This is a genomic window from Rhodococcus sp. ACT016 (assembly GCF_050477185.1).
Lineage (GTDB): Bacteria > Actinomycetota > Actinomycetes > Mycobacteriales > Mycobacteriaceae > Prescottella.
Window position 1 is genome coordinate 2,390,394 of sequence record NZ_JBEAET010000001.1, and the last position, 57,671, is coordinate 2,448,064.

Here is a 57,671-nt window from a genome sequence, read left to right on the forward strand (position 1 = left end):
TGGCCCCGTGATCGTCCGAGTGGACGACGAGGTCACCGCTGACGAACTCGACACGCCACCCGGGGTGATTCGCGACCGCCGAGGATGCAGCCGGCCGGTTGAGCGCGTCGAGCGACTCGGCGACGTAGGTCGGACGATGCATCTCGTCGGCACGCAGCAGGTCAGCCGTCGTGCTGACGCCGGTCAGCACCAGCAGCGACTCCACGCCGACCGCGTTCGCACCGGCGATGTCGGTATCGAGCCGATCGCCGACGACCAGAGGCCGCGACGCGCCGGCCCGACGGAGAGCATCTTCCATCAAGGGCGCGGCAGGCTTGCCCGCGACGATCGGATCGCGTCCCGTCGCAGTGCGCAGCGCGGCCACCATCGATCCGTTGCCAAGTACCAACCCGCGCTCGGTCGGGAGGGTCGAATCGATATTCGCGGCAATCCACAACGCACCGGCACGGATCGCGAGCGTCGCCTCGGCGAGGATCGCCCAGTCGGTCGCCGGCGAGTGCCCCTGGACGACCGCGACCGGCGCGTCCTCGAACCGTCGGACAGGTCGCAGACCGACGCGCTCGACCTCGTCGGCGAGAGCCTCGGTGCCGACCACCAGGACCACGGCCCCCGGATCGAGCTTCTCCGACAGCAGACGCGCCGCCGACTGCGAGCTGGTGACGACGTCCTGAACTGCCGCGTCGAATCCGAGCTCACGAAGATGCTCCGCGACCTCGGCCGGACTCCGGCTCGCATTGTTGGTGACGTACAGCTGACGCTGATCGCCCGCGGCCAGCGCCTCCCGGGCGCCCGGAATCACCTCCGGGCCCTGGTAGACGGTGCCGTCCAGATCGAGCAGCAGAACGTCGAACTTCTCCCGCAGTGCGGCGACGGGCTGCGTCACTGCCCTTCCCCGGTCAGTTCGGCCACACGCTCCTCTGCGTCCGTGTCACCGTCGACATCGGCGGCCGCGGAGTTGAGGAACCACTTGAGGCCGTCCTCGACCCGTCCCGCCGCGACCAACGCGTCGGCATATGCGTAGAACAGGCGCGCCGCCGCCGAACCCGTGCGCTTGGCGTCGAGATCGGGCGTCTGCAGCGTGACGACAGCCTGGTCGAACTGCCCGAGGTCCATGCGGGCACCCGCGACGACCATCCGCAGCTCGCTCGCCTCGTCGCCGGTCATGGCCCGGGCTTCGTCGCTGCGGCCGAGTTCGATGGCACGCTCGGGCCGACCGAGGCCACGCTCGCAGTCCGCCATGACCGCGAGGAACCCCGGACCACCGGACATGCGTCGCGCGGCACGCAGTTCCGACAGGGCCTCGGCCCATTCGCCGGCGTGATAGGCAGTGATGCCTGCAGTCTCGCGCACCACTGCGATGCGGCCGGCCCGCTGCCGCGCCGCACGAGCGTGCGCGAGCGCCAACCTGGGATCATCGTCGATCAGGCGACTCGCCATCACCAGGTGACGCGCGACCGCGTTCGCGTTGTTCTTGTCCAGGCTCAGCAGGTCACGGCGGACCGCCGGATCGAGTTCGCTCGCCTCGACCTCATCGGGGATGTCCGGTTCGTCGGGGCGAGCGTCGCGGCGCTGCGAGCCGACGGCCTCGCGGCCGCGGGCCGGGCCGAAACCGCCCTCGACGCCGCGGCGGCGAGGTCCGCCACCGGTGCCGCGACGATCGTCACCTCGGCCTGCGAACTGCCGGCGGTCGTCTCCGCGACGTTCTCCGCGGTTGTCGTCTCGGCGCGGGCCACCACGGCGGTCGTCGCCTCCGCGGGCATCGCTTCGGCGATCGTCACCGCGACGGTCGTCGCGATCACGCCACTGTCCGGTGCCGCGCCCCTGGCCGCTGGCACGATCCTGGCCGTCTCTCGGTTCCCGACGTCGCTCATCGCGCGGACCACGACGGTCCGACGGTCGGTCGCCGCGGTGTCCTTCGGAACGGTGGGTCCCGTCTCCGCGGAAGTTGCGACGTTCACCACTGCTTTCCGACACAGCCATTCCTTTCGTACAAAACACGAAAGGGGACCCAGTGTGTCGGGTCCCCTTTCGGTAACGGATGTTCGGCGGTGTCCTACTCTCCCACACCCTGTCGAGTGCAGTACCATCGGCGCTGGAGGGCTTAGCTTCCGGGTTCGGAATGGGACCGGGCGTTTCCCCTCCGCTATGGCCGCCGTAACTCTATGAAACTGTCACACATTCAATTCCCCCGCCCGAACCACCCGCCGGCCACGAAGGCTTCGGGGTGTTGGGGGTGAATGGTATCTGTGTGTTGTTTCAGATACCGCACAGTGGACGCGTAGCTTCTTTGTGGTAAGTCCTCGGCCTATTAGTACCAGTCACCTCCATCCGTTACCGGACTTCCAGTTCTGGCCTATCAACCCGGTGGTCTGCCGGGGGCCTTACCCCCTCGAGGGGGTGAGAAACCTCATCTTGGAACAGGCTTCCCGCTTAGATGCTTTCAGCGGTTATCCCTTCCGAACGTAGCTAACCAGCAGTGCTCCTGGCGGAACAACTGGCACACCAGAGGTTCGTCCGTCCCGGTCCTCTCGTACTAGGGACAGCCTTCCTCAAGTTTCTAACGCGCGCGGCGGATAGAGACCGAACTGTCTCACGACGTTCTAAACCCAGCTCGCGTGCCGCTTTAATGGGCGAACAGCCCAACCCTTGGGACCTACTCCAGCCCCAGGATGCGACGAGCCGACATCGAGGTGCCAAACCATCCCGTCGATATGGACTCTTGGGGAAGATCAGCCTGTTATCCCCGGGGTACCTTTTATCCGTTGAGCGACACCGCTTCCACTTGCCGGTGCCGGATCACTAGTCCCGACTTTCGTCCCTGCTCGACCTGTCAGTCTCACAGTCAAGCTCCCTTGTGCACTTGCACTCGACACCTGATTGCCAACCAGGCTGAGGGAACCTTTGGGCGCCTCCGTTACATTTTGGGAGGCAACCGCCCCAGTTAAACTACCCACCAGGCACTGTCCCTGAACCAGATCATGGTCCGAGGTTAGATGTCCAATACGATCAGAGTGGTATTTCAACAACGACTCCACACACACTGGCGTGCATGCTTCACAGTCTCCCACCTATCCTACACAAACCGAACCGAACACCAATACCAAGCTATAGTGAAGGTCCCGGGGTCTTTTCGTCCTGCCGCGCGTAACGAGCATCTTTACTCGTAATGCAATTTCGCCGAGTCTGTGGTTGAGACAGCAGAGAAGTCGTTACGCCATTCGTGCAGGTCGGAACTTACCCGACAAGGAATTTCGCTACCTTAGGATGGTTATAGTTACCACCGCCGTTTACTGGGGCTTAAATTCTCAGCTTCGCCATTACTGGCTAACCGGTCCTCTTAACCTTCCAGCACCGGGCAGGCGTCAGTCCGTATACATCGTCTTACGACTTCGCACGGACCTGTGTTTTTAGTAAACAGTCGCTTCTCTCTGGTCTCTGCGGCCCCCACCAGCTCACGGAGCAAGTCCGATCACCAGCAGAGGCCCCCCTTCTCCCGAAGTTACGGGGGCATTTTGCCGAGTTCCTTAACCACAGTTATCTCGATCGCCTTAGTATTCTCTACCTGACCACCTGTGTCGGTTTGGGGTACGGGCCGTGTGAAAGCTCGCTAGAGGCTTTTCTCGGCAGCATAGGATCACTGAATTCGCCTCAATCGGCTACGCATCACGTCTCAGGCTACATGTGACCCGGATTTGCCTAGGTCACGCCCTACACGCTTACACCAGTATTACCACTGACTGGCTCAGCTACCTTCCTGCGTCACCCCATCGCTTGGCTACTACCAGATCGGTTCACGCGCATCCACCACCGGAGAACCCGAAGGTTCGAAGATGGCTTCAGGGCGCTTAGCATCACTGATTCACCAGGGGCGCGTTCACACGGGTACGGGAATATCAACCCGTTGTCCATCGACTACGCCTGTCGGCCTCGCCTTAGGTCCCGACTCACCCTGGGCGGATTAACCTGGCCCAGGAACCCTTGGTCATTCGGCGGACGAGTTTCTCACTCGTCTTTCGCTACTCATGCCTGCATTCTCACTCGTGCAGCCTCCACACCTGGATCACTCCGGCGCTTCCATGGCTGCACGACGCTCCCCTACCCATCCACACCACTGCCGGACGATCCGTAAACCATCCGGGGTGTTATGTGAATGCCGCGGCTTCGGCGGTGTACTTGAGCCCCGCTACATTGTCGGCGCAGGATCACTTGACCAGTGAGCTATTACGCACTCTTTCAAGGGTGGCTGCTTCTAAGCCAACCTCCTGGTTGTCTTCGCGACCCCACATCCTTTTCCACTTAGTACACGCTTAGGGGCCTTAGCCGGCGATCTGGGCTGTTTCCCTCTCGACTACGAAGCTTATCCCCCGCAGTCTCACTGCCGCGCTCTCACACTCTGGCATTCGGAGTTTGGCTGACGTCAGTAACCTTGTGGGGCCCATCGGCCATCCAGTAGCTCTACCTCCAGAGTGAAACACGCGACGCTGCACCTAAATGCATTTCGGGGAGAACCAGCTATCACGGAGTTTGATTGGCCTTTCACCCCTACCCACAGCTCATCCCCTCAGTTTTCAACCTAAGTGGGTTCGGGCCTCCACGACGTCTTACCGTCGCTTCACCCTGGCCATGGGTAGATCACTCCGCTTCGGGTCTAGAACATGCCACTGAAAACGCCCTATTCGGACTCGCTTTCGCTACGGCTACCCCACACGGGTTAACCTCGCGACATGCCGCTAACTCGCAGGCTCATTCTTCAAAAGGCACGCCATCACCCCCCACCCGAAGGTGCGAAGGCTCTGACGGATTGTAAGCGCACGGTTTCAGGTACTATTTCACTCCCCTCCCGGGGTACTTTTCATCTTTCCCTCACGGTACTAGTCCGCTATCGGTCACCAGGGAGTATTCAGGCTTATCGGGTGGTCCCGACAGATTCACAGCAGATTTCACGGGCCCGCTGCTACTCGGGTGTCCGTCACGACAGTCACCATGTTTTCGTCTACGGGACTCTCACCCTCTACGACAGGCCGTTCCAGACCACTTCGACTAACACGATGATTTCTTACTGTCGGCCAATCCGGCAGAATTGACAAGACGGATCCCACAACCCCACGAATGCAACGCCCGCCGGCTATCACACACCCATGGTTTAGCCTCTTCCGCTTTCGCTCGCCACTACTCACGGAATCACATGTTGTTTTCTCTTCCTGTGGGTACTGAGATGTTTCACTTCCCCACGTTCCCTCCACACGCCCTATATATTCAGGCGCGGGTAACCACACATCACTGTGGCTGGGTTTCCCCATTCGGAAATCCTCGGATCTCAGCTCGGTTGACAGCTCCCCGAGGCTTATCGCAGCCTCCTACGTCCTTCATCGGCTCCTGGTGCCAAGACATCCACCGTACGCTCTTAAACACTTACAACAAAGATGCTCGCGTCCACTGTGCAGTTCTCAAACAACACACAACACCCAGACTTCATGTGGCACCAGCCGGCAGAATAACCACCGCGGTATGACCACGCCCAGATGTTGTCGTTTCTTCCTTCGAGGAAACACTCGCGTGTTCTCTCAGGACCCAACAGTATGCCGATATATCACCCACCAGCCGGCACTCGGGCCCGCTGATCCGTGGATGAGCTTGTCAGTGTTCCACCCATGAGCACCACCGGATTACGTGTGAATCCGAAGTGGCTCTGCCCTCACACGCTCCCCGACTGTTCGGGGTGTGTGGGGAGATGCTCCTTAGAAAGGAGGTGATCCAGCCGCACCTTCCGGTACGGCTACCTTGTTACGACTTCGTCCCAATCGCCGATCCCACCTTCGACGGCTCCCTCCACAAGGGTTAGGCCACCGGCTTCGGGTGTTACCGACTTTCATGACGTGACGGGCGGTGTGTACAAGGCCCGGGAACGTATTCACCGCAGCGTTGCTGATCTGCGATTACTAGCGACTCCGACTTCACGGGGTCGAGTTGCAGACCCCGATCCGAACTGAGACCGGCTTTAAGGGATTCGCTCCACCTCACGGTATCGCAGCCCTCTGTACCGGCCATTGTAGCATGTGTGAAGCCCTGGACATAAGGGGCATGATGACTTGACGTCGTCCCCACCTTCCTCCGAGTTGACCCCGGCAGTCTCCTGCGAGTCCCCGCCATTACGCGCTGGCAACACAGGACAAGGGTTGCGCTCGTTGCGGGACTTAACCCAACATCTCACGACACGAGCTGACGACAGCCATGCACCACCTGTATACCGACCACAAGGGGGGCCGTATCTCTACGGCTTTCCGGTATATGTCAAACCCAGGTAAGGTTCTTCGCGTTGCATCGAATTAATCCACATGCTCCGCCGCTTGTGCGGGCCCCCGTCAATTCCTTTGAGTTTTAGCCTTGCGGCCGTACTCCCCAGGCGGGGCGCTTAATGCGTTAGCTACGGCACGGATCCCGTGGAAGGAAACCCACACCTAGCGCCCACCGTTTACGGCGTGGACTACCAGGGTATCTAATCCTGTTCGCTACCCACGCTTTCGCTCCTCAGCGTCAGTTACTGCCCAGAGACCCGCCTTCGCCACCGGTGTTCCTCCTGATATCTGCGCATTTCACCGCTACACCAGGAATTCCAGTCTCCCCTGCAGTACTCAAGTCTGCCCGTATCGCCTGCAAGCCCGCAGTTGAGCTGCGGGTTTTCACAGACGACGCGACAAACCGCCTACGAGCTCTTTACGCCCAGTAATTCCGGACAACGCTCGCACCCTACGTATTACCGCGGCTGCTGGCACGTAGTTGGCCGGTGCTTCTTCTGCAGGTACCGTCACTTTCGCTTCGTCCCTGCTGAAAGAGGTTTACAACCCGAAGGCCGTCATCCCTCACGCGGCGTCGCTGCATCAGGCTTTCGCCCATTGTGCAATATTCCCCACTGCTGCCTCCCGTAGGAGTCTGGGCCGTGTCTCAGTCCCAGTGTGGCCGGTCGCCCTCTCAGGCCGGCTACCCGTCGTCGCCTTGGTAGGCCATTACCCCACCAACAAGCTGATAGGCCGCGGGCCCATCCTGCACCAGTAAACCTTTCCACCCCCAACCATGCGATCGGAGGTCATATCCGGTATTAGACCCAGTTTCCCAGGCTTATCCCAGAGTGCAGGGCAGATCACCCACGTGTTACTCACCCGTTCGCCGCTCGTGTACCCCCGAAAGGGCCTTACCGCTCGACTTGCATGTGTTAAGCACGCCGCCAGCGTTCGTCCTGAGCCAGGATCAAACTCTCCGTTGAAGACTCTAGATTGGCCGGCGAACCGGCAATCAGCCATAGACATCGAGTCAAATCACTAGCGTAAAAACTCAAACTAGCTTGCACTGACCGCCCCAGACGGAAGAATGAGACGATCAGCAAATACCCACCCCATCGAAAATGATGGCGTGGAGTACCAAATAATTTGGCACTGACATTCATCGACACACTGTTGAGTTCTCAAAGAACACGCGCACACCATCACTCGAAACTTTGCAGTTCCTCGTTCCGGGGCAACCGTTCCAGCTTATCCCACCCGAGAAGCAAGTGCAAACTCGCTCCCCATCCGGGCCACCCGGACGCACTACAACCACCCTACACGAGGCAGGGAAGCCAAACTTCCGGGTGAATCAGGCGCTCCCCGTACAACCTCGTTTTCCCTCGCTGACCTGTGAAGATCGCGTCCGGGTCGGTGTCCGTGTCGCTCTGACCTGGAATAAGTTACGGGGCTTCGCCGCCATTCGCCAAATCGCCTGGTCAGGCACCCCACCACTCGATGCCCGTCCAAGAAACCCCAGGTAACACGAAGGGGGCGGGACGAATCCCGCCCCCTCAGGGCCCAACTAGTGCGACGTGACGCCCGCCACGTCAGCCCGCGAGCACCTTGACGCCGGCGAAGTTCTTGCGGCCGCGACGGATGACCAGCCACTGTCCGTGCAGCATGTCCGCGGTTCCGGGCTCCCAGTCCTCGGCCTCGACACGCTGGTTGTTCACGTAGGCACCGCCCTCCTTGACCGCGCGCCGCGCCGCTCCCTTGCTCTCGCACAGCCCACTCGCGACGAGGAGATCGACGATGGTGCGCGGCTGACCGGCCCCGATCTCGGCGATGGACGCCTCCTTCAGCGCGGCGGCCAGCGTCGACTCGTCGAGCTCACTCAGCTCGGCGCGACCGAACAGCGCCTTGCTCGCGTGCTCGACTGCATCGGTGTTGGCCTGCCCGTGCACCAGCGTGGTCATCTCCGCGGCGAGGCGGCGCTGCGCCTCACGCGCCTGCGGGCGCTCGGCGGTCGCGGTCTCGAGCTCGGCGAGTTCTTCCTGCGTGAGGAAGGTGAACCAACGCAGGTAGCGCATGACGTCGGCATCGCCGGTGTTCACGAAGTACTGGTACCAGGCGTACGGGCTGGTCATCTCGGGATCGAGCCACAGGCTGCCGCCACCGGTGGACTTGCCGAACTTCTTGCCGTCGGCAGACGTCACGAGCGGCACCGTCATCGCATGGACGGATGCCCCGTCGAGCTTCCGGTTCAGGTCGACGCCGGCGATGATGTTGCCCCACTGATCGGAGCCACCGACCTGGACCGTGCAGCCGTAGTTGCGGCGCAGGTGTACGAAGTCGTTCGCCTGCAGCAGCATGTAGCTGAATTCGGTGTAGGAGATGCCGTCGGACTCGAGGCGCCGCTTGACGGTGTCGCGGGCGAGCATGACGTTCACCGAGAAGTGCTTGCCGATATCGCGCAGGAAGTCGATCGCGGTGAGCTTCGAGGTCCAGTTCGCGTTGTTCTCGATGACGGCGCCGGTCGGCGACTCGTCGAAGTCGACGAACCGCTCGAGCTGCGAGCGGATGCGCTCCGCCCAGTCGGCGACCGTGTCCGCGGAGTTCATGGTGCGCTCGCCGACGTCGCGCGGGTCACCGATCATTCCGGTGGCCCCGCCGGCGAGGACGATGGGCCGGTGGCCGGCGCGCTGGAAGCGCTTGAGGGCGAGCAGTGGCACGAGGTGGCCGGCGTGCAGGCTCGGTCCGGTGGGATCGAATCCGGCATACAACGTGACTGGACCGGCCTCGGTTTCACGACGCAGTGCGTCCAGATCGGTCGACTGGGCGATGAGCCCCCGCCAGGTCAATTCGTCAAGGATGTTCTCAGTCACGCACCCGATCATCCCACCGTGTGGTGGGGGCGGGTGCGCGCGGGCTGCGGCGATAGGCCGACACCGCCGCCGAACCGGGGAGCCAGAGCCGCCACGGGACGTCGGCGGCAACCGCAACGCCCACCCGCGGACCACTGCGGTAGTCGCCGGCCTCCCCCAACAGCAAGCGCATGCCCGGGTCGACACCGAAGAGATCGAATCCGTTGTGGTCGAGAGTGAGCCCCATCGCGGAACCGAGGTTTCCGGGCCCGCGGGCGGCGTCGGCCGGCCTGCGGATCGCCGGACGTCGCGTGGCCACCAGTTCGGCACCGTCGACGATTTCGGCGGCACGCAACAGGACGCCGCCGGCGATGCCATCAGGCCCGTACGACACGTTCGCGCAGAAATGCATGCCGTAGCTGCGGTACACGTACAGGTGCCCGGCTTCGCCGAACATGACCGCGTTCCGCGGCGACCGGCCCCGGTAGGAGTGCGACGCGGGATCGGGCCACGGCCCCGACCGCTCTCCGCCGTACGCCTCGACCTCGACGATCCGCGCGCGGACGGTGCCGACTGTCAGCGTTGCCCCGAGGACGACCCGCGCAGCGTCGAGCGGATGTTCGACGTTCCGGAGTGCGTCTCGGCCGGTGGAGGTCACGATCACGATTGTGCACGTATGCGCGTTCGATACCGGAGAACCGTTGACCCGGGCCGCGCAGCGGACAAATAATTCATCGAGCGATGAGTTCATCACCCGATGAATCGAGGTCGACATGACCGGAACATCCGAACCGTTCGCTGCGGATTCGCTCGCACCCGCCGTCGAGATACGTGGCCTGAACGTGCGCCGCGGCGGTGCACCCGCGCTGCGCGACATGAGCCTGTCGATTCCCTACGGGTCGATAACCGGGTTGCTGGGGCCGTCGGGCTGCGGCAAGACCACCCTGATGCGATGCATCGTCGGCACCCAGATCATCGAGTCGGGAGAGGTGACGGTGCTCGAGCGACCGGCAGGATCGCCGTCGCTGCGTCGTCGAATCGGCTACGTCACCCAGGACCCCAGCGTGTACCTCGACATCAGCATCCGCGACAACGTGCGGTACTTCGCCTCGCTCTACGGGCGAGGGAGCGACGCGGTGGCGGAGACGATCGACGCGGTCGGACTGAGTTCGCACGCGCACCACGCCGCCGGTGACCTGTCCGGCGGTCAGCTCAGCCGGGTGTCCCTGGCGTGCGCGCTGGTCGGCCGCCCCGAGTTGCTCGTCCTCGACGAACCGACCGTCGGCCTGGACCCGGTGTTGCGCGCCGAGCTGTGGGGGCACTTCGCATCGCTGGCGGCGTCGGGCACCACGCTGCTGGTGTCGAGCCACGTGATGGACGAGGCCGACCACTGCGAGAGCCTGCTGCTCCTGCGCGAAGGCCGGCTGCTGGCACACGTGCCGCCGGACGAACTGCGTCGGCGCACCGGCAAGTCGAACCTGGAGGAGGCGTTCCTCGTCCTGATCCGGGACCAGCAGGTGGGAGTCCAGCAATGATCGTCAATCCGCGCATCTACGCGTCGAGCACCACCCGCATCCTCCGTCAGCTCCGCACGGACCGACGGACGGTCGCGATGATCCTGTTCGTCCCGTCGTTGATCATGGTGTTGTTCTACTTCCTGTACCAGAACGTGCCGACCCCACCCGGGCAGGTTCCGCTGTTCGACCGGATCGCAATCACGATGCTCGGCATCATCCCGTTCATCGTGATGTTCCTGGTGACATCGATCGCGATGCAACGCGAACGCAGTTCCGGGACCCTGGAACGGCTGCTGACCACTCCCCTGTCGAAACTCGATCTCCTCGCCGGCTACGGGACTGCCTTCTCGACGGCCGCGGCCGCGCAGGCGGCGCTGGCGTGTCTCGTCGCCTTCGGATTCCTGAGCCTGACCACGCAGGGCAGCGTCTTCTGGGTGATCCTGATCGCCGTGGTCAACGCGGTGCTCGGCGTCGCCCTCGGATTGTTGTGCAGCGCCTTCGCGCGCACCGAGTTCCAAGCCGTGCAGTTCATGCCCGTGATCGTGATTCCGCAGCTCCTGTTGTGCGGTCTGCTGGTGCCGCGCGGGCAGCTTCCGCAGTGGCTCGAGTGGATCAGCAACGTGCTCCCGCTCAGCTACGCGGTCGAGGCGCTGCAGCAGGTGGCGACACATCCCGGAACGACGGCGCTGATGTGGCGCGACCTCGGGATCGTCGTACTGTTCGTCGTCGTCGCACTGGGCCTCGGAGCCGCGACGCTCCGCCGCCGCACTCCGTGATGGTGGACTCGACGGCGCCACCGACCCGGCCCGGACGCCGTCCGGGCCCGCCGGTGACGCGCGACCGGATCCTGCGCGCTGCCCGAGATCAGTTCGCCGACAAGGGGTTCGACCACACCACGATCCGATCGATCGCGTCCGAGGCGGGCGTCGACTCGGCGCTGGTGCACCACTACTTCGGGACGAAGCAGCAACTGCTCGTCGAGGCGATCGCACTGCCGATGGATCCGACGGCGATCCTCAGGGCGTTCGGGTCCGTGCCGGTGGACGAACTCGGCGAGGCACTCGCACGCACCGTGATCGGCATCTGGGACTCACCACACCAGCCCGCGGTCGTCGCGGCGGTGCGATCGGCGCTCACGGGTGGTCGCGAACGACTGCTGCGCAGCTTCCTGCTGGAAGTGGCCCTCCGGGGCGTCGCCCCGCGGGTCGATTCGCCGCCCGGAACCGGTGAGCTGCGCGTCGCGCTCGTCGCCTCACAGATGGCCGGGCTGTTCCTCACCCGCCATCTCCTGGGCATCGAGGCACTCGGCGCGCTCTCGACGGAAGAGGTCGCCCGACTGGTCGCGCCGACGCTACAGCGCTACCTCACCGGGCCGCTCGAATGAGGGTTCAGGATTCCGACGCCGCGGCGCCGCGGGCGACGAAGTCCTCATGCTCGGCATCGGTGACGTCGCGTGCCTCGTCGATCAGCAGCACCGGGATGCCGTTCTCGATCGGGTACGCGCGGCGCAGCCGCGGGTTGTACAGCACCTCGTCGCCGACCAACAGCAACGGCCCCTTGTCCTGCGGGCACGCCAGAATGCTGAGCAGGGTGGGATCAATAGCCACTTCAGTCCTCTCGGGCCGTCCGGAATCTCGGCTGGTCCAGGCTACAAGTCGGATTCGGACGGGCTACGCGGGCACCCCACCTGGCTTCTCCGGCGCATCACCGAACCGGGCCGCGGCCGCCTTCGTGAAGCGCTTGTACCTGCCGGTGGGGGCGTCGAGGTACCACGCGCGCGTGCTCGGCTTCGGCAGCCCGGCCTCGCGAAGCTCGGCCGTCCCAGGCCGGTACGACGCGCCGAGCGGGATCCGGTCCACCACGTGCACGACGTCCGGGCACTGCGCCGTCGGCAACTGTCCCAACGCGGCGGTGAGCTCGGCGGCGGTGGGCACCCGCCCGTCGTGGACGGTGATCGCCGCGACGGCCACCTGGTGCTCACCGGCGGGCACGCCGTATGCGACCGCGAGGTCGACCTGTGGCATCTCGCCGAGGACGTCGACGATCGGTTGCGTGAACACCGGTCCGCAGGCAGCGCCGACGACGGTGCGCTTGTGGTCGACGAGCCAGTAGTCGCCGTCGGCGTCACGGCGGAAGAGGTTCTCCGTCGGGACCCACGCGTCGCCGGCCGCGAAGACGCCGCGCATCATGCCGGGCGCGACCTCCGATCGGGTGCCCGCGCGTCCGAGCAGCAGCCCCACCTCGTCGTCGGCGCATTCGCGGACGAACCCGTCCTCGTCCTCGAGCAGCCGTCCCTCGATCGGGTCGTAGGCGCCGAGCCGCACCTCTGCGCTGCCCGGCAGCGGCCGCCCCTTGGAGCCGATCTTGGCACCCGAGACGTTGACCAGAACCACATCGCCCTCGGTGGACGCGTAGAACTCGAGCACCTGCGCCGGGGCGAAGCGCTCGATGGTGCGGCGCCACAGCCCCGGTGGCATGCCGGACCCGATGAACAGGCGCACCGGGTGGCCGTGTTCGAGCGGGAGCGATTTGGCGTCGAGGATCTCCCGCATCATGGTCCACGTGTAGCTGACGACGGTGACGCCGTAGCGATGGACCTCCTCCGCGAAACGCTCCGGATCCAGGCCGCGGGACAGCGCAATGCGCGCCCCACCCGCCACCGCACCACCGAGGGTCGCCATCAGACCGGACGAATGATGAAGCGGTGCAAGGCAGTACACGGTGTCGCCGCGGCTGAGCGACGCCGCCGACGCGGTGCCGAACGCCGACAGCGCCCACCGGTGGTTGGTGATGAACTTAGCCTCGAGGCTGCTGGACGACCCACTGAAGATCACGAACGCGAGTTCGCGGGCCAGACCGGGGTCCGGGACGTACCAGCCGGGTAGGGCCACCGCGGCCGGATCGATCTGCTCGAGGTCAACGACGTCCGGCCCGAGTTCGACGGCGAGACCGCGGAACTCGCCACCACCGAGCACCAGCACCTGCTTGCCGCTCTCGACGGCGTCCTCGAGGTTGTCGGGGTCGGTGACGATCCGCTCCACCCTACCCAGGCGAATCGCCTCATGGAGGTCCCCGCCGGGCGGCAGCAGCACGGCGACGGCGCCGAGCCTGCTCAGCGCCGCGATCGTGACCAGCGCGCTGGGGCGGGTCTCCATCAGGACACCGACATGGGTGGCGGGCCGGACACCGGCGTGGATGAGGCCCCGCACGACGTTGTCGATCCTTGTGTTGACGGCGGCGTTGGTGTGGACGCGGTCGTCGAACAGGAAGCATTCGCCGCCGGGCGCCTGCCGGCCCTGCTCGGCGAGTAACAGGCCCAGCGAGATCCGCGAACGCGGCTGCAGCTGGCCGAGCCGGACCAGCCGGGGAAGCGCCCGCGCCGCCTCGATGGACAACTCGCGGGTGCCGCGGACGGTGTCGGTGGCGAAATCCGCGATCCCCTTGCTCACGCTGGCGCCGACCTCGGCGATCGACGCGACGGTGTGGGTGACCCGGTTGGCGAAGCTCACACCGCTGTCGTGACCGGACGGCTCGTCGTGGATCATGACGTCGACCGACTCCGGTCGCGACCCGATCCCTTCGCGCCAGCGCACCCATTCGCCGGTGGTCGGCCACGTGCGCGCCGCCGCGGCCGAACCGACCACGAGCCCGAAGTGTCCTGCGCGCAAGGTCGATTCGAACACCTCGGCGCGCGGCGCCGCGCGTTTGATGCCGCGCACCGCGAGGGGCTGACCGATGTCGTCGACCTCGCCGACGAACGCCAGGATCGGGCACGAGATCTCGGCGAGGCTCACGGCGGTGTTCCTGATGACGAAGCCGCCCGTCATCATCCGGTTGTGCACGATGAACTGCTTGAGCAGTTCGGCCACCGCGGGGCCCGACCACGCGACCCAGCCGTCCTGGGCGAGGAACCGGCGCTGCTGCTCGCGCGCCAGCAGCGCCTCGCGGTCGTGCAATTGCCGCAGGAAGTCGATGCGAGACTTGGCCGTCTTCACCGGATCGAGCAGTTGGAAGCCCGTGCGCGCCATCCAGCCGGCGATCGAGAGACGGTTGAAGACGTGATCGGCGAGGATGTCCGCGCCCTTGGTGGCGACGCCCGCCGGAATGTTGAACGGCAGCGCGGCGAGGGTGTCGACCGGCGCCCCGAACGTGACGAGGCCGGCGATGTTGCGGCACCGCCGATACGCGGCGGCCTGGTAGCAGAACATGCCGCCCTGCGAATAGCCGGACAGGTGGACGTCGCGTCCGGTGTGGTCGTGAACCAGGTCGACGATCTCGCTGATTGCCACGATGTGGTCGGCGAGGGTCCGGTCCCAGCCGCCCTCCTCGGTGTCGGGGGAACCGAAGTCGACCACCCACGGGTCGAGCCCCATCTCGTGCAGGATGCCGACCGCACCCTGGTCACGCGTGACGTCGTAGACGTCCGCCGACATCATCATCGGCGGGACGAGGACGATCGGGGGCCCCGCCTCGGCCGGATCGGTGTCCGGGAAGTAGCGACGCAGCCGATACATCGGGGCGCGCTCGACGATCTGGAACGGGGACGGTGTCGCACCCGTCTCCAGACCGCCGAGGCGCACCACCTCGAGACCGTTCTGCGCCGTGGCGATTGCCCGCCGCAGAGGGCCCATCACGTAATCGGAGCTCAAACTCACCAGTGCACTCCCCCAGCAACCCATCGTGACTTGCATCACATACTGTTCGATGAGCCTTTCACACTACTGCGTGTGTGGGACGGCGGTTACACCGACTGGCGGTCCGGTTCGTCTTACGCGCGGGTCCACTCCCGCAGCGTGTCGGCCGAGCGGCGCACACCACCGAGCTGCTCCGCGACACGGATCCCGGCGGTGCCGCCGCGCGCGCTGCGCGATGCGATCGAACCGTGCACGGTGAGGACCTCGCGCACCGCGGGGGTCAGCGCCGAATCCACACCGGCGAGCTCCTCGTCGGTGAGATCGTCGAGTCCCACCCCACGAGCCTCCGCGACGCGAACGCACGCGCCGGCCGCCTCGTGCGCCACCCGGAACGGAACGCCCTGACGGACCATCCATTCCGCGATGTCGGTGGCGAGCGTGAAGCCCGCCGGAGCGAGCTCCTCCATGCGGTCGGTGTGGAACTCGAGGGTGGAGACCAGACCGGTGATGGCCGGCAGCAACAGCTCGAGCTGCGCCACCGAATCGAACACCGGCTCCTTGTCCTCCTGCAGGTCGCGGTTGTACGCGAGCGGCTGCGCCTTGAGCGTCGCCAGCAGGCCGGTGACGTTGCCGATCAGACGCCCGGCCTTGCCACGGGTCAGCTCCGAGACGTCCGGGTTCTTCTTCTGCGGCATGATCGACGATCCCGTCGACCACGCGTCGGCCAGCGTGATGTACCCGAACTCCGGTGTGCTCCAGATGATGACCTCTTCGGCCATCCGGGACAGGTCCACCGCGATCATCGCGAACACGAACGCGGCCTCGGCCGCGAAGTCGCGCGACGACGTCGCATCGATCGAGTTCTCGGCGGCCGAATCGAAGTTCAGCTCCGCGGCGATCGCGTCGGGATCCAGCCCCAGCGACGAGCCCGCCAACGCGCCGGATCCGTACGGGGACACCGCGGCCCGCTTGTCGAAGTCACGCAGACGCTCGACGTCGCGCAGCAAGGGATGCGTGTGCGCCAGCAGATGGTGCGCCAACAGGACCGGCTGCGCCGCCTGCAGGTGCGTCTTGCCGGGCATCACGGCCTCGGGATGCGCCGCGGCCTGCACCGCCAGCGCGTCGACCACGTCGAGCACGCCGTCGGCGATCCGGCGGACCGCGTCGCGCAGCCACATCCGGAACAGCGTGGCCACCTGGTCGTTGCGGGAGCGTCCCGCGCGCAGCCGGCCACCGACCTCGGGGCCGACCCGCTCGATCAGCCCACGCTCGAGCGCTCCGTGGACGTCCTCGTCGGACTCCGCCGGCACGAACGCGCCGGAGGCGACGTCCGCACCGAGCCGGGTGAGGCCGTCGAGCATCGTCGCGAGGTCGGCGTCACTGAGCAGCCCAGCCTTGTGCAGGACCTTGGCGTGCGCCTGGGAGGCCCGCACGTCGTACGGCGCGAGCGTCCAGTCGAAGTGCGTCGACTTGCTCAGGGCGGCCATGGCGGCGGCCGGTCCGGACTCGAACCGGCCGCCCCAGAGGGCACCTTCGTTGGTGCCGTGTTCGGCCATCGTTACAGGCCCAGATCGCGCTTCGCGGCGACCTTGGAGGACAGGCCGTGGATGTTGACGAAGCCCTTGGCGTACGACTGGTCGAAGGTGTCGCCCTCGTCGTAGGTCGCCAAGTTGAAGTCGTACAGCGACTCCGGGCTGCGGCGACCGTTCACGGTGATGGCACCGCCGTGCAGGAACAGGCGGATGTCGCCGGTGACGCGCTCCTGGGTCTTGGCGACGAAGGAATCGAGCGCATCCTTGAGCGGCGAGAACCACAGGCCGTCGTAGACCAGCTCGCTCCAGCGCTGCTCCATCTGGCGCTTGTAGCGGCCCAGCTCACGCTCCAGGGTCAGGTGCTCGAGTTCCTGGTGCGCGGTAATGAGGACCATCGCGCCCGGGGCCTCGTAGATCTCGCGGCTCTTGATACCCACGAGACGGTCCTCGACGACGTCGAGACGGCCGACGCCCTGCGCGCCCGCACGCTTGTTGAGCTCCTGGATGGCCTCGAGCACCGTGACCGGCTTGCCGTCGATCGCGACCGGCTTGCCCGCCTCGAAGCTGATGATCAGCTCGTCGGGGCTGTTCCAGTTCAGGGTCGGGTCCTGCGTGTAGTCGTACACGTCCTTGGTGGGCGCGTTCCACAGGTCCTCGAGGAAGCCCGTCTCCACCGCGCGGCCCCACACGTTCTGGTCGATCGAGAACGGCGAGCGCTTGGTGACGTTGATCGGGATGTTGTTCTCCTCGGCGAAGGCGATGGCCTTCTCCCGGGTCCACGCGTAGTCGCGGACCGGCGCGATCACCTCGAGGTCGGGCGCGAGCGCACCGAAGCCGACCTCGAAGCGGACCTGGTCGTTGCCCTTGCCGGTGCAGCCGTGCGAGACGACGGTGCCGCCGTGGGCGCGAGCGGCCTCGACGATGTGCTTGACGATCAGCGGGCGGCTGATGGCCGACACCAGCGGGTACCGGTCCATGTACAGGGCGTTCGCCTGGATCGTCGGCAGGCAGTACTCGTTCGCGAACTCGTCGCGGGCATCCACCACGACCGACTCGACGGCACCGCAGTCGAGCGCACGCTGACGCACGACGTCCATGTCCTCGCCACCCTGGCCGAGATCGATGGCGACGGCGACGACCTCCTTGCCGGTCTCCTTGCCGATCCAGCTGATGGCCACGGAGGTGTCCAGCCCGCCCGAGTAGGCGAGTACGACGCGATCAGCCATGGTGTGTGTGCTCCTTAGAAATCGAAGTGTTCGGAAAAGATTCTAGTGGTCAGGCCAGGCGCTCGATCGCCGCGGCAAGCTCCGCTCCGGTGAGCGGCTCACGGGCCACCACGAGGATGGTGTCGTCGCCCGCGATGGTGCCGACGACGTCGGGCAGCGAGGCCCGGTCGAGCGCGCTGGCCAGGTAGTGCGCGGCCCCCGGCGGGGTGCGCAGGACGGCCAGGTTGCCGCTGGCGTCGGTGGACACCAGCAGCTCCCCCAACAGCCGGGACAGGCGGTCGGTGCCGCCGGAGACGCCCCGCACGGGCGAGCCGTCCTCCGGCACCACGTACACGCCGGCGCCGCCGTCGGCCGCCCGCAGCTTCACCGCGCCGAGTTCCTCGAGGTCCCGCGACAGCGTCGCGTTCGACACCTCGATGCCTTCGGCGGCCAGCAGCGCGGCGAGTTCGGCCTGGCTGCGGATGTGCCGTTCGGCCACGAGCGCGGTGATGCGGGCCTGCCGGCCGGCGCGGGTGTGCGCGACGGCGGCCGCCGGCTGCGCGCCCGGGGCCGACGTCACGGCCGCGTCCCGGCCCGCTCGAGGAGCCACACCAGCAGCGCCTTCTGCGCGTGCAGCCGGTTCTCGGCCTCGTCCCACGCCCCGGACTGCGGGCCGTCGAGGACCTCGTCGGTGATCTCCTCGCCGCGATGCGCGGGCAGGCAGTGCAGCACGACGGCGTCCGGCGCGGCCTTGGCGAGCAGGTCCGAGTTGATCTGGAACGGGCGGAACGGTCCGACGCGGTCCAGGCCGTCATCCTCCTGGCCCATCGACGTCCACGTGTCGGTGACGAGCGCGTCGGCGCCGACGACGGCGGCCTGCGGGTCGTCGGTGACGGTGATCATCGCGCCGGTCTGCTCGGCCCGCACGCGGGCGGCATCGACGATCGTCGGGTCGGGGGCGAACCCGACCGGTGCCGCGATCGTGACGTGGACGCCCGCGGTGACGCCGCCGAGCAGCAGCGAGTGCGCCATGTTGTTGGCGCCGTCGCCGAGGTACGTCAGCTTCAGGCCCTTCAGCTCGCCCTTGCGCTCGGCGAGCGTCTGCAGGTCCGCCAGCACCTGGCACGGGTGGAACTGGTCCGACAGCGCGTTGACGATCGGAATCGTCGCACCCTCGGCCATCTGCTCGAGCCGCTCCTGTCCGAACGTGCGCCAGACGACGGCGTCGACGAAGCGGGACAGCACGCGCCCGGTGTCCTGCAGGGTCTCGTCGCGTCCCAGCTGCGTCTTGCTGCCGTCGACGACGACGGCGTGCCCACCGAGTTGCGCGATGCCCATCTCGAACGAGAAGCGGGTGCGGGTCGAGTTCTTGTCGAAGATGACTCCGACGCCGCGCGGGCCCTCGAGCGGCCGCTGCGAGAACGGGTTCGCCTTGATCTCCCGGGCGAGGGCCAGAACCTCGGCCTGCTCGGCCGGGGTGAGGTCGTCGTCCCTCAAGAAGTGCCGGATCGTCATGTACTACTTGCCTCCTGCCGGTTCCGCTGCAGCTGCATCGAGAATTCCCGGCAGCGCCGCGACAAATCCTTCCGCCTGCTCGTCGGTGAGGATCAACGGGGGTGCCAACCGGATCACGCCGGGCTGCGCGGCGTTCACCAGGTAGCCGACCTCGCGGGCGGCGGTCTCGACGGCTGGGGCGACGTCCGCGGTGAGCACGACACCCAGCAGCAGACCGGCGCCACGGACGTGGTCGACGAGCGGGTGCCCGAGACCCTCGATGCCGGTGGAGAGCACCTTGCCGATCATGTCGGCGCGGGTCAGCAGGTCGTCGGCGGCGATCGTCTTCAGGACCGCGAGCGCGGCCGACGCGCACACCGGGTTGCCGCCGAAGGTGGTGCCGTGCTTGCCCGGACCGAACAGCTCCGCGGCCGCGCCGGTCGCGATGCAGGCACCGATGGGCATGCCGCCACCGAGGCCCTTCGCGAGGGTCATGACGTCGGGCACGATGCCCGCGGCCTGGTGCGCGTAGAACCAGCCGGTGCGGCCGATGCCGGTCTGCACCTCGTCGAGGATCAACAACGCGCCGCGTTCTGCGGTGATCCGCCGGGCGCCGGCGAGGTAGCCCTCGGGCGGCACCACGACGCCGCCCTCGCCCATGATCGGCTCGAGGAACACCGCGGCGGTGTCCTCGTCGACGGCCCGGTCGAGCGCCTCGAGGTCGCCGTAGGGCACGTGCTCGACGCCGGGCGGCATCGGCTCGAACGGGGCCCGCTTGTCGGGTTGGCCGGTGAGCGCGAGCGCACCCATGGTCCGGCCGTGGAACGCCTTCTCGGCGGCGATGATCTTGCGCCGGCCCGTGGCCCGGGCCAGCTTGAACGCGGCCTCGTTGGCCTCGGTGCCGGAGTTGCACAGGAACACTCGACCGGTCACGGAGCCGGCGCTGTCTCCGACACCCAGCTGCGCGAGGAGGTGCTCGGCCAGCGCGACCGCCGGCTCGCTCGCGTACAGGTTCGACACGTGTCCGAGGGTGGACAGCTGGGTGGTGACCGCCTCGACGATCGCCGGATGCGCATGGCCCAGGATGTTCACCGCGATGCCGGCGAGCAGATCCAGGTACTGCTTGCCGTCCGCGTCGGTGACGACCGCACCCTCGCCACGGACCAACGCCACCCGCGGCACGCCGTAGGTGTTCATCAGTGCGCCGGACCAGCGCTGCTGGAGATCCGTCGTGGCAGTCATGCCAGTCCTTCCGTGGTTGCGATGTGGGGTGCGGGGGCGGGAACGACCATCGTGCCGATGCCCTCGCCGGTGAAGAGTTCGAGCAGGACCGAGTGCGCGACGCGGCCGTCGATGACGTGCGCGGTGGGCACCCCGCCCTCGACGGCGCGCAGGCAGGCCTCCATCTTGGGGACCATGCCGGCGTCCAGACTCGGCAGCAGCTGACGCAGCGCGGCCGCGTCGATCTCGGACGCGAGCGACGAGCGATCCGGCCAGTCGGTGTACAGACCCTCGACGTCGGTGAGGACGACGAGCTTCTCGGCGCCGATGGCCTCGGCCAGTGCCGCGGCCGCGGTGTCGGCGTTGATGTTGTGCACGACGCCGTCCTCGTCGGGCGCGATCGTCGACACGACCGGAATGCGTCCGGCCGCAATGAGATCGAGCACCGCCGCAGGGTTGACCGTGGTGACGTCGCCGACGAGACCGATGTCGGTGGCCTCGCCGTCGACCTGCACGGTGCGGCGGGTCGCGGTGAAGAGGCGCGCGTCCTCGCCGGAGATGCCGACCGCGAACGGGCCGTGCGCGTTGATCAGGCCGACCAGCTCGCGGCCGACCTGACCGAACAGCACCATGCGGACGACGTCCATGACCTCGGGGGTCGTGACGCGGAAGCCGCCGCGAAACTCGCCCTCCATGCCGAGGCGCTTCAGCATCGCGTTGATCTGCGGGCCACCGCCGTGAACGACGACGGGATGGATGCCGATCGTGCGCAGGAACGCCATGTCCGCGGCGAACGCGCTCTTGAGATCGTCGTCGATCATCGCGTTGCCGCCGTACTTGATGACGACGACCTTGTCGTGGAAGCGCTGCAGCCACGGCAGCGCCTCGGCCAGGACGTACGCCTTCTGGCTCGACGTGAGGTTCTCGATGGACTCGGTCATGACGAGTACGCCGAGTTCTCTTCGACGTACGCGTGCGAAAGGTCGGTGGTTCGGATGCTGGCGCTGGACGCTCCGACCCCGAGTTCGACGACCAGCTCGATGTCCATGCCCGACAGATCGACCTCGCGCGCGCCGGGCGCACCGACACCGTCGATGCAGACCGGGTTGCCGTTGAACGACACCGCGATCCGGTCCGGGTCGAGGGTGATGGGCGCGATGCCGACCGCGGCGAGCACGCGACCCCAGTTGGGGTCGGAGCCGAACAGCGCGGTCTTGACCAGGCTGTCGCGGGCGATGGTGCGGGCGGCGACGAGGGCGTCCTGCTCGGAGGCCGCGCCGTTGACGGTGACGCGGACGCGCTTGGTGACGCCCTCCGCGTCGGCCATCATCTGCTCGGCCAGGTCGTCGCACACCGCGAGGACGGCCGCGTTGAGCTCCTCCTGCGAGGGCGCGACGGAACTCGCCCCGGACGCGAGCAGCAGCACGGTGTCGTTGGTGGAGGTCGCGCCGTCGACGTCGAGCCGGTCGAACGTCATCCGGGTCGCGTGCCGCAGCGCCTCGTCGAGCTGCTCGGCGGTGGCGACGGCGTCGGTGGTGACGACGCAGAGCATCGTGGCGAGCGACGGCGCCAGCATGCCCGCACCCTTGGCCATGCCGCCGACGTTCCACTTGTCGGCGTGGTGCAGCGCGGCCTGCTTCGGGACGGTGTCGGTGGTCATGATCGCGTGCGCGGCGTCGGTGCCGCCGGAGATGCCGCCGGCCAGTTCGTGCACGATCTCGGTGACGCCGGCGAGGATCTTGTCCATCGGCAGCCGGTCACCGATCAGGCCGGTGGAGCACACCGCAACCTCGACCGCACCGGTCTCGGTGCCCCAGTCGCTGAGCGACGCGGCCACCTGTTCGGCGGTCTTGTGCGAATCCTGGAAGCCCGGGGCACCGGTGCAGGCGTTGGCGCCGCCCGAGTTGAGGACGACGGCCCGCAGGCGTCCGGTGGTGAGTACCTGCTGCGACCACAACACGGGCGCGGCCTTCACCTTGTTGGCGGTGAACACACCGGCGGCCGCCAGCTCCGGGCCCTCGTTGAACACGAGCGCCAAGTCGGACTTGCCGCTGACCTTGATGCCTGCCTTGATGCCGGCGGCGCGGAACCCGGCGGGAGCGGTGACACCCTGGGTGCGGATCAGCCGACCGCCGGCGATCTCGACCGCATCGGGCGCAGCGAACTCGGAATCGGTTGTCACGGAGCAACTCCCACAGTCGAGAGACCATCGGTCTCGGGCAGGCCCAGGGCCAGGTTCATGGATTGGACGGCAGCGCCGGCGGTGCCCTTGGTGAGGTTGTCGATCGCGGCGACCGCGACCAGCAGTCCGGCCTCGGCGTCGACGGTCACGGCGATCTGCACCGCGTTGGAGCCGACCACGGCGCCGGTCTGCGGCAGCTGCCCCTCCGGCAGCACGTGGACGAAGGGCTCGTCCTTGTACGCCTTCTCGTAGACGGCGCGGATCTCGTCCGCGGTCGCGGTGGTGGGCGCGGTGCACGTCGCGAGGATGCCGCGGGGCATCGGGGCCAGGACCGGCGTGAACGACACCGTCACGTCGGTGCCGGCGGCCGCGGAGAGGTTCTGCTTGATCTCGGGGGTGTGCCGGTGGGCGCCGCCGATGCCGTAGGCCCGGACGGAGCCCATGACCTCGGATCCGAGGAGGTCGGCCTTGGGTGCCTTGCCGGCGCCGGAGGTGCCGCTGACCGCGACCACGTTCACGCGCGGCTCGACCACACCCGCGGCGACGGCCGGGGCCAGCGCCAGCGACGACACCGTCGGGTAGCAGCCGGGCACCGCGATCCGGGTGGCGCCGACCAGCTTGTCCCGGCCGCCCGGCAGTTCGGGCAGGCCGTACGGCCAGCTACCCGCGTGCGGGCTGCCGTAGTACTTCTCCCACGCCGCGGCGTCGGTGAGCCGGAAGTCGGCACCGCAGTCGATGATGACGGTGGACTCGGGCAGTTGCTTCGCGATCTCCGCGGAGTTGCCGTGCGGCAGGCCGAGGAACACGACGTCGTGCCCGGAAAGTGTCTCGATGTCGGTCGGGCCGAGGACGCGGTCGGCGAGCGGCAGCAGGTGCGGATGGTGCGAGCCCAGCGTGGTGCCGGCGTTCCCGCCCGCGGTCAGCGCACCGATCACCAGCGAACCGTCGCGGTAGGCCGGGTGGCCGAGCAGCAGGCGCAGGATCTCACCGCCCGCGTACCCGCTGGCCCCCGCAATTGCGACCTTGATCGGCGACCGGCCGGCGGCCGCCGAAGCTCCAGAGTCTCCAGAAGTACCCATACGGATGATTATGCACCATCATGCAAACTCATTCATAGCGAGTATCCGGTCGAGCTCACTCCGTGAAGACGACACCCCGCAGCACGTGCTTCGTGAGCTTGCCCGACGGGTTCCGCGGCAGCGCGTCCACCAGCACCAACTCCCGCGGCACCTTGTACCGCGCCAGCTTGTCGGCCAGGTAGGTGCGCAGATCCTCGAGGTCGATTGTCCTCCCCTCGACAGGAACGACGACGGCGACCACCGTCTCGCCCCACTCGGGGTGCGGCCGGCCGATCACCGCGACGTCCACGACGTCGTCGTGCGGGCGGATCGCCTCCTCCACCTCCTGCGAGTAGACGTTCTCGCCGCCGGTGATGATGACATCCTTGAGGCGGTCGACGATGAACAGGTAGCCGTCGGCGTCGACGCGGGCGATGTCTCCGGTGCGGTACCAGCGCCCGTCGAAGACGTCGGCGGTGGCGGCGTCGTTGTCGAGGTAGCCGCGCATCCGAGTGTCGGCGCTGAGCCAGATCTCGCCGGTCTCCCCCGGCGCCGCGTCGACGCCGTCTGCGCGCACCACTCGCAGATCGACACCGGGCATGCCGCCCCGGCCGATCGAACCGGCCTTGGCGATCTGCTCGTGCGGGTACAGCGCCGTGCCGACCGGGCCCATCTCGCTCATCCCGTACACCTGATAGAAGTCGTCGGACCGGTAGACCCGGGCGAGCAGTTCCGCGGTCTCCGCGCCGATCGGCGCGCCGCCGTAGATCCAGCGGCGCATCGAGCTCAGGTCGTAGGCGGCGAGGTCGATGCCCTGCGCCTTCGCGATCTGCACCGGCGCGAGGTAGGCGATGGGCGCACCGAAGAACGCCGTGACCTTCTCCCGCTGGACCGTCTCGAGGAACTCGAGGGGGTGGTACTCGCGCTGCAGGATCACCGTGCCGCCCAGGAACAGCGTCGTGAGTGTCCAGTTGTTGAGCGGCGACGCGTGCCAGATCGGCATCGCGATGAGGAATCGGTCGTCGCGGGTCAGCCCCATCGTCGCGACGATGAGCGGCGGCACCGACGCGATCGTGCGATGCGTGTGCACGCAGCCCTTGGGCGCGCTGGTGGTTCCGGAGGTGTAGAGGATCTGCGCAAGGTCGTCCTCGGTTCCGTCGACGCCGTCCCACTCGGGGGCGGCCGCGACCACGGCGTCGAAGTCGTCCGCGTCCTCGACGTCGTCGCCGTGCGTGGCGGCCTCGGTGAGCAGCCACCGCGCCTCCGGCGCGCCCCCACGGGCGGCCGACACCAGATCGGCGGATACGACGCCGACCCGGGCACCGCTGTGGGCGATCGTGTACGCGACCTCGGGCGCGGTGAGCTTGTGGTTCACCGGGACGAGGACCCCACCCGCGCGCCAGATGCCGAAGGCGGCGATCAGAAATCCGGGCGAGTTGTAGGTCATCACCGCGACGCGGTCACCCGGCCCGACACCCTCGCGCCGGAACACCTCCGCGGCCCGCCGCGACGCGGCCTCGAGGTCGCGGTAGGTCAGGCGCTGATCGCTGTAGACCACTGCGTCCTTGTCGGGGAACTTTCTGCGGGCGCTCTCCAGCAACACGTTCAGATGCACCGGGGTCTCCTTCACTGAGCGGCGGTGGGGCGTTGCCCGTCGCACGATTCCGTTCTACAGTCGGCTACAAGAAGTGAATCATGATTCATTGCTTTGCGGAAGGGCTCGACAATGACGACAACCGACGACCGGACCGGCGCGGCGCCCCGCGGCCACCACACCCACGAGGTCTTCAACCAGGCGCCGCCACGGGTGGACGTCAACGAATTCACCGGCAACCTCCCGCTGGTCGAAGGCGTCGCCCGATACGACGCCGAGTGGGCGACCACGCACCTGTCCGAGGTGGGCGCGCTGGTCGGGACCGCCGAGTTCCAGCACGCCGCCGAACTCGCCAACACCGAGATCCCGCGCCTGAACACCCACGACCGGTACGGCCACCGCATCGACGAGGTCGAGTACCACCCCGCCTACCACCGGGTGATCTCCGCCGCGGTCGAGCACGGTGCACACACGTCGGCGTGGGCGCAGCCGCGGGCCGGCGCCAACGTCGCCCGCGCCGCGACGTTCATGCTGTTCGCGCAGGTCGAGCCGGGTCACGCGTGCCCGATCTCGATGACCCACTCGGCGGTGCCGTCGCTGATGCTCGCGCCGGACCTCGCCGAGCGCTGGCTGCCGCGGCTCTACTCGCGGGGCTACGACGGCGCCCTCGCCGCACCCGGCGACAAGCCCGGCGTGCTGTTCGGCATGGCGATGACCGAGAAGCAGGGCGGCTCCGACGTCCGCGCGAACACCACCACCGCCGCGCCGCTGTCCGACGGTATGTACGCGCTCACCGGGCACAAGTGGTTCTGCTCGGCCCCGATGTCGGACGGCTTCCTGGTCCTGGCCAACGCGCCCGAGGGACTGTCGTGCTTCCTGGTGCCGCGAGTGCTCGAGGACGGCACCCGCAACGTGTTCCGCATCCAACGGCTCAAGGACAAGCTCGGCAACAAGTCGAACGCCTCGTCCGAGATCGAGCTCGACGGGACGATCGGCCATCTCGTCGGCGAACCGGGCCGCGGCGTGCGCACGATCATCGAGATGGTGTCACGCACCCGCCTCGACTGCGTGTACGGCTCGACGGCCGGCATGCGGCAGTCCGTCGCCGAGGCGCTGTGGCACGTCCGGCACCGGTCCGCGTTCGGGGCGACGCTCGTCGACCAGCCCGCGATGACCGCCGTCGTCGCCGATCTCGCGCTCGAGTCGGAGGCCGCGACCGCCACCGCCCTGCGTCTGGCCCGCGCCCACGACGTCGACGCGTCGGAGTCGGAGAAGGCGTTCCGGCGGCTGGCGACGGCGGTGAGCAAGTACTGGATCTGTAAGCGCGGACCGCATCACGCCTACGAGTCGCTCGAGTGCCTCGGCGGCAACGGCTACACCGAGGCCTTCCCCCTCGCCCGCCGGTTCCGCGAGCAGCCGGTGATGGCCGTGTGGGAGGGGTCGGGCAACGTGATCGCGCTCGACGTCCTGCGCGCGATGACCCGCGAGCCCGAGTCGGTGCAGGCGTTCGACGCCGAACTGAACCTCGCCCGCGGAGCCTCGACGCTGTTCGACGCGCACCTCGACCGCCTCCGGGTGATGCTCGCCGAACTCGCCACCCTGGACCCGGGCGCCGCACAGTTCCGGGCGCGCCCGGTGGCCGCGGCGATGGCACTGGGACTGCAGGGCTCGCTGCTGCTGCGCACCGCCCCCACCGCGGTCGCGGAGGCGTTCATCGGTGCCCGCCTGGGCGCCGACCGCGACCTCGAGTACGGATCGCTGCCCGCCGGAACGGATTTCGGGGCGATCCTCGAACGTCACTGACCCCGCACGCCGTGGTCGGTTCACTACCGCCGTCCCAGCCCGGGGTCACCGCGTGCTGGGGCGTCGGCGTCCCGATCATCCGTCCGCAGTAGCTGGTCGGCTACTCGTTCTTCATCGACCGGCGGATCTCGTCGAGCTTGTCGTGGGCGGCCTTCTCCCGCGCCTGCCACTGCTCGTCGAGGTCGCGTCCGGCCTGGCTGTCCCGCTCGAGTTCCTCCGAGCCGAGCGCCGTCCCGAACCGCTCCTCGATCTTGTCGCGGACACGGTCGAACGTCGGCACACCCGCGTCGGTGTAGTCGGGTGCGGGTGTCGAGGCGGTCCCGAGCGTCAGCGGCGGCGGAACCTCCGGCGGCACACTGGGCCGCGACGGGTCCGGCGGGATGTCCGAGGTCTGGCCGCCGCCCGCGGAAAGCATGGACGCGGCCGCGTGCACCGGAGCGAGCGCCGGGCGCCCGGCCGTGACGGCGAGTACCGCCGCCAGCAACTCGGCGTCGCCGAGACTACGCAGTCTTTCGAGCGCGGCGTCCGATCCGCCACTGTCCATATCGACCATGAGGGGCTCCTCTCGCTGACATCCAGGCTAGCGAGAGGAGCCCCTCATCGGTCGAACTCGTTTGTCAGCCGCGCAGAACGGCTCCGACGGCGTCTGCGGCGGCCGCGACGGCGGCGTCACGCGCGGCGCTGGCCTCGTCCTCGGTCAGCGTGCGATCGGCGCCGCGGAAGCGCAGCGCGAACGCCAGCGACTTGCGGCCCTCGCCAACCTGCTCGCCCTCGAAGACGTCGAACAGGCGGATGTCCTCGAGCAGCTCACCGCCGCCGCTGCGCAGCGCAGCCTCGACCGCGGCGGCCGGGACCGACGCGTCGACGACCACCGCGACGTCCTGCAGGACGGCCGGGAACGGCGAAATCCGCGGAGCCGGGAGAACTTCGGCGACAGGCAGCGCGTCGAGGTCGATCTCGAGCGCACACGTCCGCGCCGGCAGTCCGGCCCGCTCGAGCACCGCCGGGTGCAGCTCGCCCGCATGCCCGACGACCGTGCCGTCGAACACGACCTCGGCGCAGCGGCCCGGGTGCCACGGCAGGTACTGCGCGGCCCGCAGCTCGACCGTGACGCCGGCGGCGTCGGCGATCGTCTGCACCGCGGCGAACGCGTCCGCGGCCTCGGCGGGACGGCCGGCACCCCACGGTCCGGACGGCTCCCGCAGACCCGACAGCACCGCCGCGACGTGCAGCGGCTGCGCGGGCAGCGACTTCAGCAGCTCGGCGATCTGCTCGTCGGTGGGACGACGGTCCACCGGTAGCGCGTCGACGGGCTTGGTGTCCGGTCCCGGCTCCACCACCTGCGCGATGCCGAACAGCGACAGGTCTCGCTGGCCACGAGAAGCGTTGCGCGCCAAGACCTCGAGCATGCCAGGCAGCAGCGTGGTGCCGAGTTCCGGACGATCCGACTCGAGCGGGTTGAGCACCTTGGTGGTGTTGCGGCGCGGGTCGTCGGCATCCAGTCCCCACGTGTCGAACACCGCGTGCGGCAGGAACACCGGCGGCAGGATCTCGACGAAGCCCGACGCGGCCAGCATCCGGCCCACGGCGCGACGACGACGCTGCTCCGGGGTCAGCCCACGGCCGGCCGGGGCGTGCGGCAGCACCGACGGGATCTGCTCGAGCCCTTCGAGACGCAGCACCTCCTCGACCAGGTCGGCGGGCTGCACCAGATCCGGACGCCACGACGGCGGGGTCACAACCAGCTGACCGTGTCCGGTCTCGCTGACGCCGACCTCGACGGTGCACCCGATCTGCGTCAGGCGTCGTGCGGCCGTGCCGTTCGGGTAGCTCACTCCGGCGACGCGATCCGGCAGGTCGATGTCCATGCGGATCTGGCCCGACGGCGCGACACCGCCGACGTCGGTCAGCACGGGTTCGACGGTGCCGCCCGCGATCTCGACGAGCAGCGCGGCGGCACGATCCAGTGCCGGGAGGGCCACCTCGGGATCGACGACGCGCTCGTATCGCTTGCTGGCCTCGCTGATCAGCTTGTGCCGACGCGACGTCTTGAACACCGCGAGCGGATCCCACGTGGCCGACTCGAGCAGGATGTCGGTGGTGCCGTCGTGGACCTCGGTGGTGGCGCCGCCCATCACGCCGGCGAGCGAAACCACGCCGGAATCGTCGGCGATCACGACGTCCTCGGGATCGAGGGTCCGCTCCACGCCGTCGAGGGTGGTGAGCTTCTCCCCCGCCTCGGCGCGACGCACCACGAGGCCGCCCTGGACCTTCGCCGCGTCGAACGCGTGCAGCGGCTGACCCAGCTCGAGCAGCACGTAGTTGGTGACGTCGACCGCCGGCGAGATCGGGCGCACGCCCGACATCAGCAGTCGGCGCTGCAGCCACCACGGGCTGACCGCCTTGGGGTCGATGCCGGTGATCCGGCGCGCCGTGAAGCGGGTGGCCTTCGATTCCGGCTCGAGCTGGATCGACCACGCCTCGCCACCGTCCGACGGCAGAGCCGGGACCGCGGCCGGGTCGACGAAGTCCAGATCGAAACCGCAGGCCAGCTCGCGGGTGAGGCCGCGCACCGAGAAGCAGTAGCCGCGGTCCGGCGTGATGTTCAGCTCGATGATCGTGTCGTCGAGGCCGAGCAGCTCGTTGGCGTCGGTGCCCGGCTCGGCGGTCCCCGGCTCGAGGACGAGGATGCCCGAGTGGTCCTTGCCGATGCCCAGCTCGGAGGCCGAGCACATCATGCCGTTGGACACCTTGCCGTACGTCTTGCGGGACGCGATCGCGAAGCCACCCGGCAGCACCGCGCCCGGCAGGGCCGCGACGACGAGGTCACCCTCGGCGAAGTTCCGGGCGCCGCACACGATCTCCTGTGGCTCGGCGGCGCCGACCTCCACCTTGCAGAAGCGGATCGGCTTCTTGAACTCGGTGAGCTCCTCGATCTCCAGGACCCGGCCCACGACCAGCGGACCGGTCACCGGCTCGAGCGGATCGACCTCCTCGACCTCGAGGCCGACGCGGACGAACCCGGCGTCCAGCTCATCGGCGCTCACCTGCCACTCGGGCGTCGCCCGCTGCAGGATCTCGGTCAGCCACGATTGCGCTACTCGCACGTCTACTCAGCTCTCTCGTTCTCGTCGCGATCAGGCCTGGACACCGAAGGGCAGCGTGAATCGCACGTCGCCCTCGACGATGTCGCGCATGTCGGGGATGCCGTTGCGGAACTGCAGCGTCCGCTCGAGGCCCATGCCGAACGCGAAGCCTGAGTACTCGTCGGGGTCGATTCCGCACGCGCGCAGCACGTTCGGGTTCACCATGCCGCAGCCGCCCCACTCGACCCAGCCGGCGCCGCCCTTCTTGTTCGGGAACCACACGTCCACCTCGGCCGACGGCTCGGTGAACGGGAAGTAGTTGGGGCGCATACGGGTTCGCGTCTCCGGCCCGAACAGGGCGCGGGCGAAGGCGTCGAGCGTGCCGCGCAGGTGCGCCATGGTCAGGCCCTTGTCCACGGCCAGACCCTCGATCTGGGAGAAGACCGGCGTGTGGGTGGCGTCGAGTTCGTCGGTGCGGAACGTCCGGCCAGGGCACACCACGTAGATCGGGATCTCGCGGGAGAGCATCGTGCGCACCTGCACCGGCGAGGTGTGGGTGCGCAGCACCTGACGCGAGCCCTCGGGCGCGATGTGGAACGTGTCCTGCATCGTGCGGGCCGGATGATCGGGCAGGAAGTTGAGCGCATCGAAGTTGAAGTGCTCGGTCTCGACCTCGGGACCCTCGGCGACCTCCCAGCCCATGCCGACGAACACGTCGGCGATCTGCTCGGAGATGATCGTGATCGGGTGCCGTGCTCCGGCGGGCCGACGATCGGACGGCAGCGTCACGTCGATCGCCTCGGCGACCAGCACGGCCGCGTCACGCTCGGCCAGCAGCACCTCGCGGCGCGCGTCGAACGCCGTGGCGACCCGGGTGCGGGCCACGTTCACCCGCTTGCCGGCCTCGGACCGCTCCTCCTTGGGCAGTGCGCCCAGACCACGCTTGGCGAGCGCGATCGGCGCCTTGTCACCGAGATGATCGATCTTGGCCTTGGCGAGTGCGTCGAGGTCCGCGGCTGCCGCGAAGGCCTCCTCGGCGGCAAGTGCCGCGGCACCGAGGGACTCCTCGGTCAGCGCGTTCGCATCGACAGTCGGCGGGGCGCCGCCCTCATTCTTAGCCACGACCGGTGCAACTCCTTGTCTATCGATGGATATCAGCGCGCGGGGGCACAACACTCGAATCCTAGGCGATCGACCCAGGACGGTTCGAACGAGTTCGCCGCGCTCTCACGCGCCCCGATGCTGGACCCGCGCACTCGCGTACAGGCAGATGGATGCGGCCGTCGCCAGGTTGAGGCTTTCGGCCCGACCCCGGATGGGGATCCGCACCCGGTGATCGGCGCTGGCCGCGACCGCCGGATCGAGTCCGTGGGCCTCGTTGCCGAACAGCCACGCGGTGGGACGGGCCAGCAGGTCGTCGGCCTCGTCGAGGTTCACCTCGCCGTCCGCGGCCGTCGCGAGGACCTGAATCCCCGCGGTCGCGAGCGCGGCGAGGACGGCGTCGGTGTCGCGCTCCCGCACGATCGGCAGGTGGAACAGGCTGCCGGCGGACGAGCGCACGCACTTGCCGTTGTGCGGGTCGACGCTGTCACCGGCGAGGATCGCGGCGTCCGCCCCGACCGCGTCGGCGACCCGGATCACCGTGCCGGCGTTGCCCGGCTCGGCGATCGCGACGGGCACCGCCAGCAGGCGGGTGTCGGACGTGACCGCCTCCGCCAGCGGAACGTCCAGCAGATCGCAGACCGCGATCACGCCGGGCGGGGTGACGGTGTCACTCATCGCCCGAATCGCACGATCGGTGACGAGCGACGTCCGGACCCCGGCGCCATGCGCGGACTCGATCAGGCCGCGGTACCGCTCACCGGCGTGTTCGGTGAAGAACAGCTCGTGCACGGTGGTGCAGGCCAGCGCCTCGGTGACGGAGTTCTCGCCCTCGACGAGGAACCGCCCCGTCTTCCTGCGCTCTGCGCCACGCAGGAGCTTGACAGCAGAAACGACCCGTGGAGTCCGTTCGGTGAACGGGTCCACGGGTCGATCCTGGAACAGCTGACTCAGGCCGCTTCTCCGGCCGGAGCGTTGACGTCGGCCGGCAGCGCAGCCTTCGCGACGGCCACCAGGCCGGCGAACGCCGCAGCGTCGGAGACGGCCAGCTCGGCCAGGATCTTGCGATCGACCTCAACACCCGCAGCCTTCAGGCCCTGGATGAAGCGGTTGTAGGTGATGTCGTTGGCGCGAGCCGCGGCGTTGATACGAGCGATCCACAGCTTCCGGAAGTCGCCCTTGCGCGCGCGACGGTCACGGTAGGCGTAGGTCATCGAGTGGAGCTGCTGCTCCTTCGCCTTGCGGTACAGGCGCGAACGCTGTCCGCGGTAGCCGCTCGAGGCCTCGAGAATCGAACGACGCTTCTTCTGGGCGTTGACTGCCCTCTTTACGCGTGCCACTGCAAAATCCTGTCAATCTTCGGGGCGCTACCGCTGCCCCGGGTGGTCAAGTAGGGGAAAGTGCTCAGATGCCGAGCAGGCGCTTGATGCGGGGCGCATCCTGGTCGGCGACGACGGCCTTGCCGTCCAGGCGACGGGTCACGCGCGAGCTCTTGTGCTCGAGCAGGTGGCGACGTCCGGCCTTCTGGCGCAGGATCTTTCCGCTACCGGACACCTTGAATCGCTTCGCGGTGCCACTGTGGGTCTTCGACTTGGGCATGGAGTCCTCAGTTCTTGTGTTTCTGTACTTCGGTCTTCGTGACGTGGTCGAGCTACGCGCTCGGCGACGGCGCGGCGTCACCGTCACCGGCGGCCGGCTTCGGCTGCGCGGGCTGCGCAGCCTGCGCACCCTCTTGAGCCTTCGCGCGTGTCTTCGCACCCTTGTGCGGGGCGAGCACCATCGTCATGTTGCGGCCGTCCTGCTTCGCGGAGGTCTCCACGAAACCGAGGTCCGCGACGTCGGCGCCGAGACGCTGCAGCAGACGGAACCCAAGCTCGGGACGGGACTGCTCGCGACCACGGAACATGATCGTGACCTTGACCTTCGAACCCGCCTCGAGGAAGCGGATGACGTTCCGCTTCTTGGTCTCGTAGTCGTGATCGTCGATCTTGGGACGAAGCTTCTGCTCCTTGATGACGGTCTGCTGCTGGTTCTTCCGCGACTCACGCGCCTTCTGCGCCGTCTCGTACTTGAACTTGCCGTAGTCCATGATCTTGCAGACCGGTGGACGGGCATCGGGAGCCACCTCGACCAGGTCGAGGTCAGCCTCGAGTGCTACGCGAAGCGCATCCTCGACACGCACGATCCCAACCTGCTCACCACCGGGTCCGATGAGGCGAACCTCGGGAACTCGGATGCGCTCGTTGATGCGGGTCTCAGTGCTGATGGGGCCTCCTAGGTAGTGCGGTGCAGTCCGTTGACCGCGCCGCAGCCCGTGCGCCCTCTACCCCAACAAGAAAGCCCCGCGTCGGCGAGTTGCTCGCCGTGCGGGGCCCGATGTCGACCGGTGCAACGCCAACTCCGAGACCTCGGACTGGCATCCCTTCGTTTGACCGAAGGAGCCGCCGAGGACTTACCCTGGCGGCGACCGGACCACTGAACTGCACCGTTCGGTGCCGCGCAGAGGTGGGAGTCGGACTCCACTTTGCTGCCCTGGCCGGAGCCGAGGGCGGTCGTGACGAAAAGCCTAACATCAAACGAGCCACTGATCTAATCGCGTCGACCGTCGCGACCCGGCCGAATCCGCGCGCGCCCACGATGGAATCCTGACAGACATGACGCAGAACCCCGACCCCGCCGACGCAGTTCAGCACGCAGAGGACGACGTCGCCGACCTGGACGACGTCCGCGAGCTCGCCGACGTCCCCGCCATCGAGGTGATCAGCCGCGCCGCCGTCATGCTCATGAGCTCGGCCGCCGAGAAGCTGGGCCTGTCGGACCCCGATCCCGAGAACAGCCCCAACCTCGACCTGGACGAGGCGCGACGGGTCATCACGGCACTCGCCGGCCTCGTCACCGCATCCGTCGAGTACCTCGGCCCGCACGCCGGTCCGATCCGTGAGGGGCTGCAGGCGCTCCAGCGCGCGTTCCGCGAGACGTCGGCGCACCCGGACGGGCCCGGCAAGGGCCCCGGCGAGAAGTACACCGGCCCCGTCTACTGAGCCGCCTTCTCCAACCTGCCCGCGACGACGCCCGCATCCGGACACCCGGGTGCGGGCTTCGTGCGCCCGGCCGGTCGACTCGATCGGAATCGCAGTTTGCGCCAAATCGCATCGGGCGTTCCCACTCGATTGCTACCGTCCCCGACGGCATGACGGAGATCACTTCTCCCCCAACAGGCCCGGCTCGAGTCGGACCGAAACCTAGGAGACACGAATGGGATCGCTCCTCTCGATCGCCAAGCTTCTCGGCTTCGACCCCAAGGAGGCCCTCCCGGGGATACTCGATGAGCTGCTCGCCGCGTCCGTCGCCGCGAATCAGCCTCCTACCACCGGTCCGTAGATCCCCGACCGGAGCGGTCACCCCTGCCCGTGGGCTGACCAGCGAAAACGCCCGAAACGGGTGCCGGACGAGTCGGTCCGGAAAACCGCCTCCGCTACGGCCCCCTGTTGATACCGTGCTCGTCGCGTGACACCGCGCCATTGCGGTTCGCCTGCGAGGAGAACCTGCACCGAAGGAGCTTTCGATGGGATCGATCACCAATGTCCTCGGCGCTCTGCGACCCGTGTTCGACGTCGCCTTCGGCTCACTGGGCCCCGTGGTCGGAATGATCCTGCCCCTCACCAGCCTCGACCCCGGCAAGCTGGGCGACCTGTGATCGGGGCCGAGCAGTAGGTTCCGGTCCACAGCGCGCCAGAACCGCGGATCCACCGAAGCGGTGGGGGACGCTCAGTCCCCCACCGCTTTCGCGTATACCCCGTTGCGACCCCGCCGGCTGCGGCAGACTGTCCGACACCGCCAGTAGCCGCCTCAGCGCTACCAGCGCTACTAGCGTTACCTTCGGCCACCGGACCCCTGGACCGGTGTCGACGATCCAGTCGGAAGTCTCGTGACTTCCCCGCACGCGGAGCGCGTACGACACGCCAATCATCGGACATGTGTCCGCTTTCGCGCTGACCGGCGGAAACACGTCAACCAGGCATGAAAGAACCGGCTCGACGAAACCGCCTCCGTTACGACCTCGTGTTGATACCGTGCTCTTTGTGTGACACTGGTCACGCATCACCACGAAGGGGTTCTCCCGCCAGGAGAGCTCGTATCGAAGGAGCCACACATGGATATGGGATCGATCACCGACCTTCTCGGCGGCCTGCTCGGCGGCCTCGACCTCGGCTCGCTGACCAGCCTGCTCGGCGGCCTCGACCTCGGCTCGCTGACCAGCCTGCTCGCGTCCTAGCACTAGATCCCGGTCCAGTAAGTCCGGACCGACCCCGGATCCACCGAAGCGGTGGGGGACGCTCAGTCCCCCACCGCTTCCGCGTGTCACCCCCGTGCACCCACCTCGACGCACCCCGGTCAGCGCCACGGCGCACGACAGCGACTTCGGCTAGCCGACCGCGGCCGGCTTCCTGACGCGCTTGCGCGGCGTCGACGTTGCCTTGCGGGTCGCCGTGCCCTTGGCCGCACCGTCCGCGGCCGCCTTCGGCGCCGCGAGCACTTCCTTCAGGAACCTGCCGGTGTAGCTCTCCGGGACAGCCGCGACTGCCTCGGGGGTTCCCTGCGCGACCACGGTGCCGCCTCCGGAACCGCCCTCGGGTCCCATGTCGACGATCCAGTCCGACGTCTTGATGACGTCGAGGTTGTGCTCGATCACGATGACGGTGTTGCCCTTGTCGACGAGCCCGTTCACCACCTTCAGCAGCTTCCGGATGTCCTCGAAGTGCAGGCCCGTCGTCGGTTCGTCCAGCACGTAGACGGTTCGGCCGGTCGACCGCTTCTGCAGCTCCGCCGCGAGCTTGACGCGCTGCGCCTCACCGCCGGAGAGCGTCGGCGCCGGCTGCCCCAGCCGCACGTAGCCGAGCCCGACCTCGACCAGCGTCTTGAGGTAGCGGTGGATCGATGTGACCGGCTCGAAGAAGTCGGCGGCCTCCTCGATCGGCATGTCGAGAACCTCGGCGATGGTCTTGCCCTTGTAGTGGACCTCGAGCGTCTCGCGGTTGTACCGCGCCCCGTGGCACACCTCGCACGGCACGTAGACGTCCGGCAGGAAGTTCATCTCGATCTTGAGGGTGCCGTCACCCGAGCACGCCTCACAGCGACCGCCCTTGACGTTGAACGAGAAGCGGCCCGGCTGGTAGCCGCGCACCTTCGCCTCCGTGGTCGACGCGAACAGGGTGCGGATCTTGTCGAAGACGCCGGTGTAGGTCGCGGGATTCGAACGCGGGGTGCGACCGATCGGCGACTGGTCCACCTGGACCAGCTTGTCCAGTTGGTCCAGCCCGTTGATCCGGGTGTGCCGTCCCGGCACCTGGCGGGCACCGTTGAGCTTGTTCGCCATGACCGTCGCGAGGATGTCGTTGACGAGCGTCGACTTGCCGGACCCGGACACGCCGGTGACCGACGTCAGCACACCGAGCGGGAAGCTGACGTCGATGCCCTTCAGGTTGTTCTCGCGAGCTCCGACGACGGTGACCTGCCGCTTCCGGTCGGGGGAACGCCGCTCGGTCGGGACGTCGATGGTGCTGCGACCGGAAAGGTAAGCGCCGGTGAGCGATTCGGCGTTCGTGAGGAGTTCCTCGTACGGTCCGCTGTGGACCACGCGGCCACCGTGCTCGCCCGCGAACGGGCCGATGTCGACCACCCAGTCCGAGGTCCTGATGGTGTCCTCGTCGTGCTCGACGACGATCAGTGTGTTGCCGAGATCGCGCAGGCGCGTGAGGGTTTCGATGAGCCGGCGGTTGTCGCGCTGGTGCAATCCGATGGAAGGCTCGTCCAACACGTACAGGACGCCGACCAGACCTGAGCCGATCTGCGTCGCCAGGCGGATGCGCTGCGCCTCGCCACCCGACAGCGTGCCGGCGGCGCGGGCGAGCGACAGGTAGTCGAGGCCGACGTCGAGCAGGAACCCGAGCCGAGCCTGGACCTCCTTGAGAACCTGCCCGGCAATGGCCTCCTCGCGGGCGCCGAGGGTCAGGCTGTTCAGGAATGCCGAGCACTCCGCGATCGACAGCTCACACACCTGGGCGATCGACTTCTCGCCGTACGAATCCGACGAGATGGTCACCGACAGGATCTCGGGGCGCAGGCGCGCTCCGTTGCACGCGGGACACGGAATGTCGCGCATGTACCCGTCGTAGCGTTCCTTCATCTGCTCCGACTCGGTCTGCTCGAGCCGCCGGTGCAGGAAGGGCATGACGCCTTCGAACTCGGCGTAGTACGAGCGGGTGCGCCCGTAGCGGTTCTTGTACTTGACGTGGACCTGTTCGGTGCTGCCCTCGAGGATCGCCTTGCGCGCCTTGGCCGGCAACTTGTTCCACGGGGTCTGCATGTCGAAGCCCAAGATGTCGCCGAGGCCCGACAGCAGTCGGCCGAAGTACTCGGAGCTCTGTCCCATCGACCAGGGTGCGATCGCCCCGTCCTCGAGGGTCAGCTCCGGGTCCGGGACGACGAGGTCGGGGTCGACCTCCTTGCGGATGCCCAGGCCTGTGCACTCGGGACAGGCACCGTACGGCGAGTTGAACGAGAACGAGCGCGGCTCGAGGTCGTCGATCGACAGCGGGTGCGAGTTGGGGCACGCGAGCTTCTCCGAGAACCGCCGTTCGCGGTCGGGCGCGTCCTCGTCCTTGTCGACGAAGTCGAGAACGACGATGCCCTCGGCGAGCCGCAGCGCGGTCTCCACCGAGTCGGTCAGGCGCTGCTTCGAACTCGCCTTCACCGTGAGGCGGTCGACGACCACCTCGATGTCGTGCTTCTCCTGTTTCTTCAGCTTCGGCGGATCGGTGAGCTGATGCACCACACCGTCGACGCGCACCCGGGAGTAGCCCTGGGTATTGAGCTGTTCGAACAGGTCGACGAACTCGCCCTTGCGGGTGCGGACCACGGGGGCGAGCACCTGGAACCGGGTGCCCTCCTCCATCTCCAGGACCTGGTCGACAATCTGCTGTGGGGTCTGCCGGGCGATCCGCTCGCCACACACCGGGCAGTGCGCCGTGCCCGCCCGCGCGTAGAGCAGGCGCAGGTAGTCGTACACCTCGGTGATGGTTCCGACGGTCGACCGGGGGTTGCGGTTGGTCGACTTCTGGTCGATCGACACGGCGGGCGAGAGACCCTCGATGAAGTCGACGTCGGGCTTGTCCATCTGCCCGAGGAACTGGCGCGCGTACGCCGACAGCGATTCGACGTAGCGTCGCTGCCCCTCGGCGAAAATCGTGTCGAACGCGAGGCTGGACTTTCCTGAGCCGGACAAACCGGTGAAGACGATCAGGCTGTCCCGGGGCAGATCGAGATTGATCCCTCGCAGATTGTGCTCGCGTGCACCTTGCACGATCAGGCGATCCGCCACACGTAGTCCCTTCTCCGTTCGTCCGCGCACGGACACTCGTCCGGGCGCAGCCCATGGTAGGCGCGGCCACCGACAATCGCGCCGACCAGCAGGTTTCCCGACGATCGGCGGCTGTAGGCGGCGACACCGCGATTCGACGGTAACCTCCCGATCATGGAGCAGCAGCGCATCATCATCGACGACGACTACACCGGCGATCTGTCCGGCGGTTCCGCAGCACAGCGCCGCACCGTCCCCGGTGCCACGATCATCAAGATGTCCGTCGGTCCGATGGACAACAACACGTACCTCGTCACGTGTTCCGCGACCGGGAAGTCGCTGCTCATCGACGCCGCGAACGACGCCGAGCGGATCCTGCAGCTCATCGACGAGCAGGCGCCCCAGCTCGAACTGATCGTCACGACCCATCAGCATCACGACCACTGGTTCGCACTCGCCGAGGTCGCCGGTAAGACCGGTCTGCCGACTGCCGCGCACCCGCTGGACTCCGAGATCCTCTCGGTCACACCGTCGCGGAGCCTCCAAGGCGGCGACACCGTGACCGTGGGCGATCTCACTCTCGAGGTGATCCATCTGAGTGGTCACACCCCCGGTGGCATCACGCTTGCACTGACGGAGAACGACGACCGCGGTCGTGTGCACCTGTTCACCGGTGACTCGCTGTTCCCCGGCGGTATCGGCAAGACGCCCGATGCCGAGCGCTTCACATCGCTGATCGACGACGTCGAAACGAAGCTGTTCGGCCGCTTCCCGGACGACACCGTCTTCTATCCGGGCCACGGCAAGGACTCCACGCTCGGTGCCGAGCGCCCGCACCTCGGTGAATGGCGCGAACGGGGCTGGTGAGCCGAGGGTCCTGTCACGGGACGAATTGCTCCTCCCCTGCGGAATCCCTGCCCCCGTGGATACGGTGGAGCAGGAACCGAGGTTGGGAGGCCACCCATGTTCGTTCGCCGCATCGCACGCCCACTGCTCTCCACCGTGTTCATCGCCGGGGGCATCGATTCGCTCCGCAGCCCGGCGCCCAAGGCGCAGGCCGCCGCGCCGTTCCTCGAGAAGAGCATGGCGACACTGCCGGGGGCCGTCACCGAGAAACTTCCGTCCGATCCCGAGGCGCTGGTGAAGATCAACGCCGCGATCCAAGTGGGCGCCGGCGCACTTCTGGCGCTCGGCAAGGCGCCGCGAGCGACATCACTCGTGCTCGCCGGAACGCTGGTGCCGACTACGCTCGGGGGCCACGATTTCTGGAACGTCGACGATCCGCAGCAGCGCGCGATGCAGCGGACGCAGTTCTTCAAGAACATGTCGATTCTCGGCGGCCTGCTCGTGGCGGCAGTCGACACCGAGGGCAAGCCTTCATTGGGTTGGCGTGGTCGGCGCGCTGCTCGCAAGGCACAGACCTCGGTCACAGAGGCCCTGTCGAGTTCCCACGGACCGGGCACCGATCACGCTCTGCACACGGTCGGTGAGCGCGCGCGTTCGGCGGCGGAGCAGGCCGGTGAACGAGGCGGAGAGCTCCTCGACACCGCCCTCGCGCGGGGGTCTGTTCTGGCTCATCTCGCGAAGGAGCGGGGTACGGAGTTGGGCGAGGTCGCTCGCGAACGCGGACCGGTACTCGCCGAGCTCGCGCGAGAGCGGGGCACCGAGTTCGCCCACCTGGCGCGCGAACGTGGCACCGAGTGGGCTGCGACCGCGAGCGAGCAGGGAGATGTTCTCGGCAGGAAGGCCCGCAAGCAGGCCGAGCGCGCACTCGCGGCCGCCCGAGCGAAGGCCGCCGAACTTCAGGACTGAACCCTGAAACGAGATTCACTGTGAGGTGATCGAGGTGCCGACGAACGAGCCACGCGGTTCGGACCCGCATCTGAAGGATCCGGCTCTGTACGAGAAGCTTCGCGACGAGGGCGAGTCGAAGGAGAAGGCGGCCCGCATCTCCAATGCGGCCGCGAACGAGGGCCGCTCGGCGATCGGACACAAGGGCGGAGAGGCGGCGAACTACGAGGACCGCACCGTCGACGAACTACGCGAGCGCGCACAGGAGCTCGGCATCTCCGGCTATGCGTCTATGGACAAGGCGGAACTGATCTCGGCGTTGCGCAATCACTGAGCTGTTCGTCGCCCGGACAGCGCAGTCAGCGCCCCGCGCTGGGCGCGGCCACGACGATGCAGGCGACGGACGTCGCACCCTGCATGCATCCGGGCACCTTCGGCGTCATTCGTTGTCCGCGAGAACGGCGTCGCGCAGCGCGGAATCGATGGTGACACGGACCAACGCCGCCGCCAGTGGGGCGACCTCGTTCGAGTCCGAGAGCTCGACCAACTTCGACGGCTCCTGCGGTAGGTGCAGTTCGTCGGCGCCGCGGAGAACCCGCAGGTCCATGTGCGGCCTCAGCCCAGGTCCAGGTGTCCTGCACCTCGCGCATGAAGATCTCGGCGCCGACGGGACCGATGCCGTCGAACTCCTCGAGGAGACGGGCGGTCGCCGCCTCGTCGTGCCCGCTCCTCGCGGCGAGTTCCCGCAGGTCGCCGTGGTATTCGCCCCGGACCCGCTCGGCTGCCTCGCGAAGGCGCGTGGCGGTGCTCTCGCCGTATCGCGCGTAGCGTCCCCGTTTCAAGGCCGCGATGACGTCCGCACGCGGTGCACCTGCCATGGCATCGGGGGTTCGCCAGCCTTCGTGGAACAACTCCCGAGCCGCACGCGTCGCGATCTCGGCCGAAATCCGGGCACTCAGCAGCAGCGAGAGCATCAGCAACTGGAACAGTGGCTTCGGCTGATCCTCCAACGTGATCTGCGCCTCCCGCGCGTACGAATCTCCGGCGCGTTCGAGGAGGTCACGGACGACAGCCGAGCCCGTGTCCGAGGTGGCCATGTCCGCGAACACCCGGCTGTCGGAGGCATGAAACTGCGGCTGTCCGGGCCGTGTCCAGCTCGCGGACGAACGGCTGGATCAACCCGTTCGAGTGGTCGTGGAGGTCATGGCTCGGTCCTCATCCGTTCTGCTCGGTCTGGCACGTCGGTCCGGGTGTACCCGTTTGAGACACCCGGTTGACCAGCACTTCTGCGGCGCGGCCTCACCTCCAACTAGACTGCTTGGGCACTTTTCTGCCGTTCGAACCTAGGAGACCTCTTGCCCGACGAGGCCCGCGTGCACCCCGATCTCGAGCTCGAGCAGCGGCATGTGTCGACGCTCTATGAGCGGCTGGACGGCCTGCGCTCCTATGCGCAGAACCGTCTCAGTCAGGTACTCCTGCAGACCGGTGGTACCCCGCAGGCACGCAGCGAACGCGAGTCGTTCACGCAGATGTACACGGAGGACCTTGCGCGGTACGACGCCGCCGAGAACGGCCTGTGCTTCGGCAAGATCGACGTCGACGGCGACGACGAACCGCGCTACGTCGGCCGCATCGGCATCCTCGACGAGGAGAACGACTACGAAACACTGCTCCTCGACTGGCGCGCGCCACTCGCTCGTCCGTTCTATCTGGCAACCCCGGCCGCACCGGACGGGGTGACCCGGCGCCGGCATATCCGCACGCGCAGCCGCACGGTGACCGCCGTCAACGACGAGTACCTGAACCTGACCGCGGCCGAGGCGAACGGTCGCGGCCGCGGCGCCGGAGGTGTCGCCGGCGAGAGCGCGCTGCTCGACGCCCTCAACGCCGCCCGAACCGGGCAGATGCACGACATCGTCGAGACGATCCAGAGCGAGCAGGACGCGATCATCCGCTCGAACCACAAGAGCGTGCTCGTCGTGCAGGGTGGCCCGGGCACCGGCAAGACCGCGGTCGCGCTGCACCGCGCCGCCTACCTGCTCTACACCTACCGCCAACAGTTGGAGAAGTCCGGCGTCCTCATCATCGGCCCCAACGAGACGTTCCTCGACTACATCAGCCAGGTGTTGCCGTCGCTCGGCGAGACCGGTGTGCTGCTGTCGACCATCGGCGACCTCTACCCGGGCGTGCGGGCGACCCGGGAGGATTCGCTTGCGGCCGGTGAGCTCAAGGGGTCGCTCGCGATGATCGACATCCTGAAGAAGGCGGTGCGGGACCGGCAGGAGGTGCCGAAGCAGCCGATCGAGCTACGGTTCGATACCTACCCGATCACGCTCGACCGCAAGATCGTCACGCGGGCGCGCGGACGCGCGCGGTCGTCGAGGCGGCCCCACAACCTGGCGCGGCCGATCTTCGTGTCCGCGGCGATCGAGGCCCTCGCGGATCAGCTGGCCGCGACCCTCGGCGCGAACATCGTCGACGGCGGCAACCTGCTCAGCCGTGACGACATCGCCGACATGCGCGACGAGATGCGCGAGGATTCGTCGATCATGGCAGCCCTCGACGAGCTGTGGCCGGACCTCACGCCCCAGCAGGTGCTCACCGACCTGCTGCGCTCCCCCGATCGGCTCGCATCCGCGGCACCCGACCTCACCGAGGAGGAACGCTCAACGCTAGTGCGCACCTCCGGGGTCGGATTCAGCGCGGCCGACGCTCCCCTCCTCGACGAGCTCGCCGAGCTACTCGGCGTCGATGACGCCGCGGAACGCGAACGCGCACAACGCCGCTGGCGTGCGCAGATCGCCGACGCCCAGGGCGCGCTCGACATCCTCACCGGTTCGGCTCCGCAGGATCTCGAGGACGAGCTCGATCCCGAGATCCTGATGGCGTACGACCTGATCGACGCCGGCCAGCTGGCGGAACGCCACGAGATGGGCCGCCGCGGCACAACCGCCGAACGTGCCGCCGCCGACCGCACGTGGACCTACGGGCACGTCATCGTCGACGAGGCGCAGGAGCTGTCCGAGATGGCGTGGCGAATGCTCATGCGGCGCATCCCGAATCGTTGGATGACGCTCGTCGGCGACACCGCGCAGACCGGTGACCCCGCGGGTAGTTCGTCGTGGCAGGACGTGCTGGGCCCGTACGTGGCGCAACGCTGGAAGCTGACCGAGCTGACCGTGAACTACCGGACACCCGCCGAGATCATGACGCTCGCGCACCAGGTACTCGAGCAGATCGATCCGGATCAGACTGTCCCCCGGTCGGTTCGGGAGTCCGGCCACGCGCCGTGGGCACGCCTCGTCGACGAATCGGAGATCCTCGACGAGGTGCGCCGCAGGGTCGCGGACGAAACCGGGCCGGGGCTGACCGCTGTCCTCGCGGGGCACCACCACGCCGAGCAATTGGCCGACCTGCGTTCGGAGTCGGTGAGTGTGCTCACCGTCAAGGACGCCAAGGGGCTCGAGTTCGACTCGGTGATCATCGTCGAACCGCAGGACATGCTCGACGACTCGCCGCGCGGGATCAACGATCTGTACGTCGCTCTGACGCGCGCAACCCAGCGGCTCGGGATCGTCCACGCCCGGCCTCTTCCGTCTGTGCTGCGGTCCCTCGACGCGTCGGTCGTGCCGTCGGGAAGCTGATCCCCGAACCGGCACTCGTGGAGTCGGTCGAGGCGGTACCGTGCCAAGGGCCCGCGAGCCGATCGGGCGCTCGCACACCCACCACTGCACACCAGAACAGGACGAGAACGCCATGCCGATGAGATCGACCGCCCGCGGCGGCGCGCTGCGCTCGGCGATGGTCGGCATCGGTGTGGCGGCATCGATCGTCGCGGCCGGGTGCACGACCTCGACCGTCGCCGACGACGCACCGCATGCGGCCGAAACTGTCGCGACCGAAACCGACTCGGCGACAGCGGTCGCCGACGCCCGCGTCACCCGCTACGCGGACGCGTTGGCCGAGGGAGGATTTCCCGAGGTGGTACCGCGTTCGACGCTGTTCGCGCTGGCCGACGGGGTGTGCCGGCAATCGGCCGCCGGCACACCCGATTCGACGATCCTCGAACACCTACGGTCCGTAGGCGCCTACGGTGCGAGCCTGTCGGGTGGCACCCTCACACCCGAGGCCGCCACGCAACTGCTGCTGGACCGCGCCCGCAGCGCCTTCTGCTGACCGCGCGACTCAGCGGACCGTGTGCACGATCAGCACGTCGGACGTCGACTTGCGCGCCGCGTCGGACGGCACCGATCCGAGCAGACGCCCGGTCAGCGTGCTGAGCCCTCGATTGCCGACCACCAACAGGTCCGCCTCGACCTCATCGACGAGGGCGAGCAACGAATCGACGGGAGCACCCACAATCGCTCGCTCGACGATGTTCTTGGCGCCGGCCGCGGTGGCCCGCTCGCGCGCGGTCCGCAAGATCTCGAACGTGGGCGCCGAGCCGGTCACCTGGTACGCGTCCTCACCGAGGGTGTCCTGAGCGGATTCGGTGTCCCTGGGATCGGCCGGGTAGTACGCGCACGCGATCACGAGCTTGGCCTCGGCGTCGCCGGCCAGTGCGGCGGCCTTGTCCACCGCACGATACGACGAGTCCGATCCATCGGTTCCGACGACGACGGTCCGGTAGGCGCTCATTCATTCCTCCATGTGTGCGTTGATCGAGGACGCGGCCGTAGTGCCCTGCGCCGGCGATCACCATCTGCTGCGCTGACATTAGCCTCATCGGTGCACAGCCTGGTGGAATTGCGGCACAACGAGCTTCATCCCCCGGTGGATGGCACCGCCCTGCTGCGGCAGTGCGCGGCGCCACCCCTGGCGCACCATTTCACCACGGCGACAGGGTGGAACCGAACCGTCAGCGCGATTCGCCGTACCGCGGCCCGAACAACGACGCCGGGAACAGGCCCGACTCACGCACCGATTTGCGCCAGGGCTCGACGAGTTCCGCCAAGCGCGAGACGCCGTCCTCTCCCAGCGCGGTCCACGGTGCGGCGGCCAGTTCGTCGGTGAGATCCTCGACCACGTCACGCAGTTCACGTCCGTCGGCGGTCAGTTCACCACGCGCATTGAGGACTTCACGGTCGCGCAGCCCGGAGACGGCCGCGTCCCACGCAGCCGGCGACCATCCCCGCCGGGTCTGCGCGAACTTCTTCTGGAATCCGATTCCCGCGGCGGTGTGGGTGATCAGTGCCTCGAGTCCACTGAAACCCGCGGTCTGCAACGCGGCGACATGGCCGTCGCCGCGGAACTCCCGCAACAGGGTCAGCGCGTGCCACAGCACGAGGTGCGGCTCCTCCGGCCAGTCCAGCGCCGCGTACCCGGCGTACAGGGGTCGGCCGTCGACCCCGGGGATCGCCTGCGCCGCAATCGCCGCCAACTGGGCGGCCTCCGCCATCTCGGCCGAGGCGACCGCGTCACCGAACAGCGCGCGGTACGCGGCGTCGACGCCGCGGTATCGCGCCTCGACGATCCGCTCCGGATCGGCGAGCTGCCACGCGCGCGGGATCACGTCCGCGATCAGTTCGGGGTTGAAGTTGTAAAACGTCGCCGCGACGACACCGGCACCCACCGCACCCATCGGGGCGGCGCGGCCGGCGAAGTACGTCATCCGGCCCGACTCGAGCCCGACGCCGACAAGCTCGGCTTCCACCTCGGGTGCGAAGTAGCACAGCGAGTGAAGCAGTTCGAAGGAGCGGGCGGTGCGACCGGCGAGTTGTGCGTCCATGGTCGAAGACGTTAGCGGGCGCTACTTCAGGCCCGCCGCGTCCATCCCGCGCAGCTCCTTCTTCAGGTCCGCGATCTCGTCACGCAGCCGCCCGGCGAGCTCGAACTGCAGGTCCCGTGCCGCGTTCATCATCTGGTCGGTCAGCTCCTTGACCAGGTCGGCCAGCTCTGCCCGTGGCATCGACTTCACGTCGCGGCCCTCGTACACGCCGGCACTGACCGCGCGCCCCGCTTCACCCTGGGCGCGTCGACCACGGCTCACGTTGCGTCCGGAACCGCCCACCTCGACCTCGGTGTCGTCGGCCTCCTCGTAGACCTGGTCGAGGATGTCGGCGATCTTCTTGCGCAGCGGCTGCGGGTCGACACCCCTCTCGAGGTTGTACGCGACCTGCTTCTCTCGACGGCGCTCGGTCTCCTCGATGGCGCGCTGCATCGAATCGGTGATCTTGTCGGCGTACATGTGGACCTGACCCGAGACGTTGCGGGCCGCGCGGCCGATGGTCTGGACGAGGCTGGTCGTGCTGCGCAGGAAGCCTTCCTTGTCGGCGTCGAGGATCGCGACCAGCGACACCTCGGGCAGGTCGAGCCCCTCGCGCAGCAGGTTGATGCCGACGAGGACGTCGTACTCGCCCAACCGCAGCTGTCGCAGCAACTCCACGCGCCGAAGGGTGTCGATGTCCGAGTGCAGGTACCGCACCCGGATACCGAGTTCGAGCAGGTAGTCCGTGAGGTCCTCGGCCATCTTCTTGGTGAGCGTCGTGACGAGGACCCGCTCGTCACGCTCGGTCCGTTGCCGGATCTCGTGGACGAGGTCGTCGATCTGGCCCTTGGTCGGCTTGACGATCACCTCGGGATCGACCAGGCCGGTCGGGCGGATCACCTGCTCGACGAACTCGCCGCCGGACTGCCCGAGCTCGTACGGACCCGGCGTCGCCGAGAGGTAGATCGTCTGCCCGATCCGGCCCGCGAACTCCTCCCACGTCAGCGGGCGGTTGTCCGTGGCCGACGGCAACCGGAACCCGAACTCGACCAGGTTGCGCTTACGGGACATGTCGCCCTCGTACATGGCACCGATCTGCGGGACGGTCACGTGGGACTCGTCGATCACCAGGAGGAAGTCCTCGGGGAAGTAGTCGATGAGCGTGGCCGGCGCCGACCCGGCGGCGCGTCCGTCGATGTGCCGCGAATAGTTCTCGATGCCGGAGCAGAAGCCGACCTGTTTGATCATCTCCAGGTCGTACTGGGTGCGCATCCGCAGACGCTGCGCCTCGAGCAGTTTGCCGCGGTTCTCCAGATCGGCGAGCCGCTCCTCGAGCTCGGCCTCGATGTCCTTGACCGCGCGCTCCATCCGCTCCGGACCCGCGACGTAGTGGGTGGCCGGGAAGATGCGCACCGAGTCGACCTGCCGCACGACGTCACCGGTCAGCGGGTGGAGGTAGTAGAGCGCCTCGATCTCGTCACCGAAGAACTCGATCCGCACCGCCAGTTCCTCGTACGACGGGATGATCTCGACGGTGTCACCCCGGACCCGGAACGAGCCGCGGGTGAAGGCCATGTCGTTGCGGTTGTACTGCACGTCGACCAGCAGTCGCAGCAGCGCGTCCCGGTCGACCTCGACGCCGACCTCGAGCTCGATCGACCGGTCGAGGTAGGACTGCGGCGTACCCAGGCCGTAGATGCACGACACCGACGCCACCACCACGACGTCGCGCCGGGACAGCAGGCTCGACGTCGCCGAGTGCCGCAGCCGCTCCACATCGTCGTTGATCGACGAGTCCTTCTCGATGTAGGTGTCGGTCTGCGCGATGTACGCCTCGGGCTGGTAGTAGTCGTAGTACGAGACGAAGTACTCGACTGCGTTGTTGGGCAGCATCTCCCGCAGTTCGTTGGCGAGCTGCGCGGCCAGCGTCTTGTTCGGGGCCATCACCAGCGTGGGACGCTGAACCCGTTCGATGAGCCACGCCGTCGTCGCCGATTTGCCGGTACCGGTGGCGCCGAGGAGGACGACGTCCTTCTCCCCCGTCCTCAGCCGTCGCTCGAGCTCGTCGATGGCCTCCGGCTGATCACCCGCCGGCTCGTATTCGCTGACGACCTGGAAGCGACTGTCGGACCGCTCGATCTCGCTGACCGGCCGAAACTCGGAATGTGCCACCACGGGGTGCTCGGATGCGAACGCCATGAGACCAGGGTAGGCGCCCCTTCCGACAAGTTCTGATAACGCTGTGGTCCACGCGCTCGATCGCCGATGCCCGGTGCCACGATTGCCGGTACTTTCTTGCTGTATGGAGAACGTCGAGCCAGCCGCCGCAGTCGCGCGGACCGCACCCCCCGACCCGGTCTACGTGCCCACGATCGACATGGTTCCGGCGCACCGGCCCAAGGTCGAGTACTTCAACATCACCGAATGCACCAACACCGATCCCAAGGGTTACGTGCGTCCGGTGGACCACTACCGGTTGGAACCGTGGGGGCTCTACATGGCTCGCACGGCCGATCATCCCTCGTTCCACTACCTCGAATCGTGGCTGATACCGGATCTCGGCATCCGCGCCTCGATCTTCCACTTCCACCCGTACCACCAACGCGACCAGGACCATTACATCGACATCGGCGATTTCACGAAGGGCGCCGACGTCTGGAAGGCGGAGGACCACTATGTCGATCTCGTGGTCCGCACCGGACGCGAGACCGAAATACTCGACGTCGACGAACTGATCTCGGCGACGGCGCACGGCTACATCTCGCCGCGCACCGCCGACCGTGCGATCCAGCGCGCCGTGGCGGCCGTGGACGGCATCGCCGCGCACGGTCACGACATGGACGCGTGGCTGGCGTCGAAGGGTATGCCGGTCAGTTGGCGCTGACGCGGGCCGGTCAGCCCCGCGCCGACCACCCGCTCCGCTCGGCCCACTCCCGCGCCCGCTGGTACCCGAGGTCGAACCAGGGAGCGAGCGCGGCGGCGTAGGTGGCCGTCGCGTCGCCCTCGTGCACATCGGCCGCGGCCTTCGCGGAGGCGACCTGCTTGACCTCGAGGAACTCCGCGCGGGCCGTGGGGTCGGCTCGCAACCAGTCACGCAGCACGAGCGCGAACTCCTGGCCAGGCCAGCCGTCGACGCGCAGGCTGATCTGCACGGGCCGGCCCGGATCGGCACCGCCGTGCGTGCGCTTGTCCCACAGCGCCGGATCGGCCTCGCCGCCGACGCCGTAGGCGGGCTTCGGCTCGTCACGGGTCGCCGCGGCTACCGGCGGGAAGCCGGCCGCAGCCAGCGGCTCGGCCAGGTCGTCCGCCGTCGCGAGATCGGCGACGGTGATCTGCACATCGATCAGATCGCGCGCGTCGAGACCGGGAACCGCCGTGGAGCCGACGTGGTCGATGCGCACCGCGCGATCACCGCACACGGCACGCAGACGCTCGACGAGTCGCTCGCCCTGCGCCGCCCACTCCGGATCTGCGGGACGCACGATCGGGGGCACCGTCACCACCGTGCCAGAGCGCAGGTTCCGTTCGAACGGCAGCAGTCGGTCCGCGTACAGCGCGCGAACCTGTGCCTCGATCAGTTCCGGCGCACCGCTGTTGTCGAGCCACACGTCCGCGGCCGCCCGCCGCTGGTCATCGGTGGCCTGCGCCGCGATCCGCGCCCTCGCATCCTCCTCCGGCATGCCCCGCAACTCGGTCAGGCGCCGAACGCGCTCGTCCTCGCCGACGTACACCACGACCACGAGGTTGAACACCGGACCCATCCGCCCCTCCACCAGGAGCGGGATGTCCTGCACGACGATGCCGTCGGCGGGCGCGCCGTCGACCAACTCCGCGGTGCGCTGACCGATCCGGGGATGCAGGATCGAGTTCAACAGCAGCCGCGACTCGTCGCTACCGAAGGCTTTCTCCGCCAACGCGGGACGATTCAACGAACCGTCGGGATGGAGAATGCCGTCGCCGAAGGCGTCCACGAGGGCCGCGAGACCCGGGGTTCCCGGCTCGACGACCTCGCGTGCGATGAGGTCCGCGTCCACGATCACCGCGCCCAACTCCGCGAGGACCTTCGACACGGTCGACTTACCGGCTCCGATGCCTCCGGTGAGGCCCACTCTCAACACGCCGACCAGTGTCGCACCAAACACGCCGAAGATCATCAACGGAGCAAAATGACGCCTTTGGACCACCTGGTCCGATAACCTTGCATCGACCGTCCGACCAGCCGATTCGATACGAGTAGGAGTCGCTCATGCGCAGCAATCCCACCCGTCCCGGTCGGCACCGTCTCGGCATGGAGAACGGCATTCACGCGATCCTCATCCCGGAGGTTGCAACCGCGCTCGCGGAGCACCGACGCAATTGGTTCACCAGCGTGCTCACGCCCGCCCGCCACAGCTTCACGGCGATCCGGAAGCGAACGGCAACCATGCCCACCCGATGGGTGCCCGCCGCGGCGAACTGACCCGCACACGACGCTCACAGTGGCCCGATCCCCGCCAGGGATCGGGCCACTGTCGTATGCGCCTCGCGTCAGAGGAAGGCCAGAGGAAATGACGGAAGGCCCCGACCCTGCAGTACAGGGTCGGGGCCTTCCGGTCGATCAGGCCTGAGACGCGCTCAGGCTGCTGTCATCAGGCGTTGCCCGACAGCTTCTCGCGCAGTGCAGCGAGCTGTGCGTCGCTCGCCAGCGAGCCACCGGCGGACTCGGAGGACGCAGCCGCGCCCTCGTCCGAGCCCGACTCGGAGGAGTAGTTGGTGCCCGAAGCGCCGGCCGCAGCCTCAGCAGCCTCGTCGGCAGCCATCTTCTCCATCTGAGCGGTGTGCATCTTGTGGCGACGCTCAGCCTCGGCGTAGCGGGACTCCCACTCCTCACGCTGCTTGTCGAAGCCCTCGAGCCATTCGTTGGTCTCGGGATCGAAGCCCTCGGGGAAGATGTAGTTGCCCTGCTCGTCGTACGAGTCGGCCATGCCGTACTTGGACGGATCGAACTCGGCGTTGTAGTCCTCGTTCGCCTGCTTCAGCGACAGCGAGATGCGGCGACGCTCCAGGTCGATGTCGATGACCTTGACGAGCGCATCGTCGCCGACGCCCACAACCTGGTCCGGAACCTCCACGTGGCGCTCGGCCAGCTCGGAGATGTGCACCAGGCCCTCGATGCCCTCCTCGACGCGGACGAACGCGCCGAACGGAACCAGCTTGGTGACCTTGCCCGGGACGATCTGGCCGATCGCGTGGGTGCGGGCGAACTGACGCCACGGGTCCTCCTGCGTCGCCTTCAGCGACAGGGAGACACGCTCGCGGTCCAGGTCGACGTCGAGAACCTCGACGGTGACCTCGTTGCCGACCTCGACAACCTCGGACGGGTGGTCGATGTGCTTCCAGGACAGCTCGGAGACGTGAACCAGACCGTCGACGCCGCCGAGATCGACGAACGCACCGAAGTTGACGATCGAGGACACGACGCCCTTGCGGACCTGGCCCTTCTGCAGCTGGTGCAGGAACTCGCTGCGGACCTCGGACTGGGTCTGCTCGAGCCATGCGCGACGCGACAGGACCACGTTGTTGCGGTTCTTGTCGAGCTCGATGATCTTGGCCTCGATCTCCTTGCCGACGTACGGCTGGAGGTCGCGGACGCGACGCATCTCGACGAGCGAAGCGGGGAGGAAGCCACGCAGGCCGATGTCGAGGATGAGGCCACCCTTGACGACCTCGATGACGGTGCCCTTGACGGCCTCGTCCTTCTCCTTGAGCTCCTCGATGGTGCCCCAGGCACGCTCGTACTGAGCGCGCTTCTTCGACAGGATCAGACGGCCTTCCTTGTCCTCCTTAGTGAGGACCAGGGCTTCGACCTCATCGCCCACGGAGACGACCTCGTTGGGGTCGACGTCGTGCTTGATGGAGAGCTCACGGGAAGGGATGACGCCTTCGGTCTTGTAACCGATGTCGAGAAGGACCTCGTCGCGGTCGACCTTGACGATCGTGCCTTCGACGATGTCGCCATCGTTGAAGTACTTGATCGTTGCGTCGATGGCGGCGAGGAAGTCCTCGGCGGAGCCGATGTCGTTGACGGCTACCTGCGGCGAGGTCACGGTGTTGGAGGGCATGTGTTGAGTTGCTCCGGACGGGTTGATAGTCGGTTGATGGCGTTCTGTCAGACAGGCAGACCGGAATGCGTTAGATTCCGACTCGACGCCGGAATCGCCCGGTCTTCCAGACCACCACGAGGCTCCAGCGCGACCCTGTCGATCGAAACTCCGACCGGCGAGGAACTGCACCGAAGACACTCGCGAGCAACAGGGTACGCGACCTTCGGCTAGCTGGGCAAACCCTGCCGACAGGCGGTCGGTTCACCTGGCGGTTCGACCGCCGAGGGATCTCGAGGTTTCGCTCGGACTCGCGGACTCTACGCTGACAGTCATGTCCGACGATCGTCACGCCGCCGCCATTTCCGTCCTCGGCACCAGCGGGGTGACCCGCACCCGGATCGGGACGGAGGCGAGTGAGCGCGCGAGCCGCGCGTGGTGGGACGCCGACGCCGACGACTACCACCGCACCCACGGAGAGTTCCTCGGCGTCGATTCCGTCGACGGCGAGTTCGTGTGGTGCCCGGAGGGACTGCACGAGGGCGACGTCCAACTCCTCGGCGACATCGCCGGCAAGCGAATCCTCGAGGTCGGTTGCGGCTCGGCGCCGTGCGCGCGCTGGCTCGCCGGCCAGGGCGCCGAGGTCGTCGGCCTCGACATCTCGATGGGGATGCTCGCGCGCGGCCTCGAGGCGATGGACCGGAGCGGACCGAGGGTTCCCCTCGTCCAGGCCGGCGCGGAAGCGCTCCCGTTCGCGAGCGAGAGCTTCGACCTCGCGTGTTCGGCTTTCGGCGCGGTTCCGTTCGTCGCGGATTCGGCGCGGGTGATGTCGGAGGTGGCGCGGGTGCTGCGCCCGGGAGGTCTGTGGGTGTTCGCGGTGAACCATCCGATCCGCTGGATCTTCCCGGACGATCCGGGGCCGGGCGGACTGACCGCGACCCTCCCCTACTTCGACCGCACGCCGTACGTCGAGGTCGACGACGACGGGATCCCGACGTACGTCGAGCACCACCGGACCATCGGCGACCGGGTCCGCGAGGCGGTCGCCGCGGGGCTCGAGGTGCGCGACATCGTCGAGCCCGAGTGGCCCGAGTGGCTCGACCGGGAGTGGGGCCAGTGGAGCCCGCTGCGCGGGCAACTCTTCCCGGGCACGGCGATCTTCGTCACCCGCAAACCGGCCTGACCCGCGGCCGGTACCGCCTCACAGCAGCTTCGACAGGAACGCCTTGGTCCGCTCTTGCTGCGGATTGGCCAGCAGTTCACGTGGCGGGCCGCCTTCCACGACGACACCGCCGTCCATGAAGACCAACTGGTCGGCCACCTCGCGGGCGAAGCCCATCTCGTGCGTGACGACGACCATCGTCATGCCGTCCTTCGCGAGCTGCTTCATCACACCGAGGACTTCACCCACCAGCTCGGGATCGAGCGCCGAGGTGGGCTCGTCGAACAGCATGAGCTTGGGATCCATCGCGAGCGCCCGCGCGATGGCGACCCGCTGCTGCTGGCCGCCCGACAGCTGCGCCGGGTACGCCTCGGCCTTCGCCGAGAGCCCCACCTGGTCGAGCAGGGCCCGGGCGCGCTCGACCGCTTTGGCCCGCGGCATCTTCTTCACCTGCATGGGCGCTTCGATGACGTTCTCCAGCGCGGTGCGGTGCGGGAACAGGTTGAAGTGCTGGAACACCATCCCGATGTCACGCCGCTGCCGGGCCGCCGCGCGCGGGCTCAGTTCGTACAGTTTCCCGCCGCGCTCGGAGTAGCCCACCAGTTCGCCGTCGACGTACAGCCGCCCGGCGTTAACCTGCTCGAGATGGTTGATGCATCGCAGGAAGGTCGACTTGCCCGAGCCGGAGGGACCGACCAGGCACAACACCTGCCCGCGGGCGATCTCGAGGGACACGCCCCGCAGCACCTGCAACGCGCCGTAGTTCTTGCAGACTCGGTCGGCCCTGACCATCGGCGTCATTTGCGTTCTCCTCCCGGGGGTTCCGGCGGCGTCTCGACGTCCGGGGTGATCACGACCGGGCGGCCCTGTGCGTCGGCGAGAGCCTGCAGCTGACGGGCGGTCAGCGTGCGCGACGCCCCCTTCGAGTAGTACCGCTCGAGGTAGTACTGGCCGATCATCAGGATGCTCGTGATCACCAGGTACCAGGTGGCGGCGACCAGCAGCAGCGGGATCGGATGGAAGTTGGCGCCCGAGATGTCCCGGGCCCGGCCGTACAGCTCGCCGCTGTACGGCACCGCGGAGACCAGCGAGGTCGTCTTGAGCATGCTGATCACCTCGTTCCCGGTGGGGGGAATGATCACCCGCATCGCCTGTGGCAGCACGGTGCGGCGCATCGTCTGCGACCACGACATGCCCAGCGCTTTGGACGCCTCGGTCTGGCCCTCGCTCACCGAATTGACACCTGCCCTGACGATCTCGGCCATGTACGCGGCTTCGTTGAGACCGAGTCCGATCACCGCGAACAGGAACGCGGTGTCGAGCGTCGACTGCAGGTCGACGTGCGCGAACTGGTGTACGAACGGGATTCCGAGATCCAGCGTCTTGTAGATCGACGGGAACAGTCCCCAGAACACCAACTGCACGTAGACCGGCGTCCCACGGAAGATCCACAGGTACACCCATGCGGCGGTCCGGAGCACGGGATTCGGCGACAGCCTCATGACGGCGAGGATGACGCCGAGCACGATGGCCATGACCATCGCGAGGACGGTCATCTGAATAGTCGTCCATGCGGCCGCGGTGATCCGTTTGTCGAAGATGTACTGGCCGTACACATCCCAGCGGAAGGCGTCGTTGGTGGCGGCGCCGTAGACGAAGAGCCCGAACAACACCAGGACGATCGCGGCCGCGATCCAGCGCCCGGGGTGGTGCAGCGGGACTGCCTCGATCGGCGTCGGCTCGGATTCCGTCACGGCGTCCGGCGCTCGGCTCTCGTTGGCTGACATGGATTCCCGCCTCCCTGTCTCCTCAGCTGGTCGCCCCATTGATGACCGACGTCTCGATCACTCCCGCTTCGACGCCCCATGCCTCGGCGATCTGCCGGTACTGTCCGCCGTCGATCAGGTGCTGCATCGCCTGCTGGAGCACGGGCCCGAGCGGGGACCCCTTGGCCACCACCCACCCGTACGGCGCCGAGTCGAACACCGCACCCGCCGTCACGATCCGGCCGTCGCTGCGCTTGATCGCATACGCGGTCACGGGCGAGTCGGCCGACAGCGCGTCGATCCGTCCGAGGATCAGCGCGTTCGCCACGTCGTCCTGGCTGTCGTATTTGATCTTCCCGATCGGAGGCTGCCCCGCGGCGACGCACGCATCGCTCTTCGCCGGAACCTCCTCGATGTCCTCGATCGTGGTGGTCTGCACGCCCACGCGCAGCCCGCACGCGTCGTTCGGGTCGACGGCGTCGCCGGGCCGCTGCGCCCACTGCACACCCGCGCGGTAGTAGGTGACGAAGTCCACCGACTTCTCCCGCTCGAGCGTGTCCGTGAACGACGACATCCCGACGTTGAACGTCCCGGACTGCACGGCGGGGATGATCTTGTCGAAGTCGGCCTGCTTGAAGTCCGCGGTGAGACCGAGAACCTGACCGATCGCATTCATCAGGTCGACGTCGAAGCCGACGATGTTGCCCTGATCGTCCTTGAACTCGTTGGGTGCGTAGGGAACGTTGACGCCCACTGCGAGGCGCCCGGACGCGGCGATCTGCGGCGGAAGTTGGTCGGCGATCGCGTCGACGCGGTGAATGTCGACACCCGAAACGACCGGCACCAACCCCTCGTTGTTGGTGACGCATCCGGAGAGAAGGCCCACGAGGACCGTCATCAGCACGGCAATGATCGGGCGGCTCCGCGCGTTCATCGCCGGAACACCCGCGCAATCACAGTTTCGGTGAACTCGCTCGTCGACGCCAGTCCGCCGAGGTCGGCGGTGGCGACACCGGCGGCGACCGTTCGTTCGACGGCGCTGCGGATGCGCGCGGCAGCGGCGGCCAGTGCCGGTTCGTCCCGCCTGGACCCGAGCCAATCGAGGAGCATCGCCGCCGACAGGATCAGCGCGGTCGGGTTGGCGCGGTTATGGCCGGAGATGTCCGGGGCCGCTCCGTGCGCCGCCTGCGCCATCGCCTTCGTCTCGGACGCGTTGATGGACGCGGCCGTCCCGAGCGAGCCGGACAGCTCCCCCGCGAGGTCGGAGAGGATGTCGCCGAACATGTTCTCGGTGACGATGACGTCGTATTCCTCGCCGCGGCGAACGAGATACGCGGCCATCGCGTCGACGTGCTCGTCGTCGACGACGACATCGGGGTAGTGCTGCCCGACCTCCCGGCACACGTCGCGGAACAACCCGGTGGTCGTCGCGAGCACGTTGGCCTTGTGCACCACCGTCACCCGCCGCCGCCGTCGACGGGCGAGGTCGAAGGCGGTGTGGGCGATGCGTTCGCACGCTTGCCGGGTGACGACTCCGACGGCCATCGCGACGTCCGGGGTGGGCATGAATTCTCCACTGCCGGCGAACATGTTCCGGTCGGCGTAGAACCCTTCGGTGTTCTCGCGGACGATGACCAGGTCCATCCGCGGCGACATCGCCCGCACCCCAGGCAGCGTCCGCGCCGGCCGAATATTCGCGTACAGGTCGAATCGCTTACGGATCGCACCGCCCGGGGTCAGCTGCATCTGGAACGGTTCGGGGTACGAGGCGCTGTCGTGCGGGCCGAGGATCCACGAGTCGAGCCCGGCGAGTTCGACGAGCGAGTGCTCCGGGGTCGGGGTGCCGTAGGTGGGGATCGCGTCGAACCCGATCGGGAGGGGCACCCAGTCGACGTCCGGTAGCCCGACGGCGACCATCGCCGCGTCGACGACGTCTCGGGTGGCCGGCACGATCTCGCGTCCGATGCCGTCACCCTGCAACAAACCGATGCGCGGATTCGTTGCACCACGACTGGTCATCCGACAATCATTACTCACGATGGTCCAGTCCGTGGAGTTGCTTCTCGACAGGGATGTCGACGCGACCGTGCGAGCCGAGTGGCGCCGCCTCTCAGCCGCGCGCCTACCCAGTCAGGACCGCATCACCGCCGAATCGAATCGGCCGCACATCACGTTGGGGGTGGCGAGCCGCATCCCACCCGACGTCGAGTCCGCGCTCGTGCGCGAACTGCCGTCGGCGCCGCTATCGCTGCGC

At 67.7% G+C, this 57,671-nt stretch carries 49 protein-coding genes, 3 rRNA genes and 1 pseudogene (2 of these 53 cut by a window edge); 17 read left to right on the top strand and 36 right to left on the bottom strand.

Annotation, left to right across the window (positions count from 1 at the left end; genetic code table 11):
• From ACQ5DX_RS11070 to ACQ5DX_RS11100, 7 genes are all read right to left on the bottom strand, one after another.
• Positions 1-883, bottom strand: the 5' portion of a protein-coding gene (locus tag ACQ5DX_RS11070; protein ID WP_430332666.1) for an HAD-IIA family hydrolase. It extends 140 nt beyond the left edge of the window; only the first 883 of its 1,023 coding nucleotides appear in the window; its start codon is at positions 881-883; the stop codon falls past the left edge of the window.
• On the bottom strand, positions 880-1,980 hold the full coding sequence (locus ACQ5DX_RS11075; protein WP_430332667.1) for a hypothetical protein: 1,101 nt from the start codon (positions 1,978-1,980) through the stop codon (positions 880-882). Before ACQ5DX_RS11075 ends, ACQ5DX_RS11070 begins: the two co-directional genes overlap by 4 nt.
• Before the next feature lie 60 nt (positions 1,981-2,040).
• A 5S ribosomal RNA gene (rrf, locus tag ACQ5DX_RS11080) occupies positions 2,041-2,157 on the bottom strand.
• Positions 2,158-2,288: 131 nt separating this feature from the next.
• Positions 2,289-5,418 (bottom strand): 23S ribosomal RNA (locus tag ACQ5DX_RS11085).
• 324 nt (positions 5,419-5,742) lie between these two features.
• Positions 5,743-7,261, bottom strand: a 16S ribosomal RNA gene (locus ACQ5DX_RS11090).
• Together the 16S, 23S and 5S rRNA genes form the textbook arrangement of a ribosomal RNA operon.
• A 606-nt stretch (positions 7,262-7,867) precedes the next feature.
• Positions 7,868-9,145 (bottom strand): tyrosine--tRNA ligase, encoded by a 1,278-nt coding sequence (gene tyrS, locus ACQ5DX_RS11095; RefSeq protein ID WP_430332668.1) that lies wholly within the window; start codon positions 9,143-9,145, stop codon positions 7,868-7,870.
• Complete coding sequence (locus ACQ5DX_RS11100) at positions 9,138-9,788, bottom strand: DNA-3-methyladenine glycosylase (RefSeq protein WP_430332669.1); 651 nt, start codon at positions 9,786-9,788, stop codon at positions 9,138-9,140. The genes tyrS and ACQ5DX_RS11100 overlap by 8 nt, the downstream gene beginning before the upstream one ends.
• A gap of 109 nt (positions 9,789-9,897) precedes the next feature.
• Here ACQ5DX_RS11100 and ACQ5DX_RS11105 point away from each other — a divergent pair, with 109 nt between their 5' ends.
• The 3 genes from ACQ5DX_RS11105 to ACQ5DX_RS11115 are packed head-to-tail and all read left to right on the top strand — an operon-like array spanning position 9,898 to position 12,025.
• On the top strand, positions 9,898-10,659 hold the full coding sequence (locus tag ACQ5DX_RS11105; RefSeq protein WP_430332670.1) for an ABC transporter ATP-binding protein: 762 nt from the start codon (positions 9,898-9,900) through the stop codon (positions 10,657-10,659).
• Positions 10,656-11,417, top strand: coding sequence for an ABC transporter permease (locus ACQ5DX_RS11110; RefSeq protein ID WP_430332671.1), 762 nt, complete (start codon positions 10,656-10,658; stop codon positions 11,415-11,417). The genes ACQ5DX_RS11105 and ACQ5DX_RS11110 overlap by 4 nt, the downstream gene beginning before the upstream one ends.
• Positions 11,417-12,025, top strand: a complete 609-nt coding sequence (locus ACQ5DX_RS11115; protein ID WP_430332672.1) for a TetR family transcriptional regulator — start codon at positions 11,417-11,419, stop codon at positions 12,023-12,025. Before ACQ5DX_RS11110 ends, ACQ5DX_RS11115 begins: the two co-directional genes overlap by 1 nt.
• Before the next feature lie 4 nt (positions 12,026-12,029).
• On the opposite strand, the gene ACQ5DX_RS11120 is transcribed toward ACQ5DX_RS11115, so the two are convergent.
• The 11 genes from ACQ5DX_RS11120 to ACQ5DX_RS11170 form a co-directional block, all read right to left on the bottom strand.
• Positions 12,030-12,248, bottom strand: coding sequence for a Trm112 family protein (locus tag ACQ5DX_RS11120; RefSeq protein ID WP_430332673.1), 219 nt, complete (start codon positions 12,246-12,248; stop codon positions 12,030-12,032).
• A 63-nt stretch (positions 12,249-12,311) separates the two neighbouring features.
• Positions 12,312-15,332 (bottom strand): acyl-CoA synthetase, encoded by a 3,021-nt coding sequence (locus ACQ5DX_RS11125; protein ID WP_430332674.1) that lies wholly within the window; start codon positions 15,330-15,332, stop codon positions 12,312-12,314.
• A 77-nt stretch (positions 15,333-15,409) separates the two neighbouring features.
• Complete coding sequence (gene argH / locus ACQ5DX_RS11130) at positions 15,410-16,831, bottom strand: argininosuccinate lyase (RefSeq protein ID WP_430332675.1); 1,422 nt, start codon at positions 16,829-16,831, stop codon at positions 15,410-15,412.
• A 2-nt stretch (positions 16,832-16,833) separates the two neighbouring features.
• The gene (locus tag ACQ5DX_RS11135; protein WP_430332676.1) at positions 16,834-18,033 is read right to left on the bottom strand and encodes an argininosuccinate synthase; all 1,200 of its coding nucleotides are present in this window, start codon (positions 18,031-18,033) and stop codon (positions 16,834-16,836) included.
• Positions 18,034-18,082: 49 nt separating this feature from the next.
• The gene (locus ACQ5DX_RS11140; protein WP_430335626.1) at positions 18,083-18,592 is read right to left on the bottom strand and encodes an arginine repressor; all 510 of its coding nucleotides are present in this window, start codon (positions 18,590-18,592) and stop codon (positions 18,083-18,085) included.
• Positions 18,589-19,527: an ornithine carbamoyltransferase gene (gene argF, locus ACQ5DX_RS11145; protein ID WP_430332677.1), complete on the bottom strand. Its 939-nt coding sequence runs from the start codon at positions 19,525-19,527 to the stop codon at positions 18,589-18,591. Before argF ends, ACQ5DX_RS11140 begins: the two co-directional genes overlap by 4 nt.
• 3 nt (positions 19,528-19,530) lie before the next feature.
• Positions 19,531-20,748, bottom strand: coding sequence for an acetylornithine transaminase (locus ACQ5DX_RS11150; protein ID WP_430332678.1), 1,218 nt, complete (start codon positions 20,746-20,748; stop codon positions 19,531-19,533).
• The gene (gene argB, locus ACQ5DX_RS11155) at positions 20,745-21,668 is read right to left on the bottom strand and encodes an acetylglutamate kinase (protein ID WP_430332679.1); all 924 of its coding nucleotides are present in this window, start codon (positions 21,666-21,668) and stop codon (positions 20,745-20,747) included. Before argB ends, ACQ5DX_RS11150 begins: the two co-directional genes overlap by 4 nt.
• On the bottom strand, positions 21,665-22,909 hold the full coding sequence (gene argJ / locus ACQ5DX_RS11160) for a bifunctional glutamate N-acetyltransferase/amino-acid acetyltransferase ArgJ (protein WP_430332680.1): 1,245 nt from the start codon (positions 22,907-22,909) through the stop codon (positions 21,665-21,667). Before argJ ends, argB begins: the two co-directional genes overlap by 4 nt.
• Positions 22,906-23,988: an N-acetyl-gamma-glutamyl-phosphate reductase gene (gene argC / locus ACQ5DX_RS11165; protein WP_430332681.1), complete on the bottom strand. Its 1,083-nt coding sequence runs from the start codon at positions 23,986-23,988 to the stop codon at positions 22,906-22,908. Before argC ends, argJ begins: the two co-directional genes overlap by 4 nt.
• Before the next feature lie 55 nt (positions 23,989-24,043).
• Positions 24,044-25,582 carry a class I adenylate-forming enzyme family protein gene (locus ACQ5DX_RS11170; protein WP_430332682.1) on the bottom strand — a complete coding sequence of 513 codons (1,539 nt, stop codon included), beginning with the start codon at positions 25,580-25,582 and terminating at the stop codon, positions 24,044-24,046.
• Positions 25,583-25,693: 111 nt separating this feature from the next.
• Here ACQ5DX_RS11170 and ACQ5DX_RS11175 point away from each other — a divergent pair, with 111 nt between their 5' ends.
• Positions 25,694-27,364: an acyl-CoA dehydrogenase family protein gene (locus ACQ5DX_RS11175; protein WP_430332683.1), complete on the top strand. Its 1,671-nt coding sequence runs from the start codon at positions 25,694-25,696 to the stop codon at positions 27,362-27,364.
• A 100-nt stretch (positions 27,365-27,464) separates the two neighbouring features.
• Here the strand turns inward: ACQ5DX_RS11175 and ACQ5DX_RS11180 are convergent, their stop codons facing one another.
• From ACQ5DX_RS11180 to infC, 7 genes are all read right to left on the bottom strand, one after another.
• Entirely contained in the window at positions 27,465-27,917 is a 453-nt protein-coding gene (locus tag ACQ5DX_RS11180; protein ID WP_430332684.1) for a PspA/IM30 family protein, read from the bottom strand.
• A gap of 64 nt (positions 27,918-27,981) precedes the next feature.
• Positions 27,982-30,471 (bottom strand): phenylalanine--tRNA ligase subunit beta, encoded by a 2,490-nt coding sequence (gene pheT / locus ACQ5DX_RS11185; RefSeq protein ID WP_430332685.1) that lies wholly within the window; start codon positions 30,469-30,471, stop codon positions 27,982-27,984.
• 30 nt (positions 30,472-30,501) lie between these two features.
• Entirely contained in the window at positions 30,502-31,572 is a 1,071-nt protein-coding gene (pheS, locus tag ACQ5DX_RS11190; protein ID WP_430332686.1) for a phenylalanine--tRNA ligase subunit alpha, read from the bottom strand.
• A 105-nt stretch (positions 31,573-31,677) separates the two neighbouring features.
• Entirely contained in the window at positions 31,678-32,478 is an 801-nt protein-coding gene (locus ACQ5DX_RS11195; protein WP_430332687.1) for a TrmH family RNA methyltransferase, read from the bottom strand.
• A 23-nt stretch (positions 32,479-32,501) separates the two neighbouring features.
• On the bottom strand, positions 32,502-32,891 hold the full coding sequence (gene rplT / locus ACQ5DX_RS11200; RefSeq protein WP_031938929.1) for a 50S ribosomal protein L20: 390 nt from the start codon (positions 32,889-32,891) through the stop codon (positions 32,502-32,504).
• A gap of 64 nt (positions 32,892-32,955) precedes the next feature.
• Positions 32,956-33,150, bottom strand: coding sequence for a 50S ribosomal protein L35 (rpmI, locus tag ACQ5DX_RS11205; RefSeq protein ID WP_137798561.1), 195 nt, complete (start codon positions 33,148-33,150; stop codon positions 32,956-32,958).
• A gap of 52 nt (positions 33,151-33,202) precedes the next feature.
• Positions 33,203-33,862 (bottom strand): translation initiation factor IF-3, encoded by a 660-nt coding sequence (infC, locus tag ACQ5DX_RS11210; RefSeq protein WP_430335627.1) that lies wholly within the window; start codon positions 33,860-33,862, stop codon positions 33,203-33,205.
• Positions 33,863-34,205: 343 nt separating this feature from the next.
• Between infC and ACQ5DX_RS11215 the strand changes: the two genes are divergently transcribed.
• The 4 genes from ACQ5DX_RS11215 (at position 34,206) to ACQ5DX_RS11230 (ending at position 35,827) form a co-directional block, all read left to right on the top strand.
• On the top strand, positions 34,206-34,592 hold the full coding sequence (locus ACQ5DX_RS11215; RefSeq protein ID WP_430332688.1) for a DUF1844 domain-containing protein: 387 nt from the start codon (positions 34,206-34,208) through the stop codon (positions 34,590-34,592).
• Between the two features lie 214 nt (positions 34,593-34,806).
• Entirely contained in the window at positions 34,807-34,932 is a 126-nt protein-coding gene (locus ACQ5DX_RS11220; protein ID WP_430332689.1) for a hypothetical protein, read from the top strand.
• Between the two features lie 184 nt (positions 34,933-35,116).
• Complete coding sequence (locus ACQ5DX_RS11225) at positions 35,117-35,248, top strand: hypothetical protein (RefSeq protein WP_430332690.1); 132 nt, start codon at positions 35,117-35,119, stop codon at positions 35,246-35,248.
• Between the two features lie 456 nt (positions 35,249-35,704).
• Positions 35,705-35,827, top strand: a complete 123-nt coding sequence (locus tag ACQ5DX_RS11230; protein WP_430332691.1) for a hypothetical protein — start codon at positions 35,705-35,707, stop codon at positions 35,825-35,827.
• Between the two features lie 150 nt (positions 35,828-35,977).
• Here ACQ5DX_RS11230 and uvrA read toward each other — a convergent pair whose 3' ends face one another.
• A complete protein-coding gene (uvrA, locus tag ACQ5DX_RS11235) occupies positions 35,978-38,932 on the bottom strand; it encodes an excinuclease ABC subunit UvrA (protein ID WP_430335628.1) in 2,955 nt (984 codons plus the stop codon).
• 153 nt (positions 38,933-39,085) lie between these two features.
• Between uvrA and ACQ5DX_RS11240 the strand changes: the two genes are divergently transcribed.
• The 3 genes from ACQ5DX_RS11240 to ACQ5DX_RS11250 all read left to right on the top strand — a co-directional run bounded on the left by ACQ5DX_RS11240 (position 39,086) and on the right by ACQ5DX_RS11250 (position 41,036).
• Complete coding sequence (locus ACQ5DX_RS11240; protein ID WP_430332692.1) at positions 39,086-39,778, top strand: MBL fold metallo-hydrolase; 693 nt, start codon at positions 39,086-39,088, stop codon at positions 39,776-39,778.
• A gap of 96 nt (positions 39,779-39,874) precedes the next feature.
• Positions 39,875-40,723 (top strand): DoxX family protein, encoded by an 849-nt coding sequence (locus tag ACQ5DX_RS11245; protein ID WP_430332693.1) that lies wholly within the window; start codon positions 39,875-39,877, stop codon positions 40,721-40,723.
• A 34-nt stretch (positions 40,724-40,757) separates the two neighbouring features.
• Positions 40,758-41,036 (top strand): DUF7218 family protein, encoded by a 279-nt coding sequence (locus tag ACQ5DX_RS11250; RefSeq protein WP_430332694.1) that lies wholly within the window; start codon positions 40,758-40,760, stop codon positions 41,034-41,036.
• Between the two features lie 105 nt (positions 41,037-41,141).
• Here ACQ5DX_RS11250 and ACQ5DX_RS11255 read toward each other — a convergent pair.
• Positions 41,142-41,799 (bottom strand): annotated as a pseudogene (locus tag ACQ5DX_RS11255) (endonuclease).
• 258 nt (positions 41,800-42,057) lie between these two features.
• On the opposite strand from ACQ5DX_RS11255, the gene ACQ5DX_RS11260 reads away from it, so the two are divergent.
• Both ACQ5DX_RS11260 and ACQ5DX_RS11265 read left to right on the top strand, forming a co-directional pair.
• Positions 42,058-44,346 (top strand): HelD family protein, encoded by a 2,289-nt coding sequence (locus ACQ5DX_RS11260; protein WP_430332695.1) that lies wholly within the window; start codon positions 42,058-42,060, stop codon positions 44,344-44,346.
• 112 nt (positions 44,347-44,458) lie between these two features.
• Positions 44,459-44,878, top strand: a complete 420-nt coding sequence (locus tag ACQ5DX_RS11265; protein WP_430332696.1) for a DUF732 domain-containing protein — start codon at positions 44,459-44,461, stop codon at positions 44,876-44,878.
• A gap of 9 nt (positions 44,879-44,887) precedes the next feature.
• Here the strand turns inward: ACQ5DX_RS11265 and ACQ5DX_RS11270 are convergent, their stop codons facing one another.
• From ACQ5DX_RS11270 to uvrB, 3 genes are all read right to left on the bottom strand, one after another.
• Positions 44,888-45,340 (bottom strand): universal stress protein, encoded by a 453-nt coding sequence (locus tag ACQ5DX_RS11270; RefSeq protein ID WP_430332697.1) that lies wholly within the window; start codon positions 45,338-45,340, stop codon positions 44,888-44,890.
• A 220-nt stretch (positions 45,341-45,560) separates the two neighbouring features.
• Positions 45,561-46,430 carry an SCO6745 family protein gene (locus ACQ5DX_RS11275; protein WP_430332698.1) on the bottom strand — a complete coding sequence of 290 codons (870 nt, stop codon included), beginning with the start codon at positions 46,428-46,430 and terminating at the stop codon, positions 45,561-45,563.
• A 21-nt stretch (positions 46,431-46,451) separates the two neighbouring features.
• Complete coding sequence (uvrB, locus tag ACQ5DX_RS11280) at positions 46,452-48,608, bottom strand: excinuclease ABC subunit UvrB (protein WP_430332699.1); 2,157 nt, start codon at positions 48,606-48,608, stop codon at positions 46,452-46,454.
• 178 nt (positions 48,609-48,786) lie between these two features.
• Here uvrB and ACQ5DX_RS11285 point away from each other — a divergent pair, with 178 nt between their 5' ends.
• On the top strand, positions 48,787-49,293 hold the full coding sequence (locus ACQ5DX_RS11285) for a DUF402 domain-containing protein (RefSeq protein ID WP_430335629.1): 507 nt from the start codon (positions 48,787-48,789) through the stop codon (positions 49,291-49,293).
• 10 nt (positions 49,294-49,303) lie between these two features.
• Here the strand turns inward: ACQ5DX_RS11285 and coaE are convergent, their stop codons facing one another.
• Positions 49,304-50,527 (bottom strand): dephospho-CoA kinase, encoded by a 1,224-nt coding sequence (gene coaE / locus ACQ5DX_RS11290; protein ID WP_430332700.1) that lies wholly within the window; start codon positions 50,525-50,527, stop codon positions 49,304-49,306.
• Between the two features lie 128 nt (positions 50,528-50,655).
• Between coaE and ACQ5DX_RS11295 the strand changes: the two genes are divergently transcribed.
• Positions 50,656-50,868: a hypothetical protein gene (locus ACQ5DX_RS11295; RefSeq protein WP_127916614.1), complete on the top strand. Its 213-nt coding sequence runs from the start codon at positions 50,656-50,658 to the stop codon at positions 50,866-50,868.
• 169 nt (positions 50,869-51,037) lie between these two features.
• On the opposite strand, the gene rpsA is transcribed toward ACQ5DX_RS11295, so the two are convergent.
• The gene (gene rpsA, locus ACQ5DX_RS11300) at positions 51,038-52,510 is read right to left on the bottom strand and encodes a 30S ribosomal protein S1 (protein ID WP_280759387.1); all 1,473 of its coding nucleotides are present in this window, start codon (positions 52,508-52,510) and stop codon (positions 51,038-51,040) included.
• A 313-nt stretch (positions 52,511-52,823) separates the two neighbouring features.
• On the opposite strand from rpsA, the gene ACQ5DX_RS11305 reads away from it, so the two are divergent.
• The gene (locus tag ACQ5DX_RS11305) at positions 52,824-53,672 is read left to right on the top strand and encodes a class I SAM-dependent methyltransferase (RefSeq protein WP_430332701.1); all 849 of its coding nucleotides are present in this window, start codon (positions 52,824-52,826) and stop codon (positions 53,670-53,672) included.
• 18 nt (positions 53,673-53,690) lie between these two features.
• On the opposite strand, the gene ACQ5DX_RS11310 is transcribed toward ACQ5DX_RS11305, so the two are convergent.
• From ACQ5DX_RS11310 to ACQ5DX_RS11325, 4 genes are read right to left on the bottom strand one after another with little or no spacing between them, the layout of a single operon-like run.
• Entirely contained in the window at positions 53,691-54,452 is a 762-nt protein-coding gene (locus tag ACQ5DX_RS11310; RefSeq protein ID WP_430332702.1) for an amino acid ABC transporter ATP-binding protein, read from the bottom strand.
• Positions 54,449-55,438: an amino acid ABC transporter permease gene (locus ACQ5DX_RS11315; protein ID WP_430332703.1), complete on the bottom strand. Its 990-nt coding sequence runs from the start codon at positions 55,436-55,438 to the stop codon at positions 54,449-54,451. Before ACQ5DX_RS11315 ends, ACQ5DX_RS11310 begins: the two co-directional genes overlap by 4 nt.
• A gap of 22 nt (positions 55,439-55,460) precedes the next feature.
• The gene (locus tag ACQ5DX_RS11320; protein WP_430332704.1) at positions 55,461-56,351 is read right to left on the bottom strand and encodes an ABC transporter substrate-binding protein; all 891 of its coding nucleotides are present in this window, start codon (positions 56,349-56,351) and stop codon (positions 55,461-55,463) included.
• On the bottom strand, positions 56,348-57,436 hold the full coding sequence (locus ACQ5DX_RS11325; protein ID WP_430332705.1) for an isocitrate/isopropylmalate dehydrogenase family protein: 1,089 nt from the start codon (positions 57,434-57,436) through the stop codon (positions 56,348-56,350). Before ACQ5DX_RS11325 ends, ACQ5DX_RS11320 begins: the two co-directional genes overlap by 4 nt.
• Positions 57,437-57,455: 19 nt before the next feature.
• Between ACQ5DX_RS11325 and ACQ5DX_RS11330 the strand changes: the two genes are divergently transcribed.
• On the top strand, positions 57,456-57,671 hold the start of the coding sequence (locus ACQ5DX_RS11330; protein ID WP_430332706.1) for a 2'-5' RNA ligase family protein. It continues 312 nt past the right edge of the window; 216 of the gene's 528 nt are visible here — the first part of the coding sequence; its start codon is at positions 57,456-57,458; its stop codon lies beyond the right edge, outside the window.

Coding starts and splice junctions, on each gene's coding strand:
- ACQ5DX_RS11075 (WP_430332667.1), bottom strand. CDS start 1,980: ATGGCTGTGTCGGAAAGCAGTGGTGAACGTCGCAACTTCCGCGGAGAC.
- ACQ5DX_RS11105 (WP_430332670.1), top strand. CDS start 9,898: ATGACCGGAACATCCGAACCGTTCGCTGCGGATTCGCTCGCACCCGCC.
- ACQ5DX_RS11110 (WP_430332671.1), top strand. CDS start 10,656: ATGATCGTCAATCCGCGCATCTACGCGTCGAGCACCACCCGCATCCTC.
- ACQ5DX_RS11115 (WP_430332672.1), top strand. CDS start 11,417: ATGGTGGACTCGACGGCGCCACCGACCCGGCCCGGACGCCGTCCGGGC.
- ACQ5DX_RS11125 (WP_430332674.1), bottom strand. CDS start 15,332: ATGCAAGTCACGATGGGTTGCTGGGGGAGTGCACTGGTGAGTTTGAGC.
- argH (WP_430332675.1), bottom strand. CDS start 16,831: ATGGCCGAACACGGCACCAACGAAGGTGCCCTCTGGGGCGGCCGGTTC.
- ACQ5DX_RS11135 (WP_430332676.1), bottom strand. CDS start 18,033: ATGGCTGATCGCGTCGTACTCGCCTACTCGGGCGGGCTGGACACCTCC.
- argF (WP_430332677.1), bottom strand. CDS start 19,527: ATGACGATCCGGCACTTCTTGAGGGACGACGACCTCACCCCGGCCGAG.
- ACQ5DX_RS11150 (WP_430332678.1), bottom strand. CDS start 20,748: ATGACTGCCACGACGGATCTCCAGCAGCGCTGGTCCGGCGCACTGATG.
- argB (WP_430332679.1), bottom strand. CDS start 21,668: ATGACCGAGTCCATCGAGAACCTCACGTCGAGCCAGAAGGCGTACGTC.
- argC (WP_430332681.1), bottom strand. CDS start 23,988: ATGGGTACTTCTGGAGACTCTGGAGCTTCGGCGGCCGCCGGCCGGTCG.
- ACQ5DX_RS11175 (WP_430332683.1), top strand. CDS start 25,694: ATGACGACAACCGACGACCGGACCGGCGCGGCGCCCCGCGGCCACCAC.
- ACQ5DX_RS11180 (WP_430332684.1), bottom strand. CDS start 27,917: ATGGTCGATATGGACAGTGGCGGATCGGACGCCGCGCTCGAAAGACTG.
- rpmI (WP_137798561.1), bottom strand. CDS start 33,150: ATGCCCAAGTCGAAGACCCACAGTGGCACCGCGAAGCGATTCAAGGTG.
- ACQ5DX_RS11215 (WP_430332688.1), top strand. CDS start 34,206: ATGACGCAGAACCCCGACCCCGCCGACGCAGTTCAGCACGCAGAGGAC.
- ACQ5DX_RS11220 (WP_430332689.1), top strand. CDS start 34,807: ATGGGATCGCTCCTCTCGATCGCCAAGCTTCTCGGCTTCGACCCCAAG.
- ACQ5DX_RS11225 (WP_430332690.1), top strand. CDS start 35,117: ATGGGATCGATCACCAATGTCCTCGGCGCTCTGCGACCCGTGTTCGAC.
- ACQ5DX_RS11230 (WP_430332691.1), top strand. CDS start 35,705: ATGGATATGGGATCGATCACCGACCTTCTCGGCGGCCTGCTCGGCGGC.
- ACQ5DX_RS11240 (WP_430332692.1), top strand. CDS start 39,086: ATGGAGCAGCAGCGCATCATCATCGACGACGACTACACCGGCGATCTG.
- ACQ5DX_RS11245 (WP_430332693.1), top strand. CDS start 39,875: ATGTTCGTTCGCCGCATCGCACGCCCACTGCTCTCCACCGTGTTCATC.
- ACQ5DX_RS11265 (WP_430332696.1), top strand. CDS start 44,459: ATGCCGATGAGATCGACCGCCCGCGGCGGCGCGCTGCGCTCGGCGATG.
- ACQ5DX_RS11270 (WP_430332697.1), bottom strand. CDS start 45,340: ATGAGCGCCTACCGGACCGTCGTCGTCGGAACCGATGGATCGGACTCG.
- ACQ5DX_RS11275 (WP_430332698.1), bottom strand. CDS start 46,430: ATGGACGCACAACTCGCCGGTCGCACCGCCCGCTCCTTCGAACTGCTT.
- uvrB (WP_430332699.1), bottom strand. CDS start 48,608: ATGGCGTTCGCATCCGAGCACCCCGTGGTGGCACATTCCGAGTTTCGG.
- ACQ5DX_RS11285 (WP_430335629.1), top strand. CDS start 48,787: ATGGTTCCGGCGCACCGGCCCAAGGTCGAGTACTTCAACATCACCGAA.
- ACQ5DX_RS11295 (WP_127916614.1), top strand. CDS start 50,656: ATGCGCAGCAATCCCACCCGTCCCGGTCGGCACCGTCTCGGCATGGAG.
- rpsA (WP_280759387.1), bottom strand. CDS start 52,510: ATGCCCTCCAACACCGTGACCTCGCCGCAGGTAGCCGTCAACGACATC.
- ACQ5DX_RS11305 (WP_430332701.1), top strand. CDS start 52,824: ATGTCCGACGATCGTCACGCCGCCGCCATTTCCGTCCTCGGCACCAGC.
- ACQ5DX_RS11310 (WP_430332702.1), bottom strand. CDS start 54,452: ATGACGCCGATGGTCAGGGCCGACCGAGTCTGCAAGAACTACGGCGCG.
- ACQ5DX_RS11315 (WP_430332703.1), bottom strand. CDS start 55,438: ATGTCAGCCAACGAGAGCCGAGCGCCGGACGCCGTGACGGAATCCGAG.
- ACQ5DX_RS11320 (WP_430332704.1), bottom strand. CDS start 56,351: ATGAACGCGCGGAGCCGCCCGATCATTGCCGTGCTGATGACGGTCCTC.
- ACQ5DX_RS11325 (WP_430332705.1), bottom strand. CDS start 57,436: ATGACCAGTCGTGGTGCAACGAATCCGCGCATCGGTTTGTTGCAGGGT.